The 56,224-nt window shown below is 72.2% G+C and carries 47 protein-coding genes, 1 pseudogene and 1 riboswitch (1 of these 49 cut by a window edge); of the genes and pseudogenes, 16 read left to right on the forward strand and 32 right to left on the reverse strand.

All coding sequences use genetic code 11. The features are described from left to right. Positions 1 to 470 precede the first annotated feature (470 nt). Together ACF1FZ_RS08545 and ptsP are read left to right on the forward strand one after the other, a co-directional pair. On the forward strand, positions 471 to 920 hold the full coding sequence (locus tag ACF1FZ_RS08545) for a PTS glucose transporter subunit IIA (protein ID WP_391772620.1): 450 nt from the start codon (positions 471 to 473) through the stop codon (positions 918 to 920). 76 nt (positions 921 to 996) lie between these two features. Beyond that, positions 997 to 2,667 (forward strand): phosphoenolpyruvate--protein phosphotransferase, encoded by a 1,671-nt coding sequence (gene ptsP / locus ACF1FZ_RS08550; RefSeq protein ID WP_391772621.1) that lies wholly within the window; start codon positions 997 to 999, stop codon positions 2,665 to 2,667. A gap of 85 nt (positions 2,668 to 2,752) precedes the next feature. On the opposite strand, the gene ACF1FZ_RS08555 is transcribed toward ptsP, so the two are convergent. Next, complete coding sequence (locus ACF1FZ_RS08555; RefSeq protein ID WP_391772968.1) at positions 2,753 to 3,667, reverse strand: hypothetical protein; 915 nt, start codon at positions 3,665 to 3,667, stop codon at positions 2,753 to 2,755. 79 nt (positions 3,668 to 3,746) lie between these two features. Next, positions 3,747 to 5,732 carry an acetoacetate--CoA ligase gene (locus ACF1FZ_RS08560; RefSeq protein WP_391772622.1) on the reverse strand — a complete coding sequence of 662 codons (1,986 nt, stop codon included), beginning with the start codon at positions 5,730 to 5,732 and terminating at the stop codon, positions 3,747 to 3,749. Between the two features lie 221 nt (positions 5,733 to 5,953). On the opposite strand from ACF1FZ_RS08560, the gene ACF1FZ_RS08565 reads away from it, so the two are divergent. Beyond that, positions 5,954 to 8,323 carry a glycoside hydrolase family 31 protein gene (locus ACF1FZ_RS08565; protein ID WP_391772623.1) on the forward strand — a complete coding sequence of 790 codons (2,370 nt, stop codon included), beginning with the start codon at positions 5,954 to 5,956 and terminating at the stop codon, positions 8,321 to 8,323. On the opposite strand, the gene ACF1FZ_RS08570 is transcribed toward ACF1FZ_RS08565, so the two are convergent. After that, positions 8,314 to 8,811 carry an NUDIX domain-containing protein gene (locus tag ACF1FZ_RS08570; protein ID WP_391772624.1) on the reverse strand — a complete coding sequence of 166 codons (498 nt, stop codon included), beginning with the start codon at positions 8,809 to 8,811 and terminating at the stop codon, positions 8,314 to 8,316. The two genes, ACF1FZ_RS08565 and ACF1FZ_RS08570, sit on opposite strands and share 10 nt — an antisense overlap. 60 nt (positions 8,812 to 8,871) lie before the next feature. On the opposite strand from ACF1FZ_RS08570, the gene ACF1FZ_RS08575 reads away from it, so the two are divergent. Continuing rightward, entirely contained in the window at positions 8,872 to 9,678 is an 807-nt protein-coding gene (locus tag ACF1FZ_RS08575; protein WP_391772625.1) for a M15 family metallopeptidase, read from the forward strand. A 117-nt stretch (positions 9,679 to 9,795) separates the two neighbouring features. Continuing rightward, positions 9,796 to 10,143 (forward strand): Mpo1-like protein, encoded by a 348-nt coding sequence (locus tag ACF1FZ_RS08580; RefSeq protein WP_391772626.1) that lies wholly within the window; start codon positions 9,796 to 9,798, stop codon positions 10,141 to 10,143. A 136-nt stretch (positions 10,144 to 10,279) separates the two neighbouring features. On the opposite strand, the gene ACF1FZ_RS08585 is transcribed toward ACF1FZ_RS08580, so the two are convergent. Genes ACF1FZ_RS08585 through ACF1FZ_RS08600 form a run of 4 tightly spaced genes read right to left on the reverse strand, consistent with a single transcriptional unit; the run spans position 10,280 to position 14,548 of the window. Further along, positions 10,280 to 10,885, reverse strand: a complete 606-nt coding sequence (locus ACF1FZ_RS08585) for an ATP/GTP-binding protein (protein WP_391772627.1) — start codon at positions 10,883 to 10,885, stop codon at positions 10,280 to 10,282. After that, the gene (locus tag ACF1FZ_RS08590) at positions 10,866 to 11,297 is read right to left on the reverse strand and encodes a DUF742 domain-containing protein (RefSeq protein WP_391772628.1); all 432 of its coding nucleotides are present in this window, start codon (positions 11,295 to 11,297) and stop codon (positions 10,866 to 10,868) included. The genes ACF1FZ_RS08585 and ACF1FZ_RS08590 overlap by 20 nt, the downstream gene beginning before the upstream one ends. Positions 11,298 to 11,306: 9 nt before the next feature. After that, positions 11,307 to 11,750, reverse strand: coding sequence for a roadblock/LC7 domain-containing protein (locus tag ACF1FZ_RS08595; protein WP_124279812.1), 444 nt, complete (start codon positions 11,748 to 11,750; stop codon positions 11,307 to 11,309). After that, positions 11,747 to 14,548 carry a nitrate- and nitrite sensing domain-containing protein gene (locus ACF1FZ_RS08600; RefSeq protein ID WP_391772629.1) on the reverse strand — a complete coding sequence of 934 codons (2,802 nt, stop codon included), beginning with the start codon at positions 14,546 to 14,548 and terminating at the stop codon, positions 11,747 to 11,749. The genes ACF1FZ_RS08595 and ACF1FZ_RS08600 overlap by 4 nt, the downstream gene beginning before the upstream one ends. Positions 14,549 to 15,056: 508 nt before the next feature. On the opposite strand from ACF1FZ_RS08600, the gene ACF1FZ_RS08605 reads away from it, so the two are divergent. Beyond that, complete coding sequence (locus ACF1FZ_RS08605; RefSeq protein WP_391772630.1) at positions 15,057 to 15,575, forward strand: hypothetical protein; 519 nt, start codon at positions 15,057 to 15,059, stop codon at positions 15,573 to 15,575. A gap of 22 nt (positions 15,576 to 15,597) precedes the next feature. On the opposite strand, the gene ACF1FZ_RS08610 is transcribed toward ACF1FZ_RS08605, so the two are convergent. The 6 genes and pseudogenes from ACF1FZ_RS08610 to ACF1FZ_RS08635 all read right to left on the reverse strand — a co-directional run bounded on the left by ACF1FZ_RS08610 (position 15,598) and on the right by ACF1FZ_RS08635 (position 25,714). Beyond that, positions 15,598 to 20,328, reverse strand: a complete 4,731-nt coding sequence (locus ACF1FZ_RS08610; protein ID WP_391772631.1) for a hypothetical protein — start codon at positions 20,326 to 20,328, stop codon at positions 15,598 to 15,600. A 72-nt stretch (positions 20,329 to 20,400) separates the two neighbouring features. Next, a complete protein-coding gene (locus tag ACF1FZ_RS08615; protein ID WP_391772632.1) occupies positions 20,401 to 21,312 on the reverse strand; it encodes a hypothetical protein in 912 nt (303 codons plus the stop codon). A 67-nt stretch (positions 21,313 to 21,379) separates the two neighbouring features. After that, positions 21,380 to 22,906 carry a hypothetical protein gene (locus ACF1FZ_RS08620; protein ID WP_391772633.1) on the reverse strand — a complete coding sequence of 509 codons (1,527 nt, stop codon included), beginning with the start codon at positions 22,904 to 22,906 and terminating at the stop codon, positions 21,380 to 21,382. Positions 22,907 to 23,147: 241 nt separating this feature from the next. Further along, positions 23,148 to 23,618: pseudogene (locus tag ACF1FZ_RS08625) on the reverse strand (hydantoinase B/oxoprolinase family protein); the annotation flags it as partial. A gap of 42 nt (positions 23,619 to 23,660) precedes the next feature. Beyond that, positions 23,661 to 25,079, reverse strand: a complete 1,419-nt coding sequence (locus ACF1FZ_RS08630) for a HEAT repeat domain-containing protein (protein WP_391772634.1) — start codon at positions 25,077 to 25,079, stop codon at positions 23,661 to 23,663. Between the two features lie 242 nt (positions 25,080 to 25,321). After that, positions 25,322 to 25,714 (reverse strand): ankyrin repeat domain-containing protein, encoded by a 393-nt coding sequence (locus ACF1FZ_RS08635; protein ID WP_391772635.1) that lies wholly within the window; start codon positions 25,712 to 25,714, stop codon positions 25,322 to 25,324. Positions 25,715 to 26,040: 326 nt separating this feature from the next. Between ACF1FZ_RS08635 and ACF1FZ_RS08640 the strand changes: the two genes are divergently transcribed. Then, a complete protein-coding gene (locus ACF1FZ_RS08640; protein WP_391772636.1) occupies positions 26,041 to 26,235 on the forward strand; it encodes a hypothetical protein in 195 nt (64 codons plus the stop codon). A 37-nt stretch (positions 26,236 to 26,272) separates the two neighbouring features. Beyond that, complete coding sequence (locus tag ACF1FZ_RS08645; RefSeq protein ID WP_391772637.1) at positions 26,273 to 27,892, forward strand: hypothetical protein; 1,620 nt, start codon at positions 26,273 to 26,275, stop codon at positions 27,890 to 27,892. A gap of 10 nt (positions 27,893 to 27,902) precedes the next feature. Here ACF1FZ_RS08645 and ACF1FZ_RS08650 read toward each other — a convergent pair whose 3' ends face one another. Beyond that, the gene (locus ACF1FZ_RS08650) at positions 27,903 to 29,402 is read right to left on the reverse strand and encodes a PLP-dependent aminotransferase family protein (RefSeq protein WP_391772638.1); all 1,500 of its coding nucleotides are present in this window, start codon (positions 29,400 to 29,402) and stop codon (positions 27,903 to 27,905) included. A gap of 101 nt (positions 29,403 to 29,503) precedes the next feature. Here ACF1FZ_RS08650 and ACF1FZ_RS08655 point away from each other — a divergent pair, with 101 nt between their 5' ends. The 4 genes from ACF1FZ_RS08655 (at position 29,504) to ACF1FZ_RS08670 (ending at position 32,992) form a co-directional block, all read left to right on the forward strand. Then, positions 29,504 to 30,172: a YitT family protein gene (locus tag ACF1FZ_RS08655; protein WP_391772639.1), complete on the forward strand. Its 669-nt coding sequence runs from the start codon at positions 29,504 to 29,506 to the stop codon at positions 30,170 to 30,172. Further along, positions 30,169 to 30,942 carry a glycerophosphodiester phosphodiesterase family protein gene (locus ACF1FZ_RS08660; protein WP_391772640.1) on the forward strand — a complete coding sequence of 258 codons (774 nt, stop codon included), beginning with the start codon at positions 30,169 to 30,171 and terminating at the stop codon, positions 30,940 to 30,942. Before ACF1FZ_RS08655 ends, ACF1FZ_RS08660 begins: the two co-directional genes overlap by 4 nt. Positions 30,943 to 30,988: 46 nt before the next feature. Beyond that, complete coding sequence (locus ACF1FZ_RS08665; RefSeq protein WP_391772641.1) at positions 30,989 to 32,353, forward strand: MFS transporter; 1,365 nt, start codon at positions 30,989 to 30,991, stop codon at positions 32,351 to 32,353. Positions 32,354 to 32,617: 264 nt separating this feature from the next. Continuing rightward, positions 32,618 to 32,992: an RNA polymerase-binding protein RbpA gene (locus tag ACF1FZ_RS08670; RefSeq protein WP_014044757.1), complete on the forward strand. Its 375-nt coding sequence runs from the start codon at positions 32,618 to 32,620 to the stop codon at positions 32,990 to 32,992. Positions 32,993 to 33,085: 93 nt separating this feature from the next. On the opposite strand, the gene fxsA is transcribed toward ACF1FZ_RS08670, so the two are convergent. The 4 genes from fxsA to ACF1FZ_RS08690 all read right to left on the reverse strand — a co-directional run bounded on the left by fxsA (position 33,086) and on the right by ACF1FZ_RS08690 (position 37,204). After that, complete coding sequence (gene fxsA / locus ACF1FZ_RS08675; RefSeq protein ID WP_391772642.1) at positions 33,086 to 33,685, reverse strand: FxsA family membrane protein; 600 nt, start codon at positions 33,683 to 33,685, stop codon at positions 33,086 to 33,088. A 66-nt stretch (positions 33,686 to 33,751) separates the two neighbouring features. Then, the gene (locus ACF1FZ_RS08680) at positions 33,752 to 34,519 is read right to left on the reverse strand and encodes a polyprenol monophosphomannose synthase (RefSeq protein ID WP_391772643.1); all 768 of its coding nucleotides are present in this window, start codon (positions 34,517 to 34,519) and stop codon (positions 33,752 to 33,754) included. Positions 34,520 to 35,054: 535 nt separating this feature from the next. Beyond that, complete coding sequence (locus ACF1FZ_RS08685; RefSeq protein WP_391772644.1) at positions 35,055 to 36,695, reverse strand: amidohydrolase; 1,641 nt, start codon at positions 36,693 to 36,695, stop codon at positions 35,055 to 35,057. 68 nt (positions 36,696 to 36,763) lie between these two features. After that, positions 36,764 to 37,204, reverse strand: a complete 441-nt coding sequence (locus tag ACF1FZ_RS08690) for an Lrp/AsnC family transcriptional regulator (RefSeq protein WP_014157449.1) — start codon at positions 37,202 to 37,204, stop codon at positions 36,764 to 36,766. Positions 37,205 to 37,407: 203 nt separating this feature from the next. Here ACF1FZ_RS08690 and ACF1FZ_RS08695 point away from each other — a divergent pair, with 203 nt between their 5' ends. Further along, complete coding sequence (locus tag ACF1FZ_RS08695) at positions 37,408 to 37,827, forward strand: hypothetical protein (protein WP_391772645.1); 420 nt, start codon at positions 37,408 to 37,410, stop codon at positions 37,825 to 37,827. A gap of 376 nt (positions 37,828 to 38,203) precedes the next feature. On the opposite strand, the gene ACF1FZ_RS08700 is transcribed toward ACF1FZ_RS08695, so the two are convergent. Then, on the reverse strand, positions 38,204 to 39,376 hold the full coding sequence (locus ACF1FZ_RS08700; protein WP_391772646.1) for an acyl-CoA dehydrogenase family protein: 1,173 nt from the start codon (positions 39,374 to 39,376) through the stop codon (positions 38,204 to 38,206). A 350-nt stretch (positions 39,377 to 39,726) separates the two neighbouring features. On the opposite strand from ACF1FZ_RS08700, the gene ACF1FZ_RS08705 reads away from it, so the two are divergent. Continuing rightward, complete coding sequence (locus ACF1FZ_RS08705) at positions 39,727 to 41,004, forward strand: glycoside hydrolase family 18 protein (protein ID WP_391772647.1); 1,278 nt, start codon at positions 39,727 to 39,729, stop codon at positions 41,002 to 41,004. A gap of 90 nt (positions 41,005 to 41,094) precedes the next feature. On the opposite strand, the gene ACF1FZ_RS08710 is transcribed toward ACF1FZ_RS08705, so the two are convergent. Both ACF1FZ_RS08710 and ACF1FZ_RS08715 read right to left on the reverse strand, forming a co-directional pair. Beyond that, positions 41,095 to 41,241 carry an SCO1431 family membrane protein gene (locus tag ACF1FZ_RS08710; RefSeq protein ID WP_391772648.1) on the reverse strand — a complete coding sequence of 49 codons (147 nt, stop codon included), beginning with the start codon at positions 41,239 to 41,241 and terminating at the stop codon, positions 41,095 to 41,097. Between the two features lie 974 nt (positions 41,242 to 42,215). Continuing rightward, a complete protein-coding gene (locus tag ACF1FZ_RS08715; protein ID WP_391772649.1) occupies positions 42,216 to 43,577 on the reverse strand; it encodes a peptidase C39 family protein in 1,362 nt (453 codons plus the stop codon). A gap of 241 nt (positions 43,578 to 43,818) precedes the next feature. Between ACF1FZ_RS08715 and ACF1FZ_RS08720 the strand changes: the two genes are divergently transcribed. Together ACF1FZ_RS08720 and ACF1FZ_RS08725 are read left to right on the forward strand one after the other, a co-directional pair. Next, positions 43,819 to 44,433, forward strand: coding sequence for a uridine kinase (locus tag ACF1FZ_RS08720; RefSeq protein ID WP_391772650.1), 615 nt, complete (start codon positions 43,819 to 43,821; stop codon positions 44,431 to 44,433). Positions 44,434 to 44,751: 318 nt separating this feature from the next. Continuing rightward, on the forward strand, positions 44,752 to 46,716 hold the full coding sequence (locus ACF1FZ_RS08725; protein WP_391772969.1) for an AAA family ATPase: 1,965 nt from the start codon (positions 44,752 to 44,754) through the stop codon (positions 46,714 to 46,716). 45 nt (positions 46,717 to 46,761) lie between these two features. Here ACF1FZ_RS08725 and ACF1FZ_RS08730 read toward each other — a convergent pair whose 3' ends face one another. The 11 genes from ACF1FZ_RS08730 to ACF1FZ_RS08780 form a co-directional block, all read right to left on the reverse strand. Next, on the reverse strand, positions 46,762 to 47,853 hold the full coding sequence (locus ACF1FZ_RS08730) for a hemolysin family protein (protein WP_391772651.1): 1,092 nt from the start codon (positions 47,851 to 47,853) through the stop codon (positions 46,762 to 46,764). Beyond that, on the reverse strand, positions 47,850 to 49,217 hold the full coding sequence (locus ACF1FZ_RS08735) for a hemolysin family protein (protein ID WP_391772652.1): 1,368 nt from the start codon (positions 49,215 to 49,217) through the stop codon (positions 47,850 to 47,852). The genes ACF1FZ_RS08730 and ACF1FZ_RS08735 overlap by 4 nt, the downstream gene beginning before the upstream one ends. A 188-nt stretch (positions 49,218 to 49,405) precedes the next feature. Beyond that, positions 49,406 to 49,885, reverse strand: coding sequence for a PH domain-containing protein (locus tag ACF1FZ_RS08740; RefSeq protein ID WP_391772653.1), 480 nt, complete (start codon positions 49,883 to 49,885; stop codon positions 49,406 to 49,408). Positions 49,886 to 49,925: 40 nt separating this feature from the next. Further along, positions 49,926 to 50,774 (reverse strand): ATP phosphoribosyltransferase, encoded by an 849-nt coding sequence (gene hisG / locus ACF1FZ_RS08745; protein WP_391772654.1) that lies wholly within the window; start codon positions 50,772 to 50,774, stop codon positions 49,926 to 49,928. 54 nt (positions 50,775 to 50,828) lie between these two features. Then, entirely contained in the window at positions 50,829 to 51,101 is a 273-nt protein-coding gene (locus ACF1FZ_RS08750; RefSeq protein WP_391772655.1) for a phosphoribosyl-ATP diphosphatase, read from the reverse strand. A gap of 35 nt (positions 51,102 to 51,136) precedes the next feature. Then, a complete protein-coding gene (ribH, locus tag ACF1FZ_RS08755; protein ID WP_391772656.1) occupies positions 51,137 to 51,622 on the reverse strand; it encodes a 6,7-dimethyl-8-ribityllumazine synthase in 486 nt (161 codons plus the stop codon). A 25-nt stretch (positions 51,623 to 51,647) separates the two neighbouring features. Beyond that, a complete protein-coding gene (locus ACF1FZ_RS08760; protein WP_391772657.1) occupies positions 51,648 to 52,934 on the reverse strand; it encodes a bifunctional 3,4-dihydroxy-2-butanone-4-phosphate synthase/GTP cyclohydrolase II in 1,287 nt (428 codons plus the stop codon). Continuing rightward, positions 52,931 to 53,575, reverse strand: a complete 645-nt coding sequence (locus ACF1FZ_RS08765; protein WP_391772658.1) for a nicotinamide riboside transporter PnuC — start codon at positions 53,573 to 53,575, stop codon at positions 52,931 to 52,933. The genes ACF1FZ_RS08760 and ACF1FZ_RS08765 overlap by 4 nt, the downstream gene beginning before the upstream one ends. After that, positions 53,572 to 54,192 carry a riboflavin synthase gene (locus tag ACF1FZ_RS08770; RefSeq protein ID WP_391772659.1) on the reverse strand — a complete coding sequence of 207 codons (621 nt, stop codon included), beginning with the start codon at positions 54,190 to 54,192 and terminating at the stop codon, positions 53,572 to 53,574. Before ACF1FZ_RS08770 ends, ACF1FZ_RS08765 begins: the two co-directional genes overlap by 4 nt. After that, the gene (gene ribD, locus ACF1FZ_RS08775) at positions 54,193 to 55,293 is read right to left on the reverse strand and encodes a bifunctional diaminohydroxyphosphoribosylaminopyrimidine deaminase/5-amino-6-(5-phosphoribosylamino)uracil reductase RibD (protein WP_391772660.1); all 1,101 of its coding nucleotides are present in this window, start codon (positions 55,291 to 55,293) and stop codon (positions 54,193 to 54,195) included. It abuts the gene before it with no gap. A gap of 160 nt (positions 55,294 to 55,453) precedes the next feature. Continuing rightward, positions 55,454 to 55,584, reverse strand: a riboswitch (FMN riboswitch). A gap of 479 nt (positions 55,585 to 56,063) precedes the next feature. Further along, a protein-coding gene (locus ACF1FZ_RS08780) for a hypothetical protein (protein WP_391772661.1) crosses the window boundary here: on the reverse strand, positions 56,064 to 56,224 show its 3' portion. Its footprint extends 460 nt past the window's final position; 161 of the gene's 621 nt are visible here — the last part of the coding sequence; its start codon lies off the right edge, out of view; it ends in the stop codon at positions 56,064 to 56,066.

Raw genomic sequence — 56,224 nt, forward strand, 5'->3', positions numbered from 1 at the left:
CTTCGGTCCCGTCTCACCGGGCCCCTCCGGGCGCTTCCCTTCTTTCCTGCGTTTCCGACTCTATCAGACTCTTCCGTGTCCGATTCCCGGCCGAAGCGGGTTCCTGCTCTTCCGCCGTCCGGTTCCCCGCTTTCGCGTTTCCCTTTCCGGCGAGTCCGACTCTATCAGGCCTTTTCCCATTCCTTGACCGAGGTCCCGCGAACATGCGGGAACATAATCAAGAGTTACGGTCTGGGCTCGGGAGTCGCTGCCTACTCCGGACTCATGAAGTCCCTTTGGGGTCAGGCAGGGGTACGACCCTACAGGCCGCTGAGAGACGAGGCAAATCGTTTCCGGTGCACCCCTAGGTCGGTCAACCGGTAGCTCTCGGGCGGAACCGGGACTTCATATGACTTACGCTGCTGATCAGTACGCCGCCCTTCATCAGCCGTGGCGGTGACCTACGGATCCCCACCCCTGAGAGGCCCCCCATGACCACAGTGACGTCCCCTCTTGCCGGCCGCGCCATCGGGCTCACCTCGGTTCCCGACCCCGTGTTCTCCGGAGCGATGGTAGGTCCCGGCACCGCCATCGACCCCGTGCGCGAGCCTTCGGAGGCCGTCTCCCCGGTGGACGGAATCGTCGTCTCCCTCCACCCGCACGCCTTTGTGGTCGTCGACGACCAGGGCCACGGAGTACTGACACACCTCGGCATCGACACCGTGCAGCTCAACGGCGAGGGCTTCGAGCTCCTTGTGAACAAGGGGGACACGGTGACCCGAGGTCAGGGCATCGTCCGGTGGGACCCCGCCGGTGTGGAGGCGGCCGGAAAGTCCGCGATCTGCCCGGTCGTCGCTCTTGAGGCCACCGCCGAGTCCCTCTCCGACGTCCGGGAGGACGGCGACGTGAAGGTCGGCGAAACGCTGTTCGGCTGGCAGTGACACCTTCGGCGCAGTGACGAGTCAGTTGGGCATCCACCGCGGCGGCGCAGCCGCCGCACAATCGGAGACGGGTGAAATGGAGACAACGCTGCGAGGCGTCGGCGTGAGCCACGGTGTGGCCATCGGCGAGGTTCGGCACATGGGTACGGCGGTGCTCGAGCCGCCGGCCAAACAGATTCCCGCGGAAGAAGCCGAGCGCGAGCAGGGGCGTGCGCGCCAGGCCGTGGAAGCTGTCGCGGCCGACCTCGTCGCGCGGGGCAATCTGGCAGGGGGCGAGGCACAGCACGTGCTCGAGGCCCAGGCCATGATGGCGCAGGACCCCGAGCTCATCGCCGATGTCGAGCGTCGTATCGCCGTCGGCAGCACCGCCGAGCGCGGTGTCTATGACGCGTTCGCCGCGTACCGGGCTCTGCTGGCCAATGCCGGGGAGTACCTGGCGGGTCGCGTCGCCGACCTCGACGACGTACGGAACCGGATCGTGGCGCGGCTGCTCGGTGTGCCGATGCCCGGTGTACCGGACAGCGACCAGCCGTACGTGCTGATCGCACGCGACCTGGCTCCCGCGGACACGGCCCTGCTCGACCCCACGCTCGTGCTCGGCTTCGTCACGGAGGAGGGCGGGCCCACCAGCCACAGCGCCATTCTCGCGCGGGCACTCGGGGTGCCGGCCGTCGTGGCCCTGCCCGGAGCGGGCGAGATCGCCGAGGGCACGGTCGTGGCGGTGGACGGCAGCACCGGTGAGATCTTCGTCGAGCCGAGTCAGGACAAGCGCGCCGAGATGGAGACCGCCTCGGCGGCGCGCAAGGCGGCGCTGTCGGCCGTGACCGGTCCCGGGGCCACCTCCGACGGTCACAAGGTGCCGCTTCTCGCCAACGTCGGCGGTCCCGCCGACGTGCCGGCGGCCGTGGAGGCCGGTGCCGAGGGCGTCGGGCTGTTCCGCACCGAGTTCCTCTTCCTGGACGACAGCAAGCAGGCGCCGTCCGAGGAGAAGCAGATCGCGGCGTACCGCGCGGTGCTGGAGGCGTTCCCCGAGGGGCGTGTCGTCGTGCGGGTGCTGGACGCCGGTGCCGACAAGCCGCTGGACTTCCTGACACCGGCCGACGAGCCGAACCCCGCACTGGGTGTGCGTGGGCTGCGCAGTCTGCTGGACCACCCCGACGTGCTGCGCACCCAGCTGACGGCGCTGTCCAGGGCGGCCGAGGGGCTGCCGGTCTACCTCGAGGTCATGGCCCCGATGGTGGCCGACCGGACCGACGCGAAGGCGTTCGCCGACGCCTGCCGCGAAGCGGGACTGCAGGCGAAGTTCGGGGCGATGGTGGAGATTCCGTCGGCCGCGCTCAGGGCCCGCTCGATCCTGCAGGAGGTGGAGTTCCTGTCGCTGGGCACCAACGACCTGGCGCAGTACACCTTCGCGGCCGACCGTCAGGTGGGAGCCGTGTCACGGCTCCAGGACCCCTGGCAGCCCGCGCTGCTCGACCTCGTCGCGCTCTCGGCCGAGGCCGCCAGGGCCGAGGGAAAGAGCTGCGGTGTCTGTGGTGAGGCCGCGTCGGATCCGCTGCTGGCGTGTGTGCTGACCGGCCTCGGTGTCACCTCCCTGTCGATGGGCGCGGCATCCATTCCCTACGTCCGGGCGACACTGGCGAAGCACACGCTCGCTCAGTGCGAGCGTGCTGCCTCCGCCGCGCGAGCGGCGGACTCCGCCGACGAGGCGCGGATCGCGGCGCAGGCGGTGCTGTCGGGCGAGTGACATCGTCCTCCGGGTGCGGCCGGGTTGAAGGGGTTCCCGCCGGTTCCACGGTTCCGGCGGGAACCCCTTCGGTCTGTCAGCTCTGTCAGCGGTGGGCCTCCGCTTCATCGGCGCCGATGTCGAACCCCGCGCAGTACTCGACGCCGGACTCCGGTGACACGGGTTCGCCCGTGTCGGCGTCGGTGCAGTAGGCGCTGAAGACCTCGCCCGCCGTGAGCGGGAGGAGGCTGCCCCGGTCCAGTCGCCAGCCGTGCACCTTGTCCGGGGTGCCGGGCGCCGTGGTGCGCAGTACGACGCCTCCCCGGGTCTCGAGCGCGACGCCCACGGCGAGCACCGTGGCGAACTCCGCCCCTTCCGACGGGTCGAGGCGGGCCGGACCGGCCGAGTCCCGGGCGGTGTGGAGGACGGCCAGGAGCTGTTCGCTCTCCGTGGGCATGCTGCAGACGACGTGATGGGTGCCCTGTCCCGCCGTCTCCAGCAGACGCATCAGCAGGTGGGAGGCCCGGTCGAAGGCGGCCCGGCCGATGTCCTGCCCGCAGTCCGCGCAGTCGCCGAGGCCGGCCAGGAGCATCGTCGCGTACTCCCATGTCGCTCGGCGGACGGCGCGTGAGACGAGCAGCGGGATCAGCGTGTCGATGGGCTGACCGGTGTAGGCCACGGTGGCGCCGGCCGCAGCGATCTCGGCGGTGAAGCGGCTGCGGCTCGTCCGCTCGTCGGGGTCGAGACCGGACTCGGTGCAGAACTCCGCGTAGTCCTCCGGGTCGAAGAGGGCGACGGTGGTGTGCGCCCCCTGGGCGGCGAGCGCGCGCAGCAGGCCTTCGACCTGCTGCAGGTAGACGGAGTGGTCGTCGAAGGTGAAGCTCCGGTAGTGACGCATCGCCGCGAAGTCCTCGGGGTCGACCAGGAGGCCGACGGTACTGGGTGCTTCGCGGCGCAGGGTGCGTCGCATGGATGCCCTGGAGCGTTGCCGGCTCCGCTTGGTCTGCTTGATGTGCGCCATGAATCCCCCTGTGCGCTGTCGATCGATGCTCACTCAGCGTAATCATGGGCACTGACAACGGCTCGTGGGGGCTGTCCGGTCAGCGGCGTCGGCGGGCCAGGGCCTCGTAGAAGCCGAGGAGTTCGAGGTCGTCGACGGAGCCGGGGTTGACCGCCTCGGAGAGGGGCGTGCCCTGGAGGAGCCGCTTGACCGGCACCTCGATGCGCTTGCCGGTCAGGGTGTGCGGGATGCCCGGGACCTCGATGACCTCGTCCGGCACATGTCGCGGGGAGAGGTGCTCACGGATGACCCGTCTGATGCTGTCGCGGAGTTCGTCGTCGAGCTCGGCGCCCTCTGCGAGGTGGACGAACAGGGGCATCCAGTAGCCGCCGTCCGGTTCCTCGAGGCCGATCACGAGGGACTCGCGGATCGCCGGCAGCCGCTCGACCGCCTCGTAGATGTCGGCGGACCCCATCCGGACTCCTTGCCGGTTGAGGGTGGAGTCGGAGCGGCCGTGGATGACGACCGAGCCGCGCTCGGTGAGGGTGATCCAGTCTCCGTGGCGCCAGACTCCGGGGTACGTGTCGAAGTAGCTGTCGTGGTAACGGCTGCCGTCCGGGTCGTTCCAGAAGCGGACCGGCATGGAGGGCATGGGTGTGGTCACCACGAGCTCGCCGACCTCGCCGATGAGCGGTTCACCGAGGGGGTCCCAGGCCTGGAGGTCGGTGCCGAGGCAGGGGGCCTGCAGCTCACCGATGTGGACCGGCAGGGTGGGGACGGCTCCCGCGAAGCAGCTGCAGACGTCCGTCCCGCCGCTGACGGAGGCGATCCACAGATCGGCGCCGGTGCCGGTGAACTCGTCGTGGAGCCAGCGGAAACCGTCGGGCGGGAGCGGGGAGCCCGTGGTGGCGACGCACTGCACACGGCTGAGGTCGTGGTCGCGGCCGGGGTGGACACCCGCTTTCCGGCACGCCATGACGTAGGCGGCCGACGTGCCGAAGAAGGTCGCGCCGGTCTGTTCGGCGACGCGCCACTGGGCTTGGACGTCGGGGTACCCGGGGCTGCCGTCGTACAGCACGACGGTGGTGCCGGTGAGCAGGCCGGAGACGAGGAAGTTCCACATCATCCAGCCGGTGGAGGTGTACCAGAAGAAGCGGTCGTCGGGGCCGAGGTCGCAGTGCAGCCCGATCTGCTTGAAGTGTTCGAGGAGGATCCCGCCCTGGGACTGGACGATCGCCTTCGGCAGTCCGGTCGTGCCTGAGGAGTACAGCACCCACAGCGGGTGCTCGAAGGGGACCTGTTCGAAGACCGGTCCGGTGTCGGAGGCGGTGAGTGCCGACCATTCGAGGGCGCCCGCGGGGGCGTCCGTGCCGAGGAGTGGGATGTGGACGACCGCACGCAGGGTGGGGAGTTCGCTGCGGAGTTCGGCCACGGTGGCGGTGCGGTCGTGTTCCTTCCCGCCGTAGCGGTATCCGTCGACGGTGAACAGGACGACGGGTTCCACCTGCTGGAAGCGGTCCAGGACACTGCGGGCGCCGAAGTCGGGAGCGCACGAGGTCCAGACACCGCCGACCGCGGCGGTGGCGAGGAACGCGACGACGGCCTGCGGGATGTTGGGCAGGTAACCGCTGACCCGGTCCCCGGGCCGGACACCGAGAGCGCGGAGTCCGGCCGTCAGTGATCCCACCTGGCGCCGGAGTTCGGCCCAGCTGACGGAGACCTGCGTATGGGTCTCGTCGACGTACAGCAGGGCGGGGGCGTCCGCGCGGAGCGGGTCGTCGGCCGTACGCAGGGCGTGCTCGGCGTAGTTGAGGGTGGCGCCGGGGAACCACCGGGCGCCGGGCATGGTGCGGTCGCCGATGACGGTCTCGTAGGGAGTGGAGAAGCGTACGTCGAACCACTCGGCGACGGCCCGCCAGAAGGTGTCGAGGTCATCGACCGACCAGCGGTGCAGTGCGGCGTAGCCGCCGTCGGCCGGCGCTCCGTGGTGTCCGGCCGCCCATCGCTGGAAGCGGGTGACGGCCGCGGCCTCGACGCGCTCGGGTCCGGGCTGCCAGAGGGGGGCTTCGCCGGCTGCTGAGGTCATGGAGGTTCCCTGGCCTTTCGTGGTGTACGCGGGGTGTGCGTGCGTCCGCGCACGGGCTGGGGTTGTGCGCGTGAACGGCTTTCACGGACGATGCCACGTGATCGTCTTGCGCACCAGGGTCCCCCGGCCATGGCTGCGTGTCCCGCTGTGTGGTGCGGCCACAGGTGAACGGAAGCTGAACGGAGCACGCTTCCGTCGCGGCGGATGGCAGGGTGGCCCGCATGGATGGTCGTGACCTGGTGCGCTCGGTGAAGATGGTCGGTTCTGTTCGGGGGATGCGCGCGGTGCGCTCGGCCTGGCGGCGCCGGCGCGCGGATGCGCGGGCGCTTGCGCCGCGCCGCGCGGAACGCGCGCGCGTGCCCGGTCTTCTGATCAGTGCGGAGCCCGGGCCGGGCGGTGGAGTCGTGCGGTTCGCCCGCTCGCAGCTGCTGGTCCGGGTGGCGGTGGGCGGTGCGGTGTTCTGGTCCTGGGACGGTGCCGGGCCGCTGCCCTCGTACGCCCTGCCGGGGGGCGGGCCGGAGCCTGATCCGCGGGCGTGCCTCGAGCCGGACGCGAACGGCGGCTGGAAGGTGGTGTCGGAGCGGCTGACGGTCGTCGTGTCGCGGCACGGGGCGGTGGAGTTGCGTACGCCTGGCGGGGTGCTGCTGCGGCGGGAACTGCCGCCGCGCTGGTGGGAACCGGTGGAGGGCGGCGGGGCGCGGTGGGTGCAGCGGTCCGAGGTCCCGGCCGACGCGCGGTTCTTCGGGCTGGGCGGGCGGGCCGGCGGCCCGCGGCTGAGGGAGGGGACGTACCGGCTGTGGAACACCGACCCGGGTGGGCGGTTCGGTCCCGGGGACGATCCTTTGTACGTGACGATGCCGGTGCAGGTGGTGGTCTCCGACGCGGGGACCCATCTGGCGTTCCAGGACAACTCCTGGTCGGGTGCGGTGACGCTCCAGGAGGGTGAGGAGGGCGCCGGCTCGGGGCACGACCGGCCGGGCACCTGCGAGGTGCGGATGGACGGCGGTCCGCTCCGCTGCTGGGTGGTCGCGGGTACGCCGGCCCGGGTGCTGCAGGGCTGGACAGCCCTGACGGGGGCCCCCGCGCTGCCCCCGTCGTGGGCGCTGGGGCCTCAGCACGCCCGGTGGGGGTTCGGCGGCGAGCAGGAGGTGCGGCGGGTCGTCGCGGGGTACCGGGAGCGGGGCCTGCCCCTGTCGGTGCTGCATCTGGACGTCGACCACCATGACGCTCATCAGGTCTTCACGGTCGACCGGGAGCGGTTCCCCGGTCTCCCCCGCCTGGCGAAGGAGCTGCGTGAGGACGGTGTCCGGCTGGTGTCGGTCGTCGGTCCGGCGGTAAGGGCGTCGGCGGGCACCGCGGTGTTCGGGAGCGGGATGGAGGTCGGTTCCCAGGGGGCGTTCGTCCGGGATCCGGAGGGTGCCCTGGTGCTCGGTGAGGTGTGGCCCGGTGAGTGCGCCTACCCGGATTTCACCGATCCGCTCGTACGGGAGTGGTGGGGTGCGCTGTACGAGGAGCGGCTCGGCCAGGGATTCGCCGGGGTGGGGCACGACATGAACGAGCCGGTGGCGTTCTCCGCCTTCGGGGACCCGTCACTGCCTCGTTCGTCCCGGCACTCTCTGGAGGGCCGTGGCGGGGACCATCGGGAGGCTCACAACGTGTACGCCCTCGCGATGGCGAGGGCCGGTTACGAAGGGCTGCGCCGGCTTCGCCCGGACGAGCGGCCGTTCCTCTTCTCCCGTTCGGGCTGGGCGGGGATGCAGCGGTACGGCGGCACCTGGTCCGGTGATGTGGCCACGGGGTGGCCGGGGCTCCGTGCCTCGCTGTCCCTGGTGCTGGGGCTCGGGCTCTGCGGGGTGCCGTACTCCGGACCCGATGTCGGCGGTTCCGGCGGGCCGCCGTCGCCGGAGCTGTATCTGCGGTGGTTCCAGCTGGGCTCGTACCTTCCGTTGTTCCGCACTCATACGGCCATCGGCGCGGAGCGCAGGGAGCCGTGGGAGTTCGGGCCGGAGGTGCTGGGGCACGCCGGGCGGGCACTGGAGGAGCGGCAGCGGATGCACCCGTACTTCGTGACGTTGTCGCAGCTGGCGCGGCTGACCGGTGCGCCGTATGTGCGGCCGGTGTGGTGGGGCGCGCCGGGAGACCGTGGGCTGCGGGACTGCGAGGACGCGTTCCTGCTGGGTGACGCGCTGCTGGTCGCGCCGGTGCTGGAGGAGGGAGCGGACCGCAGACCGGTGCGGCTGCCGCGCGGGCGGTGGTACGACACGGCCACCGGGCGGGCGTACGAGGGGCCGGGTCAGGTGGTGGTGGAAGCGCCGCTGTCACGGATCCCGGTACTGGCGCGGGCGGGTGCGGTGATCCCGGTGCGGGGTCCGGACGGGGGCCTCGAACTGGAGGTGTGGGCTCCGGCTGCCGGGCGTACCGGGGGCGGGCTGGTCGTGCGGGACGCGGGCGACGGATGGGCGGCGGCCGAGGTGGAGCGCTATACGTCGCGCCTGGAGGCCGGACGCGTGGTGGTCGAGCGGAACGGCGATGAGGGGCCGGTGTCCTGTCCGGTCCGCGTGCGGGGGCTGCCCGGCCCGCCTCAGCCGTAGGCGCCGGCGAACCAGGAGCGTACGGCTCGGGTGTGCAGCGGGAAGACGAGATCGTCCGGAGTGCGCAGCACGTCGTATCCCGAGGTCTCGTCCGTCGCCGTGGAGGGCGGGAGCCCCCCGGCGGCGCGGGGCGGGAGCAGTCCGAAGAGCAGCAGGTGACCGTCCGGGGAGTTCAGTGCGTCGGCGAGGCGTACGTCGGTCTCGTCGGCCCGGATGCCGGTCTCCTCGCGGAGTTCGCGTACGACGGCGTGGCGCCAGTCCTCGGCCTGGTCGATGTAGCCGCCGGGCAGCGCGAGCCCACCCGCGTGCGGAGGGACGGTGCGGGTGATGACGACGAGGCCGGTGCCGTGCGGTCCGGTGACGGGCAGCAGGGCGACCGCGACGGGCAGCGGGTTGCGGTAGGCGGTGTGACCGCAGGCCGTGCAGGTGCGGGGCCAGGTGTCGGAGGCGTACGGGGTGCCGCAGCTGCCGCAGTGGGAGTCCTTCACGGGCGGACTGTATCCGGTCACTCTTCTCCTGCGGCCCCGAAGCTGATAGACGGTGTGCCCATGACAGGAATTGCTCGTGTTCTCCGCGCCCTGGCCGCTGCCGGCGCCGCTCTGCTCGCCGTCACCGCCGCTGCCCCGGGGGCGGCTGCCGGACCCGAACCCAAGGCCCCGCCGGAGTTCGTCGACCTCCGCTCCGTCGATCCGACGATCCTGACGGAGATGCGCTACACCACCGCACACAACTTCATGGGAGAGCCGGTGGACGGCTACCGGCAGCCCGTCTGCATCCTGACCCGGCCCGTCGCCCGCGCGCTGCGCACGGCCCAGCGGGGTCTTCTGCGTCAGGGTTACTCGCTCAAGGTGTACGACTGCTACCGGCCGCAGCGCGCTGTGGACCACTTCGTGCGCTGGGCGCAGGACCTCGAGGACCAGGCCATGAAGGACGAGTTCTATCCGGCGGTCGACAAGACCCGGCTGTTCGAGGACGGGTACATCGCGGAGAAGTCCGGCCACAGCCGGGGCAGCACGGTGGACCTCACCCTGGTGAAGCTGCCCGCCCTGCCGACCAGGCCGTACGAGCCGGGCGAGGACCTGACGGCGTGCTATGCGCCGCAGGACGAGCGCTTCCCCGACAACTCGGTGGACATGGGCACGGGTTACGACTGTTTCGACACCCTGTCCCACACGGACGACCCCCGGGTGCAGGGGACGCAGCGTGCCAACCGGCAGCTCCTCAAGGAGACGCTCACCGGCCTGGGGTTCGTGAACCTGGCCGAGGAGTGGTGGCACTTCACCTACAAGCCCGAGCTCTTCCCGGACACGTACTTCGACTTCCCGGTGGCGAGGCGCTCGGTCGCGGGGCACTGACGGCCCGGGCGACGAGCGGGCGACCGGGACCACCCCCGTGGGCTCCGGCCGCCCGTTCTCCTTGTCGGACGCGGAACTGCCGTGTCCGGTTGCGGGCGGAGCCATTACGGTGCCCTTATGTCACAACAGACGTTCGGTTCGTATGACGAATTCTGGCCCTACTACGTCGCCATGCACTCCAGGGCGGCGACCCGGTGGGTCCATCTGACCGGGACCCTGACCGGCCTCGCGGTCACCGCCTACGGTCTGGCGCACGGCCGCAAGCGCTACGCCCTGGCCCTGCCTCTGATCGGATACGGCACCGCGTGGCCCGCGCATTTCCTCATCGAGAAGAACAACCCGGCGACCTTCGGGCATCCCGCGTGGTCCTTGCGCGGCGATGTGCAGATGATCCGGATGATGCTCGCCGGCCGGGACGACGAGCTGGCCGGGATCGCGGCCGGGTGGCTCGCCGAGCATCCCTGAGCCCGGGGCACACGGAGGGTTGACTGCCCGTCACCCGTGGTGAAGACTCCTGCCACACCCGCTGCCCCCCGCACCGTACGCGCGGTCCGTACCCCGGTCGGCGGGGGTACGGACCGCGTCACGTGCGGCTGTGCTGTCAGGTCCTGGCGGGTTCCCGGAGCCGGTCGGCACGCACCATGGCGTGCTCCACGACCGCGACGAGCACATCCCTCGCGGATGCCCGGTCACGCGCGTCGCAGAGCAGCACCGGCACCTCGGGGTCGAGGTCGAGTGCCGCCCGGACCGTCTCGGTGGGGAACTGCTCGGCGCCTTCGAAGAGGTTGACCGCGACGGTGAACGGGATCCCCCGGCGCTCGAAGTAGTCGACCGCCGCGAAGCAGTCCTCCAGTCGGCGGGTGTCCGCGAGGACCACCGCGCCCAGGGCGCCCAGGGCCAGCTCGTCCCAGAGGAACCAGAAACGGTCCTGGCCGGGGGTCCCGAACAGGTAGAGGACCAGGTCCTCGCGCAGGGTGATCCGGCCGAAGTCCATGGCGACCGTGGTGGTGTTCTTGGACTCGACCCCCGCCACGTCGTCGACGGGCCGGCCCGCCTCGCTCAGCCTCTCCTCCGTGCGCAGCGGTCTGATCTCGCTGACCGCGCCCACCAGGGTCGTCTTGCCCACGCCGAAGCCGCCGGCCACCAGGATTTTCAGGGTGACGGGCTCGACGTGCCGCTTTTTGCGGCTAGAGCGCCCGAAGGCCATTGATCACCTCACGGAGAAGGCTCTCGTCCGGCAGCTCGGCCGGCGGAACGGGACGGGTGACGTGCACCAGCTCGTCCTCGACGAGGTCACCGACCAGGACACGGACCACCCCGACGGGGAGATCCAGTCCGGAGGCGAGTTCGGCGATCGACTGGGGCATGTCGCTGCACAGTTCGACGATCTCCACATGTTCCGGGGAGAGCGTCTGGTCCCGGCCGGGATCGTCGGCCGCCGGTTCGGGGACGACGATCGCGATCAGGTCGAGACGATGACGGGACGCGCTGCTGGTACGCCCCCGGGTCATCGCGTAGGGCCGGACCACCGGACCCGCTTCGGCGTCGTACCAGCGCGAGGGTCCCACTCCGGCGGGCGGTGGCCCGGGCGCGGTGTCCCGGACGGAGTCTGCGCTCATCCCCTCGCCTCACCCTCCGGCGGGCAGACCGGTGGTCCGGGGGGCATTGGCCAGATGCGCCCCGACGCGCTTGACCATCAGGGTCATCTCGTACGCCACCTGCCCGACGTCCGAGTCGGAGTCGGCCAGGACGGCGAGGCAACTGCCGTCCCCCGCCGCCGTGACGAAGAGGAAGGCCTCGTCGAGCTCGACCACCGTCTGCCGGACCCGGCCGGCGTCGAAGTGACGGCCCACCCCCTTGGCGAGGCTGTGGAATCCGGAGGCGACGGCCGCCAGGTGTTCGCTGTCCTCCCGGGTCAGGTCCTGGGACGTGCCGGTGGCGAGGCCGTCGCTGGAGAGCACCAGCGCCTTGCGGATGCTCGCGACGCGCTCGACCAGTTCGTCGAGGAGCCAGTTGAGCTCGCCGGAGCCCTGGCGTGAGGCGTTGTGTGCTGCGGCGTTCGGTGCGGTCATCGACCGTCCCCTCCCGGAGTGGTTCCTGGTGCTGTCTCGCCGTGGCCGGTCACGTCCTCGGCGTTCTGCCGACGGCCGCGCTGCCAGCCGCGCTGAAGCGAAGCCATGCGATTGCGTACTTCTTCCGCATCCCGTTCGAGGTCGTCGTCGGTGCCTGCGGGGGCGTGGCCGGAAGTCCGCCCTGCGGAGTCCTCCCGGAGCTGTGGGGCGAGGCTCGCCTGCCGGACCCTGCGCGGGAGGCCGCCCACCGTGTCCGGCGCGGGCGGCCGGGGCGCGGGCCTGAGCCGCGTGGGGGCTCCGTCGGCCGGGGCGGCACCCGGAGCGGGCCGCACGGTGCCGGCATCGGGGCCGGGGGCGGAGGAGAGGCCCTCGGGTGGACCGGGGCGGGTCCGGCCCGTGTCGCCGATCCGGCGTCCCTGGTCGGTGACGAGCTTCGGCGACTTCCGGCGCGGCAGCGGGACGGGGCCCGCGGGCCGCATCGGCCGTACGTCCGCGGAGCGGCTGTCCGGCGCGTCGAATGCCTGCTGGTGCTGTTCCCGGTCCGCTTCCCTGCGCAGGTCGCGGGCCCGGAAGATGCCGCCCCGCTCGCTCTCGGTGTCCTCGAGGTCGGATACGCCGTCGAGGACGGGACCGAGTGCCGGATCGAGCTCCCGGTCGCGTGCCGGGTCGGTGAACCCGAGCGTGCCCACCGGGCCCTCGAGTTCGACGGGGCCGTCGAGCACGGACGGGTCGGCGAGGCCTGTGGGGACCGGGGAGAGCCCGGACGGCCTGCCCGGGATGTCCGTGTCCGCGACCCCGTCCCTGCGGGCCTTGTCGCTGCCGGGCACGCCCCTGCCCGGCCGGGCGCTCCCGATGGCCTTCTCGGCCCGCCGGTCGAGGCGGAAGCCGGTGCCGTGCGTGTCGGGGGCGTCGGTGAGCAGTTGTGCCGGGATGAAGACGACCGCGGTCGTCCCTCCGTACGGTGAGGTCTGCAGCGACACCCTGACGTTCTGCCGCTGGGCGAGCCGGCTGACGACGAAGAGGCCGAGCCGGTCGGTGTCGGAGAGCTCGAAGTCGGGTGTCTCGGCGAGCCTCAGGTTGGCGTCGAGGAGTACTTCCGGCGCCATGCCGAGGCCCCGGTCGTGGATCTCGAGGGTGAAGCCGTTGGCCACGCGTTCACCGTGCACCTGGACCGCGGTGTGCGGGGGCGAGAACACCGTGGCGTTCTCCAGCAGTTCCGCGATCAGGTGGGTGAGGTCGGCCACGGCCGGCCCGCCCACGCCGATGCGGGGCAGGCGCCGGACCTCGATCCGCTCGTAGTCCTCCACCTCGGCGACCGCCGCCCGCACCACGTCCATCAGCTGGATCGGTTTGCGCCACTGCCGGGACGGGGCGGCCCCGGAGAGGATCACGAGGCCTTCCGCGTGGCGGCGCATGCGGGTGGTGAGGTGGTCGAGGCGGAAGAGGTCGGCGAGCTCGTCGCTGTTCTCCGTGCGCCGCTCCATGGTGTCCAGGAGCGTCAGCTGGCGGTGCAGGAGCACCTGGTTGCGGCGTGCGAGGTTGACGAAGACCTCGGAGACGCCCCGGCGCATGTCCGCCTGCTTGACCGCGGCCTCGACGGCGGCCCGCTGGAGGGTGTTCAGGGCCTGCCCGACCTGGCCGATCTCGTCGCGCTCGTAACTGAGGTGGGGGGCTTCGGTCTCCACGTCGACCTGCTCGCCCGCCGCCAGCCGCCGCATCACGCTGGGCAGCCGCACACCGGACACCTCGTGGGCGTCCTTGCGCAGACGGGAGAGGTCGCGGATGAGTTCGCGTCCCACGCGTACCGAGACGGACACGGACACGAGCAGGGCGACGAATCCCAGGACACCGGCGACACCGGCCTGGATCAGGACCCGGTAGCCGGCGGGTTCGGCGCGGTCCTGGAAGCGGTTGGACATCTCGGTGCCGTCGTTGGCCAGGCGCTCCAGGACCGGCGGAGCCACTTCCTCCCAGCGCGCGGAGTCGATGGCGGCCGGCTTCGTGACCGGGCCCTCGGCGATGATCCTCTGCTCAGCCGTCCGCAGCGGCTCGGTGTCAGGGCTGCGCCAGTACTGCTCCATACGCCCGCGCTCGCTTCCCGGCAGGAGCTCGAGGTTGACCTCGTACAGGAGCTTGCGGCTGGCGGCGAGGTCGGAGACGGCCCGGAGCTCGGGGGCGCCGAGCCGTCCCGCGATGAGGCCCGACGCGATCAGGGCGTCCTCGCGGGAGAGCATCTCGCGGGCCCGGGAGACGCCGACCAGCGCCCGGACCTGCTTGTCCATCGATACGTTCTCCATGGTGTGGAGACCGTTCAGGAAGCGGTAACAGGGGTCGACGAGGCCGTTGTAGAAGTCGAGGGCCCTGGTCCGGTCGATGGTGCGCTTCTCGACGGATCCGCGCAACGCGTCCAGGCCGTCGACCTCGCTGAGGATCGAGTCGAGCCGGGCCTCCGCCTCCGGGCTCAGATTGTCCCGGACGTCCTTGCTCTTCGCGCTCCGCCTGACCTCGGCCACGACCCGGTCGGTCTGGGCGCGCCGGCCGCGCAGCAGGGGCAGGGCGTCCGAGGCCCGGGGGTCGGCGAGGAAGACGAGTGTCTGGCGGCGTTCGCCCTGGACCGCGCGGATGGTGTCCTCCAGCGGGTGGCCCACCTCCTCCACGACGGCGCTCGCGCCCATCAGCTCACCGGCCTCACGGCCCGTGTGGTACGTGGCGAAGACCCAGAGACCCGTGAGGGAGGCGAGCGGCACCAGGAGCAACGCCACGATCTTCCTGCGGATGGACTTCCCGCGAAAGCGCATGGCCTCCCCCAGCTCGGCCCCGCACCGCGGGGGTGGTTGTGCCGGTGCTCCCGGGGGCTCCGGTCGCCCGGTTCTCCTGGTTGTCCCGGTGTTCCCGCCCCGGCCCATCGGGCGTCGGGCGGTGTTCCGTCAACAAACGGCGCGAGCCTACTACTGACCTACCGGTAACTCGAAGACCCGTCCGGACGTTTTCCGGCCGCTCTCCCCCGAGTTGCTCACCAGTTGTCCCGGTATTCCCGGCGAAGAAGTTCGCGAAAGCGACAGAGACCTCCCGGCCCGACGCGGTTCATCCACACACGGCAGTTGGCTGGAACTCTTCGTTCCGTGACCTTTCGGGGCTGGTTGCTGCCCCCGGCGGGAATCTTCGCGACCTGGCGTTCGTCCACACGTACGGGGCAGAAGAACCCCGCGGGGGTACGTGCGACAGGCGAGCGGCTCCGCCCGCGTAGAACGGGCGCGGACCGGGCAGCCACCCTTGAGTCGGACAGTGGTGGGGAGTTGAAGGTCCTTGGACACGTATGAGCGCCGGAGCGCGGCGGCCACACCGGCGGCCCGTGCGGCTGAGGCCGGTGAGTCCGCGGCAGGTACGGCTGAGGCCGGTGCGCCGCCGGCCTCAGCGTGTGCGGACGGTGCCCGGATCCCGAGGCAGCTCTGGGTGGAGGAACCCGCGATACGGCGAAGGATGCCGGACCCTGTCCGGACCGCCGCCGTGCGCGCCGTCCTCATCATGTCGCTGACCATCATTCAGGCCGTGGTGGCCTTCCTGTGCACGCTGGCCGGGTCCTGGCTCGCCTTCCCGATGGTGCTGGGCGGCGTGGCGGGCACCATCGTGGCGACGTGGGCGGTGCTGGACGTCTGGGTGACCCGGCAGGTGTGGAACCAGCGCAACGGGGTCGTCTCCGTGCCGAGCAGCACGGCGCGCCGCATGCGCCGGGAGCGCAGGGCGGCCAGGCGTGCCGCCCGGGCCCAGGGACGCAAGGAAGCGCGGATACGCCGCCGGGGCGAAGGCAGGCTCTCCCGGGCCTGAGTTCCTGCGCCCCGGTCTTCCCCTATCGCTTCCCGGGGGCCTGGGGCGGCTCCGCGGGCGTCTGCGCCATCTCCGTGCGCATCTGCGGGACCGGCGGCCCGCCCGTGGTGCCGGCCGCCTCACCGGACCGCTTGAACATACGGGTCGCGGTGATCTCGCCGTGGACGGTCTCGCCTGAAGGGTCCTGCTGGGGCAGCCCCGGCCTGAGGTGCTCCTCCACGCTGATGTACTTCAGCCCCGCCCGCAGGTCCGCGTCGTTGCGGAGGCGGATGACGAGCGGGAATTCGGCGAGCGCCGTGGTGTCGAAGAGTCCGGTCGTGTAGAGCAGCTGGACTCCCAGCGCATCGGCGACCGCGCGCTGAAGCTCCAGCAGATACGTGGCGTTGGCGCGGCCGATGGGGTTGTCGAGGAAGAGCGTGCCCGCGTGGCGGTGCCGGTCGCGGCCCCTGTCGTTGCTCCGCAGTGCCGCCATCGTGCAGTACAGCGCGATCGCGGCGGTCAGCAGCTGCCCGCCGGAGAAGACGTCACCCATCTGTCCCACCGGGACGCGCTCGGCGCGAAGCACCGCGTCGGGCTTGAGGATCTCCACGGCGATGCCCTTGGGCTGCAGCGCGGCCTGTACACCGCGCAGCAGGAGCGACATCCCGTCCCTGCGCAGGTCGGAGTTCTTCTTGAGGGCCGCGTGCGTGGCCTCGTCGATGACCTCGCCGAGCCTTTCGGTGAGCGTGGCCTGGTCGGGTTCCTCGAAGCGGATCCGGAGGAACTCCTGTCCGGACCACTCCCCCAGTCCCTCGGGCAGCTGCGAGAGCCGCTGAGCGGAGCGGAGCGTCGTGAGGGCCGATTCCACCAGGCCGCGGAGCCGGTCGACGATGGAGTCGCGGTTGCGCTCCAACTGGGCCAGCTCGTCGGTGAGCACGCGCAGTCTGGGCGCGAAGGCAGCGGCCCACTTCTCGGCGTGGTCGGGCAGGGCGGTTGCCGGCAGTTCCCGGATCTGCTGGCGGGCCGGGGTGCGGACCTGTTCGTAGCGGGTGGAGTTGGCGTGCCTCACGAGGACGTCGCTCGCCTCCCGCAGGGAACTCTCCGCAGCGGACAGGTCGGTGGCGAAGCCACGCAGGGAGCGGCGTGTCTCGGCGGCGGACTGCCTGGCCTCCTCCAGGGTGCCCCGGTACGGGTCGGGGGTCTCGGTCTCGTCCTCCGCGCCGTGGTCCCTGAGCAGGTCACGCAGGAGTGCGGCGGTCTCGTCGAAGCCGCTCGCGGAGTCCTCGGCCGTTCGGTGGGCGCGCAGCAACTCGGCGTGGGCGGCGCGCGCGGTGTCCAGTGCCGCAGTGGCGGAGGCCAGTTCGGCCGTCGCCGTACGGAGCAGGGACTGGGCCTGGTCGGCGTCGGCCGGGACCAGGTCGGCGGGGAGTTCGGTGTGGTGCGGTGCCTCGTCGGCGGGTGCGAGCCGCTCGGCTTCGCCGCGGAGCCGGCCGAGCTGCTCGCTGGCCGCGGAAGCGCGTGTCTCCAGGAGCTGGACGAGGGACTCGGCGCGGGCGGCGGCCGCCTGCCGGGAGGGCCCGTCGGCTCCGTCGGTGCCTTCCAGGAGCTGGGCGGCACGGGTACGGACCTTGTTGGTGAGGCGGTCGAGTTCGGCGAGGGCGGCGCTCTCGTCACTTTCGGCCCGCGCCTGCTCGGCCCGCAGGTCGGCTCCGACCCCCACCTTCTCGTACAGCTGTGAGGCCGCACGGTACGCCTCGCGCAGAGCGGGCAGGGAGGTGCGCGCGTCGGGGACGCCGGTCTCCGGGAGTGTTTCCGGGGCTCCCGCGATCTCGGCGCGTTCGGCGCGCAGGGCACGGGCGGTGCGGTGGGCGTCGTCCGCGGCACGCTGGGCGGCCCGGCGGTCCTCGTCGGCGGCGCGTGCCCGCTCCAGGCACACCGTGGCACGTGCCTCCGATTCGGCTGCCTCGTCGGTCAGTTCACGCAGTCGCGCCTGCCAGCCCGCCCGGTCGCGGAGGCGGTGGGCGAGTCCGGCGAGCGCGTCGGCGGCGCGGCGGGCGCGCTGGGCCGCGTCCTGGCGCTCGTCCCGCACCCGTGCGGCGTCGGCGGCGGCCTCGTCGGCTTCGGCGCGCACGGTGCGGGCCTCGGTCAGCGCTGCTCGAGCGGTTTCCGCGGCGGCACGGGCGGTGCGGGCGGCCTCGCCGAGCTCGGCGAGCATGCCGGGCGGGCAGTCGGCGCGCCAGGAGCCGATGCGGGCGGCGAGGGAGCGGTCGGCGGTGAGCCGGGCCGCGAGCGTCCGGATGTCCTCGTCGCGTGCCGCGGCCCGGGCCCTGAGTGCGTGGCGCTCCTCGTCGGCGGCGTGTTCGTCGTGCATCGCCGGGTTGGGGGGGACGAGGAATACACCGTCATCGCCCGCGCCGGGTGCCGGTACGGGGGCCAGGAGGGCCGCCGTGGTGCCCACGGCCACGGCGGACCGGGGCAGCAGGGCGGCGGCGGCCAGGACCTCGCGGGCGCGGGTGTGCGCGTCCGGGTCGGTGATGACGACGCCGTCGACGAGCTCAGGACGCGCGGCCAGGACCGCCGCGTGGTCGGCGGGGTCGACGGCCTGGGCGAGATAGCGCCAGCCGGGCAGGGCCGGGATGCCGTGCTCACCGAGGTATTCGACGGTGGCGAGGACATCGGGCCCCGGAGGCAGCAGACCGCCGTCTCCGAGGGCGCCGAGGATGCGGGAGTCGTCGGCGGCGGCTGTGCGCAGGTCGAAGAGCCTGCGCTCGGCGGCGGCGATGCCCTGGTCGAGGAGCTCGCGCAGCTCGTCGGCGCTGTTGTCGAACTCCTCCGCCGTGAGGGGCTGTGCGTGCCCTTCGGAGGCGTTGTCGTCCCCGTCCGTTCCGGCGGCCGCGCTGCGGGGGTGCGGAACACCGGTGCCGGAGGCCGTCGGGAGGCCCAGCAGGCCGGCGAGACGGTGGTCGGCGGCGAGCGACCCGGCGGCCCTGCGCTCGGCCTCGTAGGACTGTTCCGCGGCCTGCGCCCCGTCGGCGGCGCGAGCCGCGGCGAGCTCGGCCCGGCTCTCCGCTCCCGCGGCTTCCCGGGCCTGTTCGGCGGTGGCCCGGGCGGCCTCCCGCGCGGTGTCCCAGGCGGCGACGGCGGCCTGCTCGGCGTCGTTCGCGGCGAGGGCCGCGCGGGCGGGGTCGGCGTCCGGAGCGGTGTCGTCGAGCCAGCCCGCCCGTACGGCCTCGGCCGTCTCCTGCTCGACCTCGGCGAGACGCTGGCGCAGGTGGCCGGCCTCACTGCGGGCGCGCTGGGCCTCGGTGGCGGCGGTGGTGGCGTCGCGGTGAGCCGCTTCCCCGGTGGCCTGGAGGACCGCGGAGCGCTCCTCCTCCTCCTCGGCCACCCGCTCCCCCGCCTCGGCGGCGGTGTGCAGGGCGCGCACGAGGTCGGCGGCGGCCGTGGCGCGTGCGGCCAGGGCGGGGGCCGCGTCACGCTCGGCCTCCCGGATGGCGACGGCGACGCGGGCCGAGCGGTCGGCGGCGGCGCGGTGGCGCAGGACCGCTTCGGCGGCCTGCCAGGCGGCGTGCAGGGTGCGTGCCTCCCCCAGCTCCCGGCGCTGCGCCGCAGCGCTCTTCTCGGCGGCGGTCAGGGCGAGGGAGGCGTGCCGGTAGGCCAGTTCGGCAGCGATCAGGTCGCGCTGGCCACGGGTGGCTTCGGCCTCGGTGACGGTGTGGGCGGCGGCCGTGACCCGCGTGGCGAGCTCGGCGGTGCGGCCACGCTCCTCGGCGGCGCGACCGGAGAGTCTGCGGGCGAGGGTGCGGGTGCGCCGCTCGGCGCCGGCGTGCACGTCACGGCTGCGGGCCCTGGTCGCGGTGGCTTCGACGATCCGGCCCAGCAGGTCGACGGAGCCGGCGGTGAAGTCGCATTCCGCGGTGAGTTCCGCGCGCCGTCCGAGCTTGTTGCCGAAGCCGCTGACGAGGTCGGCGAGGCCGTCCGTGTCACGGGTGTCGGTGACGGCCCGCAGCAGCAGGTCGGTGAAGTCGGAGTCCTTCTTGACGGCGAAGAGGCCGGCGGCCTCGCCCTCGTCGGCGTTCATCTCGCGCTGGTAGCGGAAGAGTTCGGGGTCGAGCCCGAGGTCGCCGAGGTGCTCGTTCCAGCGGTCGTGGATCTCTTCCCAGTGCACGTCGAGGTGCGGGTAGAACTTGCCTGCGTCGGTGAGGGCGTCGCGGAAGCCCTTCATGGTGCGGCGCCTGCCTCGGGCACCGGAGGCGCCTTCGGCGGGGCGGCCCACCGAGGTGGCCTCGGCGACGGGGAGGCTGTCGAGGCTGAGACCGGGGCCCGGGCGGAAGGAGTACCAGGCCTCGGCGAATTTGCGGGGGTCGCTGGAGACCTGGCGGCCACGCCATTCGCTGACCTTGCCGACGACGACGCATTCACCGGTGAGCGTGTGCTGCCACTCCAGGGCGACGTGTCCGCAGTCGTCGGCGAGCAGGAACTTGCGCAGGACACCGGAGCTGGCACCGCCCAGGGTGTTGCGGTGCCCCGGCAACATCACGGAGAAGATCAGTTTGAGCAGGACCGACTTCCCGCCGCCGTTCTCCAGGAACAGCACCCCCGCGGGCGCCGGGCGACGCGGGGGGCCCGCGGGCTCGTCCTCGAAGAACTCCGCCTGGGCCGGCGCGGGCCTGGGCACGGGCTCGCCGACTCCGCGCAGGTCGAGCACGGTGTCGGCATAGCGCGCACCGGCGGGCCCGATGGAGTAGAGGCGGACCCGGGACAACTCGTACATGGCGGCGGACTCTCGTCGTTCAGGCGGCAGGGGGACAGCTGGTGCGGCAGCGGGGCGGGTGCGGGCCGGGGTTCAGGAGTGGAAGGGAAGACCCGCGTCGGCGGCCAGGTCCAGGCCTTCGTCGTCGGGCGGGGGGAGCAGGGTGGCCGAGCCGTCCGTGACCGGTACGACGCCGAGTTCGAGCAGCTCGGCCATGGCGGCGCTGCCTGCCATGTCGCGTACCTGGAGCTGGTAGCGGGCCGTGGTCCGGTAGGCCCCGCCCGCGTCGTCCCCGGTGCGCTGGAGGAAGCCCGAGTCGGTGAGGAAGGCGACGGCCTTGCCGATGATGCCGGTGGTGGAGCCGGCGAGCCTGCGGGCGTCCTTGGTGGCTCCGGTGGCGCTGCGGCGGGCGTAGATCCGCCACCCCGACTCCAGGTTGGGGGCGTCGGTGGCCGGGTCGGTGGTGTCGCCCTGCTCCTCGGCGCGCTCCTCCAGGCGCCGGCATGCCTGGCGGACGAAGGCGTCGACGCCGTTGACGGTGATGCGGCCGATGTAGGAGTCGTCGGCCAGGTCCTCGGGGCGGGGGAAGGCCATGGCGGCGACGGCGAGGTGGGCGAGGCCGTGCAGGAAGCGGTCGGCGGAGTCGGAGGAGGCGCGCCTGGCGTAGTCACCCATGCGTACGGCGAAGACCGAGTCCTCGCCGGCGGTCACCGCCATCCCGGCACGGGTGGAGACCTCCAGGACGACGAGTCCGAGGCCGGTGGCGACGGCGTCGGCAAGCCGGGCGAAGGCGGGCTCCTCCCGGTAGCGGCGGAGCAGCTCGGTGTACTCGGCGTCGCGGGCGGGCATCAGCTTGGGCTGCAGCCCGAAGGAGACCAGGCGGGCCGCGTCGGCCGCGTCGGCGGGGGTGACAGCGGCGGGAGCGGCCGGCCGTGCGGCGTCGGCCGCGTGCGTGAGGGGCCTGCCCTCCCACGCGTCGGTGTGCTCGGCGTGCTGCTCGCTCAACTCTGTGACTCCTCGGTACGGATGCCGCTCCCGGGCGGCAGGGGGCGGGTGGACGGGCCGGGAACGCTCATGAGGCGTCCTTGCGGTCCGCGGCCATGCCCGCCGCGTCCAGCAGGGCCATGCCCACTATCAGGTCGGCCCCGCCGAATTCGTGGTCCTCGAGCGGGGTGCCGTCGTCGACGGCGAACAACAGCCGTCGCTCGCCCTGGCGGTAGGCCGTGCCGACCGGCGGGCTCGCCGCGTGGACCGCGAGCAGGGCGACCAGGTAGGGCAGCTCGGGGTCGCGCAGCCGGGCCTCGGCGAGAAGTCCGGAGAGCCGGCGCGGGGCGTCGTGCTCCAGGTCGAGCAGCTCCATGGCGGATCCGAGCTGCTCCTCGCTGAACCGGCTGTCGTCCGGAGTGGCGATGAGGTCGGGCTCGGGCATCTCGGCGCCGAGGTGCTCCCGCTCCACCGGAGGCATGAGAAGCAGGTCGACGAGGTCACCGACCCGGACCGAGGTGGGTGTGCGCAGCCCGGTGCCGTGCGCGAAGAACGCGTCGGTGGCCCGGGTGGCCTGCTCGACGGGCAGCGGCAGCAGCGGTACGACGAGCTGGCCGTACAGGTCGAGGCCCGATCGTGCGGTGGGGGCGGCGAATGCCTGCCGGTCCTGTTCGGCCCTGAAGAGGGGGCCCGCCTCCAGCAGCCTGGACTGGAGCTGGGTGTGACGGCGGATGCAGTCCTTGACGATGTCGACGAGCTCGGCGGCACGGCGCTTGTGCTCGGGCTCCTCCGCCTCGTCCCTGGCCTTGCGGATGTTGGTGAGGATCGCGTTCTCGTGGCGGTAGCGGTCGGCCACATGGTCCAGCGCCTCGGTGATCATGTCAGGTACGGCGTTGAGCCAGTCGACGGCGCGGACGTTGCGCCGGGTCGCATCCAGGGTCCTGCGGAGCGTCTCGGCGTACTGCACGGTGCGGTAGCGGGCCTGTTCCGCGGCGAGCTGCGCGTCGGCGAGGCGGCCCCTGCTGATGAGGACCTCCAGCTTCACCTCGGCGGCGATCTGGGCGCTGGTGACATCCGTGTCCAGGGCTCCGACCAGGACGTTGACCGCCTCGTCGGTGGTACGGAGATAGACGTTGCCGCCGTGGCCGGGGACTTCCTCGATGAGCTTGAAGTCGTAGTCCCTGCGGACGTATACGCCGTCCGGCCCGAAGGTGCCGTACACGGCGCGGAAGCCGCGGTCCACGCTCCCGACGTTGATCAGGTTCTCCAGGACCCAGCGCGCGACCCGTTCGTGCTCGGTGGCGGGCCGGCGCGGCGCCTGGGCCGCGACCCGCGGAAGGAGCCTGGCCACTATCTGGTCGTGGTCGGCGCCGGTGTCGAAGTCCATGGTGAGGGTGACGAGGTCGATCGCGGCGAGGGCCACCTCGGCCATCGCGTAGACCGTGTACTCGCCGGCCAGATTGGCCTTGCGCACGTCCAGGTCGTGCAGCGGAGCGGTGCAGGCGAGCGCGCGCAGCCGTCGCGAGAGCCCCTCATCGGCGGCGGGTCCCGGGGCGGGCCTCGGTCCCGCGCTGAGCTGGGGCGCAGCGGTTCGGGTGTCGGCAGGCGAAGTCACGCTGCACAGATTAGGTCCTCGCACCGACAACGGTCGAAACGGCGCAGAAGCGACCGGTCACGGGCGCCCGTCTCCGCCTCCTGCGGGGGCGCGCAGCACCAGGACGTCCCCGGTGCCGGGCTCGGCGGCGTCCCGGCGGGAGGGCCGCCGTGGCCGGTTCGAGGAGGCGGGTCCGGGGTACGGGCACCTCGGCGTCGCCCTGGAGGTGACCCACGTACGCCTCGGCCACGTCCTGCCCGGACTGGCGGGCTGCGCGCCGCGGTTCCGCGATGCCCTTCCCGTGCGCCGCGGTCTGGGCGCGCAGGCCGGCGAGGTCGTTCTCCGGGGCGTGCGAGGGAGGGGCGGCGGTGAGCGGGTTCCTGGCCCGCGCCTCGCGGAGGGCCCCGTCGCGCACCAGCGGCCGGTTGTCGAGCAGGACGCCCTTCTCGCCGACCGTACGGCTGGAGGCGGGCGTGGGCCCCGGGGTGATGCCGCCGGTCTCCGCGTGACGCGACCGGGGAGCACGGCCCGCTCCCCTGTCCGCCGGTCGCCGGGGCGACCACCGGGATCCCGGAGGCCCTGGCCTCCTGCACGGTCCGGCAGAAGGCCTCGTGCGGCCCGGTGCGCGCGAAGACGTCCAGGGAGCCGGGGAAGCGGGCGGGCTCCTTCCCCGTACGCCGTCCCTGGAAGACCGCACCGGGCGGCGCCCCGCCGGTCCGTCCCCGACGACCACGGCGTGCGGCGTCCGGGCTCCGTGTGTCAGCGGAGCGCCGACTCAGACCGCGGGGGCGTCCGGTCCGATCCTGCTGCGTACGGCGGTCTGCACCTCGGCCTCCTCGGCCGGATCGGCGGCGAGTCGCCTCAGCCGTTCGGCGACCCGGATGTCCCCGGTCTCCGCGTGGTGTGCGGCCAGCTCCCGGGTGGTCTCCTCACAGTCCCAGAGGCATTCGACGGCGAATCCGCTGGCGAAGGACGGATCGGTGGCGGCCAGTGCCCGGGCGGCCCGGCCGCGCAGGTGCGAGGAGGAGGTCTCCCGGTACACATGGCGCAGGACGGGTGCGGCGCAGCTGATGCCCAGGCGTCCCGCTCCGTCGACGAGGGTCCACAGGCGCGGGGCGTCGGGGCCCTCGCCCCTGACCGCCTCGCGCAGCGCGGCGAGGACGAGCGGGGCGTCCTGGGCGGCGCCGCGGCAGGACAGGACTCCGGCCGCCGAGGCGCCGAGGGCGTCGGGCCGGTCGGCCCAGCGCCGTGCCCGGTCGACCGCCGCTTCTCCGCACATGCGCTCGAAGGCGGCCACGGCTGCCTCGGCGACGGTGCGGGACGGGCCGGCGGCGGCCTGCTCGATCAGGTCGAGCACCGCGGGTTCCTGGGCCTCCGCCAGATAGTGCAGTGCGGCACAGCGCGCGCCTTCGGAGCCGCTGCGGGCGGCCTCGATGATCAGGGGGCGGTCCTCGGACCCGGCGACGGCGGAGAGGCAGCGGGCCGCGGGGACGTGGAGCACGCTGCCGCGTTCCAGCCCTTGCTGGGCCCAGTCGAAGACGGCCTGGACGCTCCATCCGGGACGCGGCCCGCCCGGCCTCATCTGCCGCTGCCACCGGTCGAAGGATCCCTGCTCCGTCGCCGCCCTGACCCGGGCGCCGACCGCTGCGCGCGGGTCGTCGGCCCAGAGCCGCCAGGGGCGGGGCTCGAAGGCGTCCCGTACGGCGGCGGCCAGCTCGGCGGCGCCCTCCGGGGTCGCGGGGAAGCGGGCCAGCACCGGCTCGGCGAGGGAACGCAGCCCGGCGTCGTCGTCGCGCAGGGCGAGCTCGTCGAGTGCCCAGGCCCAGTTGGCCCCGGTCGCGGCGTACCGGCGCAGGAGTGCGAGGGCGTCGTCCCGCCCGTAGGAGGCGAGGTGCCCGAGTACGGCGAGCGCGAGACCCGTGCGGGAGTCGTCGGTGTCGAGGTGGTCCTCGGGAGCCCGGAGGTGCCGCTCGATCTCCTCGGTGCCGCCGTCGAGATCGAGGTAGAGGCGCGCGTAGTAGAGGGAGCGGTTCTCGATCTGCCAGTCGTGACGCGGATCGCTCAGGACGCAGTGGTTGAGAGCCGCGAGGGCCTCGGGACGCGGGGCGGCGAGTGCGTGGAGCGTGCCGTCGCCCCGGCCCCTCTGCAGCAGGCCGAGCAGGGTGCCGCTCGGCGCTATGAACGGATCGAACATGAAGAAAGCCTCACATCAAGCTGTCGGCGCAACCGGGACTGTGCTGTTCCATGTGCCGGGGTGGGATCCCCTAGGCCGCGCAGCAACATGATCGGCCGACCGCCGTCTTCTGCCTGGTGCTCATCTTCCTCTGCCTCTCGTCGGTGGCCCGAAACGGACCCGCGACGTCATGATGACCCAGCCATTTCGCCGACGCGACCACATTTACGGCGCACCGGCCGGCCGGCGGCCGGCACGGCGCCTCAGCGCGCACCGAAGAGTTCCAGCAGGTCGCCCTTGCCGAACATGCGCGCGGTGTCCACGGCGGAGGGTGTCCCGGCGGCCGGATCGGCCCCTGCGGCGAGCAGCGCGTCGATCACTTCGCGCTCGCCCTTGAACACGGCTCCGGCCAACGGCGTCTGCCCCCGGTCGTTGGCCCGGTCCGGGTCGGCACCGCGGCCGGCGAGCGCGACGACGGCAGGGGCGTGGCCGTGATAGGCGGCGAGCATGAGCAGGGAGTCACCCCGGTCGTTGGTGAGGTCTGCGGGGACACCCGCGTCGACATAGGCGGCCAGCGCGTCACTCTCGCCCCGGCGGGCCAGATCGAAGACCTTGGTCGCCAGCTCGACCACCTCGGGGTCGGGGATTTCGCTCATCGGACGGACCGCCTTCCGTTGCCGTGGTCGCCGTCGCTGACCTGGTGGGGAGTACGGCAGAAGGGCCGTACGAGTGAATCGACAGAGTACTGCTCCCGGACAGTCGTGAACCTGCCCGGGAGCGGCGGAAGATCACGGCACGGGCACCGTTCTCCGGCGGGGACAGGGGTCCGGGCGGTCGGCGGAGCCCCCGGGCGGACGTTTTCCGCCCGCCGCCCGGACGGGAACGGGAGGTATTCACCCACTTGCACCTTTTATCGTATAGGTACATCTTGTGATTCTGGAAGTACTCATGGTGACTGCCCCCTCAACCAGGAGAACCGCTCATGATCCTCTCCATCTCGGGCGTGGTATTGCTCGGCATCGTCGTCTTCCTGTTCTTCAAGAAGGACGGGCTCAAGGCGTCCCACGCCCTCATCTGCGCTCTGTTCGGCTTCTACCTGGCCGGCACGGCCATCGCTCCGAGCATCACAGCCGGCGGGGCGAGCCTCGCCGGCATGCTGAGCGGGATCAAGTTCTGACGCTCCGACACAGCTCCCACTTCTCCAGGAGACCGATGTGGCCCGGCGACCACTCCCCCGCATCCTCACGCGTGGCAGCGCTTCGATCACCCGCAGCCGCGAGATCGCACGCACGGCCGCCGACGGCGCCACCGACGTCCTCCATCCGCTGATCACGGTCACCCGTGGCCTGCGGCTGCTGGCGGGAGCAGGACGCCAGAAATGGTCCGCGACGCCCAAGGACCGGCGCGGACACGTGCTGTTCCTCGTCACGGCCTGCGTCCTGGCGGTGGCGCTCATCCCCTACGGGCCTCTGCTGGCCCTCATCTCGGTGATGGGTGCCGCCGCGTGGCGGGGACGCGACCGGATCCCCGCGAGGACCGGCCCCGGCGAGGCGGAGGCCGCGCGGCTCCAGGCGCTGTACGAGGCACTCGTGCCCCACTTCACCGTGCCCGACGACCCCGGTCCGCTGTTCTCCCACGGCGGCGACTGGGAAGACGCGTTCGGCACCTCGTACGCCTTCGACGGCAACGGCCGGCTCACCCGGCTCCAGGTGAACTACCCGGCGTACTTCAGCGACGGCGACCCCGCCTCACGCGCCCGCGTCGAGCAGGTGCTCCACGCGAAGTCGGGCCGGGGCCGCGAATACCGCTTCACCTGGGACGAGGAGAACAACCACCTCCTCATGACCGTGCTCGGCCCGCTTCCCACCACCATCGCCGCCCAGCGCTTCGTCACCGCGCCCGGCGAGACCGTGCTCGGGTTCACGGACGCCGACGCGGTCCGGCGCACCGTTCCGGTCCAGGACGGTGACGAGACGCGGGACGCCGCTCCGGTGATCTGGCGCACCGGCGCCCGTTCGACGGAACCTCACCTGCTGATCGCCGGGCACCCCGGCGCCGGTGCCACGACCCTGATGCGCTCACTCGCCCTGCAGGCCCTCCAGCACGGCGACCTCCTCGTCGTGGAGGGAGGCGGCACCGGCGAGTACGGCTTCCTGACCGGCCGGGACGGCGTACTGGCCGTGGAGTGCGGCCTGGGCGGAGCCCTCGCCACACTCGAATGGGCGGCGCACGAGACCGAGCGGCGCCTCATCGCCGCCGACCGGGCCCGCCAGGCCGGGCATCCCGAGCCCGAGGACATCAAGCGCCCCCTGTGGATCCTGCTGGACCGCCCGAGCGCGCTGGGACATCTGGCGGCCGCCGACGGCAGGCAGGACCCGCAGGAGCTCCTCCGGGTGCCGCTGCGGCACGGCCGCGCCGCAGGGGTGACGGTCGTCGTGGCGGACCAGTTCGACGGCCTCGACGCCCTCGACGAGACCGTACGGACCCATACCAGGGCACGCGTCGTCCTCGGGCCCGCGGACTCCGGACAGGTGGAGGCGGTCCTGGGCGCCCAGCCGCACACCACGCCCGTCCCGGACGTCCCGCCGGGTCGCGGCTACGCCCGGCTGGGCAGCGGGCCCGTCCTGCGACTGCAGGTGCCGGCCACCCCGGACCCCTGCGACGGTGCCACGAGTGAGGCACACCGACAGGCGGTGCTCGGCCTGCTGCCGGGCGGGGCGCCGGCGGTGGAGCGGGCCGTGCCGGCAGAGGCGCCGAAAGCCGCCCCGGAGGCCGCCGGCGTGCCCGTGCACACGGACCAGCTGGTCAAGACGCCCGCGGTCGCGGAGGGGTGAGACCGGGCGCTCAGGCCACGAAGGTCCTGGGTGCCTCGGCTCCCGCGCTCGCTCCGGAAGAGACCAGCTCGGCGGCCGCGGCGAGCCGCAGCGCCGCCTCGTCCGCCAAGGGGCCGCCCACGGTGAAGGGCAGCCGCACATAGCCCTCGAAGGCCCCGTCGACCCCGAACCTGGGCCCCGACGGGACGCGGACACCGACCCGCTCGCCGGCCACGGCGAGCCGGGAGCCGGAAAGGCCGCCGGTGCGCACCCAGAGGGTGAGTCCGCCGTGCGGCACCTCGAACTCCCACGCCGGAAGCTCCCGGCGCAGCGCCCGCACCAGATCGTCCCTGTTCTCACGTGCCTGCCCACGCCGGACCGCGACGGCCTGCTCCCAGCCGCCGGTCCGCAGCAGCCAGTTGATGGCGAGCTGCTCCAGCACCGGCGTCCCCATGTCGGCGTAGGCCCGCGCCGCCACCAGGCTGCGGATGACGTCCGGTGCCGCCCGTACCCAGCCGATCCGCATGCCGGCCCAGAAGGCCTTGCTCGCGGAACCGACGGTCAGGACGGTGCTGCCCGCCGGATCGAACGTACAGACCCTCCGGGGCATCTCCACATCCGCGTCGAGGTGCAGCTCGTGCATGGTCTCGTCGACCACCAGGACCGTGCCCGCCGACCGGGCGGCCTCGACGAGGGCGCGGCGCTGCTGTTCGTCGGCCAGGGCCCCGGTGGGGTTGTGGAAGTCGGCGACCACGTAGGCCAGCCTCGGCGCCGCGTCCCGCAGGACCTGTCGCCAGCGGTTCATGTCCCAGCCTCCGAGGCCCTCCTCCATCGCCACGGGCACCAGCCTGGCGCCCGCCTCCCGCATCAGCTGGAGGATGTTGGCGTAGCTCGGGGACTCCACGGCGATACGCTCGCCGCGCCCGGCGAAGAGGTGGCAGATGGCGTCGATGGCGCCCATGGCCCCCGTGGTGACCATGATCTGCTCGGGCATCGTGGGGATGCCGTGCCCGGTGTAGCGGTCCGCGATCATCTGCCGCAGGGCGGGAAGGCCGGCCGGGTAGTCGCCATGCGTGTGGGCGTACGGCGGCAGCTCCTCCAGGGCCCCCTGGACGGCCCGGGTCAGCCACGGCTCCGGGGCGGGCAGCGAGGCGCATCCCAGGTCGATCATCGAGCCGAGCGACTCCGGCGGCAGCGGTTCGAGGCCCCGGGCGGGCAACGGGTTGCCCGCCGGCACCGCGGTCCAGCTGCCGGCTCCGCGGCGCGATTCCAGGAACCCCTCCGCCCGCAGTGCCTCGTACGCGGCGGTGACGGTGGTACGGCTGAGGGACATGGCGAGCGCGAGCTCCCGCTCGGCGGGGAGCCGCGCGGCGACCGGGACCCTGCCTTCCAGGACGAGCAGGCGCACACCGTCGGCGAGGGCACGGTAGGCGGGCGGCTTGCGGAAGCCGGGCGCCAGGGGGCGTGCCTGCTGCCCCTGGAGCTGGCGGGCGAGCTGCGCCGCACCGACGGTCGAAGTCCACTGCGGCATCGAAATCAGTCCACCTTCCTCGGATTGGCCATAGTTGGAAGCCGATTCCCCGCCACAGAGTGACATGACGCAGTCCACCATCACCACCTAGGGGGCACCACTTGTCCGACACCACCGACCGGAACGGCACCCGGCTCACCCGGCGGCTGGTCCATCTGTACGCGGGTCTGGCCCTGTACGGGGCGAGTTCGGCGCTCCTGGTCCGCGCCGGACTCGGGCTCGAACCGTGGGGGGTGCTCCACCAGGGGCTCGCGGAACGGACCGGCATGTCCATCGGCGTCGTCTCGATCGCCGTCGGAGCGGTCGTCCTCCTCCTGTGGATCCCGCTCAGGCAGCGCCCCGGGCTCGGCACCGTCTCCAACGTCTTCGCCGTCGGCCTCGCGATGGACGGCACGCTGGCCCTCGTCCCGGCCGTACACGGCCTCGGGGCGCAGGTCCCCCTCATGGCCGCGGGCATCGTGCTCAACGGCGTCGCCACGGGCCTGTACATCTCCGCGCGCTTCGGCCCGGGGCCGCGCGACGGCCTGATGACGGGGCTGAACCTCCTCACGGGCCGTTCCCTCAGGCTGGTGCGTACGGCGATCGAGGTGGCCGTGGTCGTGACCGGCTTCCTCCTCGGCGGTTCGCTGGGCGCCGGTACGGTCCTGTACGCCCTGGCCATCGGCCCGCTCACCCAGTTCTTCCTCCGCTTCTTCGACCTCTCCGCGCCGGGTGCCCGCACGTCACCCGCTGCCGGACGGACACCGCGGGAGGCGATACTTCCGCGGTGACCGCAGCGACTTCGGGGCGCCACCCCTATCTGGACCACCCATCGACGATTCCCTTCGCCCACCGAGGCGGAGCGGCGGACGGCATGGAGAACACCGCAGCAGCCTTCCGGCGTGCGGCGGGTGCCGGCTACCGCTACTTCGAGACCGATGTGCACGCCACCGCGGACGGACGCCTGGTCGCCTTCCACGATCCGGTCCTCGACCGGGTGACGGACTCCCGGGGACGGATAGCCGGACTGCCCTGGAGCGAGGTGCGCCGGGCGCGGGTGGCGGGCAGCGAGCCGCTGCCCCTCTTCGAGGAACTGCTGGAGGAGTTCCCCGAGGCCCGCTGGAACGTGGACATCAAGGCGGAGCCCGCCCTCGTCCCGCTCGTCGGGCTGATCCGCAGGACCGGTGCCTGGGACCGGGTGTGCGTGGGGTCGTTCTCCGAGGCACGGGTGTCCAGGGCCCACCGCCTCGCGGGCCCGCGTCTGGCCACCTCCTACGGGGTGCGCGGTGTGCTCGGCCTGAGGCTCCGCTCGTACGGCATCCCGGCCGCGCTCCGGGCGGGCGCGGTCTGTGCGCAGGTCCCGGAGAGCCGGAACGGCGTCCGCGTCGTCGACCGGAGGTTCGTGCGCACGGCGCACGCGCGCGGCCTGCAGGTCCATGTCTGGACGGTCAACGAACCGGAACGGATGGCGGCGCTCCTGGAACTGGGGGTGGATGGCATCATGACCGATCACATCGAGACGCTGCGCACGGTGCTGAGCGAGCGGGGGGCCTGGGCCTGACGCCGGGGCCCGCCGCGTCCGCACGGGACGAACGAGGGGGCGCGGCGTGAGTACCGGTACCGCAGGAACAGCGGATCCGGCCGGCCGGCCGGCCGAGGCCGCCGAGCGCAGGCGAGAGCAACGCGGCTGGTACTTCTACGACTTCGCGTGCTCGGTGTACTCCACCAGTGTCCTCACGGTCTTCCTCGGTCCCTATCTGACATCGATAGCCAAGGCCGCCGCCGACGCGGACGGGTTCGTGCATCCGCTGGGCATACCCGTGCGGGCGGGCTCACTCTTCGCGTACGCCGTGTCCGTGTCCATCCTGGCGGCTGTGATCGTCATGCCGGCCGTCGGCGCGGCGGCGGACCGCACGGGACGCAAGAAACCCCTGCTCGCGGCGGCCGCGTACACGGGTGCGACAGCGACGGCCTGCATGTTCTTCCTGGACGGTCACCGCTATCTGCTGGGGGCCTTCCTGCTGATCGTCGCGAACGCGTCGATCTCCGTGTCGATGGCCCTGTACAACGCCTATCTGCCGCAGATCGCCGCTCCGGAGGAACGCGACGCGGTCTCCTCGCGCGGCTGGGCCTTCGGGTACACCTCGGGTGCGTTCGTGCTCGTTCTGAACCTGGTCCTCTACACGGGGCACGACTCCTTCGGGCTGTCCGAGTCCGACGCTGTCCGGATCTGCATCGCGTCGGCCGGCGTGTGGTGGGGTGCCTTCGCCCTCGTCCCGCTGCGGCGGCTGCGCGACCGCCGGGTGGTGCCCGGTGGCGACGGCGCGGTCGGCTCCGGCTGGCGGCAGCTCCGGGCGACACTGCGCGACATGCGCCGTCACCCGCTGACGCTGTCGTTCCTGCTCGCCTATCTGGTCTACAACGACGGCATCCAGACGGTGATCTCCCAGGCCTCGCTGTACGGCTCCGAAGAGCTCGGCCTGGGCCAGACGACCCTCATCACCGCGGTGCTGCTCGTGCAGGTGCTCGCGGTGGCGGGGGCGCTGGGGACGGGGCGGCTCGCCCGGCGGTACGGAGCGAAGCGCACGATTCTCGCCTCGCTGGCCGTCTGGACGCTGATCCTCGCCGCCGCGTACGTGCTGCCCGCCGGCGCGCCCGTGTTCTTCTACACCCTGGCGGCGGCGATCGGCCTGGTGATGGGCGGAAGCCAGGCTCTCTCCCGGTCGCTGTTCTCCCACCTGGTACCGCGCGGGAAGGAGGCGGAGTACTTCTCCGCCTACGAGCTGAGCGACCGGGGGCTCAGCTGGCTGGGGCCCCTGGTCTTCGGTCTCGGCTACCAGCTCACCGGCAGTTACCGGGACGCGATCCTGTCCCTGGTCCTCTTCTTCGCGCTCGGTTTCGCGCTTCTGGCGAGGGTTCCCGTGCGGGCCGCCGCGGCCGCCGCGGGCAATCCCGTTCCGGACCGGATTTAGACGCTGGAGTGAAAGGCCGGTAGTGTACGCCTTTGGCCTGCCCGGAGGACCGTTACTGCGAGTGGATGAAGTCAAACCGTTGGGTGACGACTTCGACTTCAGGTGACAAACCGGGCACCGGTGGGTAAGTAACCCTGACCAAGCAGCGGCACGACGGGCGACGCATGACCGGCAACGGGAATCTTTACCGCCGACCGGACGTTGACCGGATGACGACGACAGCGACACCTGTCCTGTGGGCGACAAGCCCGGGAGGCACGATTCATGAGTGAGCGAGCTCTCCGCGGCACGCGACTCGTGGTTACCAGCTACGAGACGGACCGCGGTATCGATCTGGCCCCGCGCCAGGCGGTGGAGTACGCATGCCCGAACGGACATCGATTTGAGATGCCGTTCTCGGTAGAGGCGGAAATTCCGCCGGAGTGGGAGTGCAAGGCGTGCGGCGCCACGGCACTCCTGGTGGACGGGGATGGCCCCGAGGAGAAGAAGGGCAAGCCTGCGCGTACGCACTGGGACATGCTCATGGAGCGGCGCACCCGCGAGGAGCTGGAGGAAGTGCTGGCCGAGAGGCTGGCGGTCCTGCGCTCCGGCGCCATGAACATCGCCGTGCACCCGCGGGACAGCAGGAAGTCTGCCTGACCGCGCATCACCGCACCGATCAAGAGCCGCGGGCCGCGACACAGAACATGTGTCGCGGCCCGCGGCTCTTCGTCCGTCCGGGCCGGGGCGGACTCAGGGGATCAGCGGAGGGCGGTCCGCGCCGGGACCGTCGTCGGTGCGGGGCCGTGCGGGCGCGCCGTCCTCGCGGATGACCTCCCCCTGGACCACCTTGCCGTCCGGCCGGTGGATGCGGGCCTGCTGGAAGGCGTCCTGGAGGCCCCCCGGCGCCGCCGCCCTCATCCGGCGGTCGAGGGAGCGTTCCGCGAAGCGGCCGAGCACCGAGCGGACCGGAGGGAGCAGGAGCAGGAGTCCCGCCGCGTCGGAGATCACGCCGGGAATCATGAGGAGCAGACCGCCCAGCATCAGGAGGCCGTTGCCCTTGCTTCCCGACGGGGCAGCGGGCGGGGTGGCGGGAGCGCCGGGCTGCCCCGGCATCTGCTGAAGCGTCTCGGTGAGGTTGCGGAAGGCCCTCCGGCCGGCCCGCTTGACCACCGCGGCACCGAGCACGGCGCCGGCGACCAGGATCAGCAGCACGGTGAAGCTGTTCGCCGCACCGGCCACGACGGTCAGCAGCCAGATCTCCAGCACCAGCCAGGCGGCGACGCCCAGCGGCAGGAAGGTACGGGCGCGTGAGCGCCGTGGACGGTTCGGAGGCGGTGTGCCGGTCGTCATGCCCCCAGTGTGCCTGTACGGGCGTGCGAGCGGCGTAAGGGGGTGATCAAGAGGCCACAGGGGTGGTCAGGTGGCCTTGCGGCCCAGTGCCTTGTTGGCCCGGCCGGTGATGCCCCAGCCGGTGACCCGCCACAGGGCCTCGACGAGGATGTCGCGGCTCATCTTGGAGTCGCCGATCTCGCGCTCCATGAAGGTGATGGGCACCTCGACGACGTGATAGCCCGCCTCGACGGCCCGGCGGGCGAGGTCGACCTGGAAGCAGTAGCCCTGCGAGGCGACCTCGTCGAGACCGAGACCGTCGAGGGTCTCGGTCCGGAAGGCCCGGTAGCCGCCGGTGACGTCGCGCACCGCGAGGCCCAGCAGCATCCGGGAGTAGAAGCTTCCGCCGCGCGAGATCATCTCGCGGTGCCTGGGCCAGTTGACCACCCGGCCGCCGGGGACCCAGCGCGAGCCGAGGACCAGGTCGGCGCCCTTCAGGGCGGTGAGGAGCCGGGGCAGTTCCTCGGGCTGGTGCGAGCCGTCCGCGTCCATCTCGACCAGGACGCCGTAGCCGTGCTCGGAACCCCAGCGGAAACCGGCGAGATAGGCGGCTCCGAGCCCTTCCTTGCCCTTGCGGTGCAGGACGTGGACCCGGGTGTCGGCGGCCGCGAGCTCGTCGGCGACCTTTCCGGTGCCGTCGGGGCTGTTGTCGTCGGCGACAAGGATGTCCGCTTCCGGAACGGCGGCGCGCACCCGGGCGACGATGAGCTTGACGTTCTCGGCCTCGTTGTAGGTCGGGATGATCACCAAGACTCTGCCGAGCGGGCCGAACTGCCTCTGACCGCCGTCGTTCACTACTGCCCCTTAAAGTCCGTACGCAGGTGCACACCATATCCAGCACGCCGCGGCCTGACTCCGACGCGGTCGCGGGGTGGTGTGCGCCGCGCGGACAGAAGCACGGAACTGCGGACAGAAGGGCAGCGCTGCGGATCGGGGCCCGGCGTCCTTCGGGCCGGCCTGGGACCCGCTGGCTGCGGGTCGACCGAGAGCCGTTGTCTACTGAACCTCCGGGCCCCACCCGGGTCACACCTGCCGTCCGGACGAAACCTCCCCCTCGCCCCCGAGGCGCGGGCGCTGAACCTGGCTGTCAGTGGTGGTGCGCCGGTGCGGCACACCACCCCGTGACCCAGCGGCGTTCGACGACTGCGTGGAGGTTCGGCCGGCCGGACGTCCAGTGGTGGACCCGGCCGAACCTACCGGCCCTTGGGCGCTTCCTGTCAACAGCCGCCCGACCTGCCGTTTCTCCCGAAAACGCCTGGTCAGTGCCGAGGACTCGCAGGTCGTGGCAGACTCACCGCGCCTTCGGCCGATGGCAGGGAAGACCCTGACGTCACTCGTTCGGCCGCACGTAGACAGTGCGTCCGAAGACCACCGTGCGCAGACAGACCGGAAGCACCGCGCCCGGGGTGAGATCGGGCAGGCCGGGGGTGCCGGAACGGGGGTCGGTCGACCACCGCGCCACACGGTCGTCGGGTGCCTGGACCAGCAGTTCGCCGGTACGCCAGACGGCGTAGTCGGCCGGGGCGCCCGGGACGAGGACTCCCCCGTCGTCCCGTCCGACGGCGCGCCAGCCGCCTCGCGTGTGGGCGGTGAAGCCGGCGCGCACGGAGACCCGGTGCCCGGGCGTGCGGTGATGGGCGGCGGCCCGTACGGTCCCCCAGGGGTCCAGCGGGGTGACCGGGCTGTCCGAGCCGAAGGCGAGGGGGACACCGGCGCGCAGCAGCGCCGCGTACGGGTTGAGGGTCGCGGCCCGCTCCGCGCCCAGGCGCCGGGCGTACATCCCGTCCGAGCCGCCCCAGGCCGCGTCGAAGGCCGGCTGGACGGAGGCGGTGAGGCCCAGTTCGGCGAAGGCGGCGATGGTTTGCGGGGTGAGCATCTCGGCGTGCTCCACCCGGTGCCTGGCGGCCCGGACCCTGGCGAGCCCGAGGGCCTCGGAGGCGGCCCGGACTCCTGCCACCACGGCGGAGACCGCCGCGTCGCCGATGGCGTGGAAGCCGGCCTGGAGCCCCGCCTCGGTGCACGCCGTCACGTGCGCGGCGATCCGGGCGGCGTCGAGCCGGCCGCTGCCGGTGTGCGGGGCGTCGGCGTACGGCTCGTGCAGCAGGGCGGTGTGCGAGCCGAGTGAGCCGTCCACGAAGAGGTCGCCGGCCGCGCCGACGGCACCGAGCTCACGGATCCGGCGGGCCCCCTCCGCATCCTCGACGGGCTCGGCCCAGTAACCGAAGACCCGGGGGCCGGGCTCCTCGGAGGCGAGCTTCAGCAGCCCGGTGAAGTCCTGCTCGTCCGAGATCTCGGGGCCGGCGCACTCGTGCACGGTGCCGATGCCGAGCGAGGCAGCGTGCGCCAGCGCGGCACGCTGGGCCCGCGTCCGCTGCAGCGGCGTGACGGCTGCGTGGGCGGCTGCCCGCACCGCGTGGTGGGCGTCGCCGGTGAGGGGGGCGTCAGGGTGGTAGCCGGCCAGCGCGGTGACGCCCGGGACCAGGTCCAGGAGCGCCGTGGTCACGACGGCGGAGTGGACGTCGACACGGGGAAGGTAGACCGCCCGGCCGCCTGCCGCTCCGTCGAGTTCACCGCGCGAGGGGGGACGCTGCTCGGGCCAGCCGGACGCGTCCCAGCCGTGGCCGAGGATCACCCCGTCCCCCCCGTGGCTGTGCGCGAACGCGCGCACGAGTTCAAGGGCTCCGGTGAGCGTGCGCGCACCGGAGAGGTCCAGCCCCGTGAGGGCGAGTCCGGTCGATGTGGTGTGGACGTGGGAATCGGTGAAAGCCGGGGTGACCAGAGCCCCTTCCAGGTCGATCACCTCGTCGACACCACTCGCGAAGGCGTCGGCCGCCCCTTCCGAGCCCACCCAGGCGACATGGCCCCGTTCGACGACCATCGCGGTGGCGAACGGATCGGCGGGGCTGTGGACGTCTCCACCGCACAACAGCACGGTGCGGTGTTCGCTCTGGGGGGCGGTGCTCTCGGTCATGGGACCAGTCTCGCGCCTGCCGGGGGCGGCCCCTCCTCCGGCCCCCTGCGCCACGACTGCCGGAAGGCTCAGACGCGCGGCGGGCGGGCCTCGTAGGGCGTGGAAAGGACGACGGTCGTACGGGTGGACACGCCGGCCAGCGTGCGGATCCGGGTGAGCAGGTGCTCGAGCTCCAGGGGACTGGAGACCCGCACCTTGAGGATGTAGTTCTCGTCGCCCGCGACGCTGTGACACGCCTCCAGCTCCGGCACACCGGCGAGCCGTTCGGCGATGTCGTCCGGCGCGCTCGGGTCGAAGGGTTTCACCGAGATGAACGCGGTGAGGGGCAGACCGACGGCCTCCGGGTCGACGACAGCGGCGTAACCCCGGATCACCCCGCGCTGCTCCAGCCGGCGGACACGCTGATGAACGGCCGAGGTGGACAGGCCGGTGGCCTTGCCCAGGTCGGTGTAGCTCATCCGCCCGTCCTTGACGAGCAGCTCCACAATCTGACGATCCAGCTCCTCCATGCGGATCAACCTATGGCCCAGGGTCCCTTCAGGCACAGTCGCAGGAGCCCCGGAAGAGCACGTTCGAGGGGCATGTGACGAATGCCACAAGTTTACGGGTGGGTAGCCCGGGACCTCGCGATTACGGCTGACGTCCGGCGGGCAGTGCTTGCTGTGGCCGAGGCCGTGGCGCCTCGCCGGCCCACCCGAGGGGGGAAAGACCCATGCAGAGCCTGAAGCTCACCGGACGTACCGAACCGGAACCCGACGAGAACGCCGCATACGCCGCGCCTGACGAGGACGCCGCTCCTGACGCGTACGACACCTTCGAGATGTACCGGGTGATCTGCCCGGACTGCGCCCAGCCGATCGCCCTGCTGGCGGACGAGGACGTGCTTCCCGAGCACGCGCTGTGCCCCACGCCGTGGAATCCGTTCGTCCTCACCGTCTGCCCCGGTACGAACCGCGACGCCTCCCTGGCACGTCCGGCGGACGAGTCCCTCGATGTCCAGGAGCAGGAGACCGCACTGCTGCTGACGCTCCCTCAGGGCCTCGACTGGCGGATGCAGCCCTTCTCGCACGCCGGTGGCCCGGGTTCGCGTCCCCTGCGGTACGCCCCGCAGACCCGGCGTCAGGCCGCCTGACGTCCCCGCGCCCCGGGGGCGCGCCTCCCTGCGCGCACCACGACGGCCGGGCCGGCGTGGTGCGGACAGTTCACCGGTCGGCCGGTGTCCGCGGCATCCGGGGAACGGGTGCGCGAACCGGCCGGACAGCGGCCGGGGCCCCGTAGCCGCGTCGGCTCCGCAGGACCACGCCGCACACGACGGCGGGCCCCGTACGCCGCCGCACCGATGTCCGGAGGCCGCACGGCAGCCCGTGCCGTCCACCACCGGCCCGCCCGTCCACCAGGCCGTGCCGCGCCGCGCCGCCGGAAGAGTCCGGGCCGGACCCTCCCGCGCCGTCGTGACCGGGAAACGGGACCGGATCACGACGGCGCCCGGCCGGTCCGGCCGGACCGGGTCAGCGCGTCTCGGGACCCACGAGGTGGCGGGCGATGACCATGCGCTGGATCTGATTGGTGCCCTCGACGATCTGGAGCACCTTGGCTTCGCGCATCAGCCGCTCGACGGGGAAGTCGAGGGTGTAGCCGTACCCGCCGAGCACCTGGACCGCGTCGGTGGTCACCTGCATGGCCGCGTCGGTGCAGAACAGTTTCGCCATCGCCGCCTGCCGGGAGAACGGCAGACCCGCGTCGCGGAGCCGCGCCGCCTCCAGGTAGAGCGCCCGGCCGGCCTCGATCCGGGTGGCCATGTCGGCGAGCATGAAGCGCAGCCCCTGGAAGTCGGCGACGGGCCGGCCGAACTGCCGCCGGCCGGTGGCGTATCCGGCCGCTTCGTCCAGGGCCGCCTGGGCGACCCCGATGGCGCAGGCGGCGATCCCCAGCCGCCCCGAGTCGAGTGCGGACAGGGCGATGGCGAAGCCCTGCCCTTCGTCACCGATGCGGCGGTCGTCGGGGATCCGTACGCCGTCGAAGTGCAGCTGGGCGGTGGGCGAGCCCTTCATGCCCATCTTCTTCTCGGGCGCGGCCGCGTCGAGGCCCCCGGCGTCGCCGGGGACGAGGAAGGCGGTGATACCGCGGGGGCCGGCCTCCCCGGTGCGGGCCAGCACCGTGTAGAAGTCGGCGACGCCGCCGTGCGTGATCCAGGCCTTGGTCCCGGTGAGGACCCAGTCCTCACCGTCCCGTACGGCTTTCGTGCGGAGCGAGGCCGCGTCGGAGCCCGAGGCCGGCTCGGAGAGGCAGTAGGCGCCGAGCAGGCCGCCCGCGAGCATCGCGGGCAGGTGGGCGGCCCGTTGTTCCGCGGTGCCGTATCCGGCGAGCGCGTGACAGGCCAGCGAGTGGACGCTGACGCCCAGGCCGACGGTGAGCCGGGCGGCCGCGAGTTCCTCGAGGACCTGGAGGTAGACCTCGTACGGCTGGTCGCCGCCACCGTGCGCGGAGTCGTACGGCAGTCCCAGCAGACCGGCTTCGGAGAGCAGGGTGAAGACCGGGCGCGGGAAGGTGCCCGCTTCCTCCTCCTCCGCCGCCCTGGGAGCGATTTCCTTCGACACGATGTCGCGTACGAGCTCGACGAGCTGCCGGGACTCCTCGGTGGGCAGACGGCGTTCCACCGGCTGCGGGGCACGGTCGGACATGACGGCGCTCTCCTCCCTGTCGGGCGTGACGACGGTCGCGCGCGGGGTGTGCGCGGCACCGCCGGGTGGTCCCGGGCGATGCCCGGAAATCTACGGCTCCCCAGCCGATCCTGCCTTCCCGGATCACGGGAGGCGCCGGTCGGCGGCTGCGGCGCGTTGAGTATGCCTGATCGGAGCCCGTGCGTCACCGGTCAGCGGGGGCCTGATCAGGGAAATTGGTCCGAACCATTGACCCAAGTGGTCTAGTCCTTCTACGGTCACCTCCATGCCTCACCGCGTCCATGCCGATTCCTGACGGACCGGGCAGCAGGCACCCCCCACACCCAAGCCCTCCCCCACGAGGAGCCACAATGACCGGACTTCACCGTCCTCGCACCCGCCTCCGGGCGCTCACCGCCACTCTCTGCACCGCCGCGCTCGGGGCCGCCCTCCTCGGCGTCGCCGGTACGTCGTCCGCGGGCGCGGCCCCCGCCGCATCCGGTCCCTCCGCACCGGCAGCCGCCGGAGCGGCCGCCCCCGCCGCGGCCGGCGGCAAGGTGGTCGGATACTTCACCAACTGGGGTGTCTACGACCGCGATTACCACGTCAAGAACATCGAGACGTCGGGCTCGGCCGACAAGCTGACGCACATCAACTACGCCTTCGGGAACGTCCAGGGCGGCAAGTGCACCATCGGCGACAGCTACGCCGACCACGAGAGGGCCTACACGGCCGACCAGTCGGTGGACGGCGTCGCGGACACCTGGGACCAGGAACTGCGCGGAAACTTCAACCAGTTGCGCAAGCTGAAGAAGCTGCACCCGGACCTGAAGGTCCTCTGGTCCTTCGGCGGCTGGAGCTGGTCCGGCGGCTTCGCCGAGGCCGCGAAGAATCCCGCCGCGTTCGCCGACTCGTGCTACGACCTGGTCGAGGACCCCCGCTGGGCCGACGTCTTCGACGGCATCGACATCGACTGGGAGTACCCGAACGCCTGCGGACTGACCTGCGACACCAGTGGCCGCGACGCGTACGGCGAGCTTCTGGGGGCGCTGCGGTCGAAGTTCGGCACCGGCAACCTGATCACCTCGGCGATCACCGCGGACGGTACCGACGGTGGCAAGATCGACGCGGTGGACTACGCGGGGGCGGCGCAGCACCTGGACTGGTACAACCCGATGACGTACGACTTCTTCGGGGCGTTCGCGGCGCAGGGCCCGACGGCTCCGCACTCACCTCTGACGTCCTACCCGGGCATCCCGACGGAGGGCTTCGACAGCGACGCGGCGATCTCCAAGCTCAAGGGGCTGGGCATTCCCGCGGAGAAACTGCTGCTGGGCATCGGCTTCTACGGGCGGGGCTGGACCGGCGTCACCCAGGCGGAGCCCGGCGGCACGGCGACCGGAGCGGCCCCGGGGACGTACGAGGCGGGTATCGAGGACTACAAGGTCCTGAAGGACAGCTGCCCCGTGACGGGGACCGTGGCCGGCACGGCCTACGCCCACTGCGGTACCGACTGGTGGAGCTACGACACCCCGGCCACCATCGCCACGAAGATGGACTACAAGGACCAGCAGGGGCTTGGCGGCACCTTCTTCTGGGAGCTGAGCGGCGACACGGCGGACGGCGAGCTCATCAAGGCCATCAACTAGCCCCGGCGGGGTAGACGCACCGCAGGGCGGGTCAGGGGTGGGGTGCCGGGCGGGCGCCCCACCCCACCCGTCGTGAGCGGGGGCCGCAGGTCACATGAGTCCTGCCTGGGTGACGAACATGGCGAGGAGGACGACGAGCGTCCAGCCCAGGATGTGCTCCAGGATCTTCGGCCCGTCCTCGGGGCCGCCGGTGCGGGCGCGGGCGTGGGTCCGGTTCTCGGCGGTGGTCGCGGTCATGGCATCTCGCTCGGTCGTTCGGCAGTGGGCGTCCCCCGTGACCCCACCACAGTGCCAGCGGGGACGGGCCGCGCGGTAGAGATCCGGGTCACAGCGGCCGGCGGCCGGCGGGTGGCGGAGACGCACATCCGTGCTCCCGCGGGGGCGGCGCGGGGAGGAGGGGCGCGGCGGGAGGCAGCCGGCTGTGCGCCATGACACACCCCTGGTCATGCCCCGGGAGCGGGTGTCCCGCGGTGTGCCGCGGCCCTCGGTCCGGCGGCCGCCCGGGCGGTGACACCCGGTGCGCGAGCCCGGGGCTTCCTCCTCGGGGTCCGTCACAGGAGATCCGTGAGGGCGGGCACGTCGGCTCCGGGGCGTCGCGCCGCACAAGCGCTTCAGCGCGTGGAACCCGGCCGGCCGCATCCATGGCGGTCGGGGCGAAGCCCGCCCGGTGGTCCGGATGGCCGGCTCCGATGAGAACGGGACGGCCCCTTACGGGCCGAGAGCCCTGAGGGTCACGTCGACGAGTGAGCCGGCGTACGCGGCGGTCAGCGGACCGCTGCGGTGCGGCCACCGCGGGAAGAGGGGGCGTAGAGCACTTCGGGGACCAGGTCGAGGCCGGCGCCGGCGTCGAGCCGGCAGGCTTCCCGCGCACTGCGCGGGCGCACCTTCTTCGCCTCTTCCAGCGGCCGGGCTCACCTCACCTGCGGCCCGGCCCCCGCCCGCTCCGAAGCCATGGCTCCACCCCACCACTTGCTCCGCGAGCCGTGGGACCGGGCCGTCGAGCGACCCGGGCTGCCCGAATACGATCCGCACGGCCTGTGGCACAGATGGGCGACCGTGGCCTTGGCCAACCGCGCGTCCGTTCACGAAGTGTCCCGGTGGCTCGGACATCGCTTCGCCCAAGGCCACCGTGGACCGGTACGGCCGCCTCCCGCAGGACGGTCGGGAGCGCTGCCGTCAGGTCGTCGGGGCGGCCCTCGGCCCCTGCGTGTTCAGGTCAGGCCGAGCGACCGCAGGACGCGGTGCTGAGCCGGCGCCGGGCTGACGGGCCAGTAGACGTAGCAGACCCCTCCCGTACCACCCCTGACCTGCCCGTTTGCGTCGTACCGCTTCGTCCGCAGCCAGATGTTCTCCCACTCACGCCGCTGGTAGACGCGGCGCACCGCGTCGTTGGACGGCGATGCGGGGTCATTGGCGATCACGTCGCCGTCGGCCGTGAAACCGATGACGGTCATGAGATGGCCTGATGTTCCGTAACCCGCCCCCGTCAGCTCGCCCTTGAGGAACGACTGGGACGTGATGACCGGGACGCCCACCGCGATCAGCTTCTCCAGGTCGGTCAGCGATCCGAGCCGGGTGACCACGGCGTTCATGTCCCGGTACGTCGCGGCGTAGGCGGCGTTGAAGGGCCAGTTGCCGCAGCCCTCGTACTGGTGGTCGAAGGTGTAGCGGGCGGCATGGCAGATCTGCGGGTCGGCGAGGCCCGGCTTCACCCAGGCCAGGTCCTCCGGGGTCGGCCTGCGTCCCCAGTACTCGATGATCATCTGCGAGGAGGTGGGGCTGCACCAGGCCTCGCCCCCGTTGTCGTACTCCGGGTACTCCCCCACATGGACGTTCTGCGAGTAGCGGGGCACCGTCAGTTCCCGGACCGTACGGGGCGCGGCGGCGGGGACGGTGAAGCGGTCAGGGATGTCCGAGGCCATGGCACCGATCCGGTGGACCGCCGGAGTGAGGCGGGAGCCGGGGGTGCGGTGCAGGGTGAGCCTGAGGCGGTAGGACACCAGCCGCAGCCCGCTCGCCGCGTCGTCCAGCGAGAGGGTGTCGGTCCAGACGCTGCTCCTGCCGTCGGTCTGGTCGTCCACCGAGGTGCGGCGGATGTCCGTGTCACCGGCGGCCCAGCGGCCCATCACGTACCAGGGGGTGTGCGTGCCGTCCGAGTAGCCGCCGCGCAGCTCGATCTGGATCCAGGTGCCCTGCGGGGTGTGCGCGTTCCAGGAGGCGATCACCTCGGTGGCGGGGACGGCCGGGCGGTGGACCGGTGAGGTCCAGGTCGCGTACTCCCAGGTGCTGGTCGTGCCGGTGTGCGGGTCGGTGTAGGCGGTGCTGCCGGCGGGGGCCGAGATCACGAGGCCCGGCCTGCGGCCGGCGACTGCCCGGGTCCCGGCCGAGACCCCGCAGCGCCAGTCGGGGTAGGTGGTCCAGAACCGGTTGTCCACGAGCACGGCCGCCCCCGGGGACGAGGAAGTACGGGAGGGGGAGGCACCCGCCGGGCCGGCGGAGGCCACGGCGCCTGCCCCGGCCGCTGCCGCGAGCGCGGCGGTGAGCACGGTTCTGCGTGAAGTCGGTCTGGTCATGGGCGGGACCCCCGGTCGTTGAGCGGATTGGGGCTGCGGGTACCGATCGGTGCGCCAACTATCGCGGGTCGGGGCCGGATCCGGCCAGTGATTCGGCCCGTGCCGCCGGAGCAATATTGGTCTGGCCCACTGGTGTGACCTGTGCGGGACCTGAAGCGGGTCCGCGGTCCTCGCGGGGTGACCCCGCGGAGCCGGCCCCCTGGGCCGTCCGGCACATGGCGGACCGTCTTAAGGTGGAAGGATGAACGACCTGGCCGTCCACGCGCGCGGGCTGTGCTCCCTGCCGCCGTCCTGCGGGCCGGTGCGGCTGATCGCGGTCGACGGTCATGCGGGGTCCGGCAAGAGCACCTTCGCCGGCCGGCTGGCAGCGGCGCTCGGCGGCGCCCCCGTGCTGCACCTGGACGACCTGGCCACGCACGAGGAGCTCTTCGCCTGGACGCACAGGCTCCGCAGCCAGGTCCTGGAGCCGCTCTCCCGGGGCGAGTCCGCCCGGTACGCCCCGTACGACTGGACGGACCGGCGCTTCGGGCCTCCGAGGACGCTGGATCCCGCCCCCGTGATGCTGGTCGAAGGGGTGGGGGCGGGCCGTGGCGCGGTGCGGCCGTTCCTCGCCGGGCTGCTGTGGATCGAGGGGGACAGCGAGACATCGTGGGAACGGGGCAGGCATCGCGACGGCCCCGGCCTCTCGGAATTCTGGGACGGCTGGACCGTCGCCGAGCGGCGGCATTTCGCCGAGGACCCCTCGCACCCCTTCGCGGATTGGGTGATACGGCGGACGCCCACGGGATACGCATGGCTGGAAGGACCTCGTCCGACAGCGGTGACGAGCCGGATCGTCACGGACGGTGAAGCCTGAGCCCCACCGTACGAGCTCGCCGGAAAATGGCCGGGAGGCGTCCCAACTCGGCTTGACCGAGGGCCCGTACAGGTCTTACGTTCTCAATGCGAGGCTTTCCGAAGCCCCCGCGGACGCGAAGCCCCCGGTTGTTCCCCCGTGACCGGGGGCTTCGTTCTGCCCTCACACCCCCTCGATCCGGGCCTTCACTCACCGTGGGTCACCACGGCCGAAGCGCCGGTAACGCCCTTAACCGCTCACTCCCTGTGCAGGTACGATGCCTCTCGGGTGTGGTCAATTCCCGTCCCCGGCAAGGTGATGAGGGGCATCGCGCTGGGCATGCTGTGCGGGCGGGGCATTCTGGGGGCACGGTTTGTGGGGGACCTGATGGACATCGGCACGCCGGGCACGCTGGCCCCGGCCGACCTTGCCTGGCTTCGCGGGGTGGATGCCTACACCATGGGCGCGTACCCGCAGGCCGAGGAGGAGTTCAGGACCGCGGTGCGTTTCGATCCCGGCATGGCTGACGGCTGGCTGGGGCTGCACGCGCTGCGGACCGACACGGCCGCGGCACTGTTGCACATGTACCGCCATCGCGACCGCTTCGGCGAGCAGCGCGCCCGTCATCGCCGCACGCTCAACTCGTGGTACTGGCTGGGGTGGTGGGTGCAGCCGGTGCTGGAGAGCCCGCGCGATCTGCTCCTCGCGCACGCCTCGCACTGGCTGGACGGCCGTCATGTGCCGGAGCTGGACCGGGCCTTGGCGGCCCTGCCGCCGATCGACACCGACGCCCAGGTCCGGTTCCTGCACGCCTGCCGCTCCTACCTGGTCAAGGACTGGGAGCAGCTCGTACGCACCACGGACCAGCTCGTCGACGATCCGCTGCTCGGTATCGAGGCGGGGCTCTTCGGTGGCATGGCACGGGTGCGTCTGGAGATGTACGGGCAGGCGGAGCCGCTGCTGTCCGCCGCGCTGATGCGCTGCCGCAGCGAGCAGCCGCAGCGCAAGGAACTGCGTTACTGGCTGGCGCGGGCCCACGAGGGCACCGGCCGCAGTGCGGCGGCCCTGCCGCTGTACCGGGCGGTGCACCGCGTGGACCCGGCCTTCATGGACACCTCGGCCAGACTCGCGGCGATCTCCGAGGGGGACGGTTACGACGAGGCCGCCGACCTCGCCGCGGTGTCGCTGGCCGGCGTCGGCACGGATGGCGGCGGCACGGGTGCGGAGGCCCGGACGGACGGGGACCTGGTGTTCGGCACCGATCTCGTGGACGGCCGTGACCCCTGGCCGGGCGATGATCCGCAGGCCGCGCCCGGGGCTGTGGTGCCACCGTCCGGGGCCGGAGGTGATGACGGGGCGCGGGCGAAGCCCGGGGCGCCGCGGGCCGCCGCCTTCCCTGCGGGGCCCAGTGACCCGGTGATGCTTGCGAAGGCCTTGGCGCAGCTCGAGCGCATGGTCGGGCTCGACCCCGTGAAACGCCAGGTCAAGGCCCTGTCCGCCCAGCTGAACATGGCGCGTCTGCGGGCGGAGCAGGGATTGCCGGTGCAGCCTCCGAAGCGGCACTTCGTCTTCTCCGGCCCGTCCGGGACGGGCAAGACCACGGTGGCCCGCATCCTGGGCAGGGTCTTCTACGCGCTCGGGCTCCTCGGCGGCGACCACCTGGTGGAAGCCCAACGATCGGACCTGGTGGGCGAGTTCCTCGGGCAGACCGCTGTGAAGGCCAACGAGCTGATCGATTCGGCACTCGGCGGCGTGCTGTTCGTGGACGAGGCGTACAGCCTCTCCAACTCCGGTTACAGCAAGGGCGACGCGTACGGCGACGAGGCACTGCAGGTCCTCCTCAAACGGGCCGAGGACAACAGGGATCACCTGGTCGTCATCCTCGCCGGCTATCCCGAGGGCATGGACCGGCTGCTCTCCACCAACCCGGGGCTCTCCTCACGCTTCACCACGCGGGTCGACTTCCCGAGCTACCGCCCCCTCGAACTCACCGCGATCGGCGAGGTGCTGGCCGCCGAGAACGGCGACGCGTGGGACGAGGAGGCGCGCGAAGAGCTGCGCAGCATCAGCGTTCATGTGGTCGGCCAGGGCTGGATCGACGAGCTGGGCAACGGCCGCTTCCTGCGCACCCTGTACGAGAAGAGCTGCGCCTACCGCGATCTGCGGCTGTCCGGTTACACCGCCGCCCCCACCCGGGACGACCTGGCCACCCTGCGGCTCCCGGATCTGATGCAGGCCTATGGCGAGGTGCTGTCCGGACGTGGCCCGGTGGGCCGGGGGAGGCAGGAGCCCGAAGCCCTGTGAACCGGCCGCCGGGCGGCCCCCGAGGGTGCCGCCCGGCGGTGGGGATCAGCCCAGGGGTGCCATGGCCTTCGTCTTCGGTGCCTCCACCGTGCGGCGGGGCACCGAGACGCGGTGGGCCGGGTCGCGGACCTCGCCCACGAGCATCTCCAGGACGTCCTCCATGGCGACCAGGCCGAGCACCCTGCCCGACGCGTCGGCGACCTGGGCGAGATGCGTGGCAGCGCGGCGCATGACCGTCAAGGCGTCGTCCAGGGGGAGTTCGGCCCGTACGGTCGCCATCGGGCGCCAGATCTGCTGCGGCACGGCCCGGTCGCCCTCCTCGAGATCCAGGACGTCCTTGACGTGCAGGTAGCCCATGAACGGGCCGCCGCCCTCCGAACAGACGGGAAAGCGGGAGTACCCGGTCCGCACGGTCAGCTCCTCCACGCGGCGCGGGGTCACGGAGGGTTCCACCGTCACCAGGGACGCCCGGTCCAGCAGCACGTCGGTGACGGGCCTGCTGCCCAGCTCCAGGGCGTCCCCGAGGCGTTCCTGCGCCTCGGGTTCCAGCAGGCCGGCCAGGCCCGCGTCCTCCACCAGACGGTTGAGCTGCTCACTGGTGAAGACGGCCTCGACCTCGTCCTTCGGCTCCACCTTGAAGAGCCGCAGCACGAACGTGGCGCAGGCCCCCAACGCGGAGGTCACGGGCCGGCAGAGCCGGGCGAATCCGACGAGGCCGGGGCTGAGCCACATCGCGGTCTTCTCGGGGGCGGCCATCGCCAGGTTCTTCGGGACCATCTCGCCGATGACCAGGTGGAGAAAGACCACGGAGACGAGCGCCACCGCGAAGCCGAGCGGATGGACGAGTCCTTCGGGCACGTGCGCCGCGTGGAAGACCGGCTCCAGGAGGTGGGCGACGGTCGGTTCCGCGACGGCGCCGAGCGTGAGGGAGCAGATAGTGATGCCGAACTGTGCGGCGGCCATCATCTGCGGCAGGTTCTCCAGGCCGTACAACACCTTTACGGCCCGGCTCGACCCGCCCGCCGCGAGGGGCTCGACCTGGCTGCGCCGCACGGAGACGAGCGCGAATTCGGCGCCGACGAAGAAGCCGTTCGCCAGTACGAGGAAGCTGGCGAACACCAGCTGTACGAGGCTCATCGCACGGCCTCCAGCAGGTCCTGGGTGAGCCGTTCCGGCCGGCCCCGTGGTGTGTCCGTCAGACGGACGAAGCGGACCTGCTCGGCACGGTAGTGGCCGACCTGGCGGACGGAGATCCGCCAGCCGGGGAGCTCGGTCCGGTCGCCGGGGGCGGGGATGCGCCCCAGCAGATCGGCGACGAGGCCCGCCACGGTCTCGTAGGGCCCGTCGGGTACGTCGAGGCCCATCCTCAGCAGGGCCAGCACCCGGGTGCTGCCTTCCACGTCCCAGCCGGGCCGTCCGTCGTCGGCGACGACGGGTGTCAGCTCAGGACGGTCGGCGCCCTCCACGTCGTGCTCGTCCCTGACCTCACCGACGAGTTCCTCGATGATGTCCTCGAGGGTGACGACACCGGCGGTGCCGCCGTACTCGTCGACCACGACGGCTATCGGCTGCTCGCTGCGCAGCCGCTGGAGCAGCTGCTCGACGGGCAGGGACTCCGGTACCAGGAGCGGCGCCACGGCGATCCGGCTCACCGGGGTGCGCAGGCGGTCCCGGGAGGGGACGGCCAGGGCGTTCTTGAGGTGGACCATGCCGACCACCTCGTCGATGCGGTCCCGGTAGACGGGGAAGCGGGACAGGCCGGTGGCCCGCGTGAGGTTGAGGACGTCCGCCGCCGTGGCCGACGTCTGCAGGGCACTGACCTTCACCCGCGGGGTCATGACGTGCTGTGCGGTGAGCCCGGCGAGGGACAGGGTCCGCACGAAGAGATCGGCGGTGTCCTGCTCCAGGGTCCCGGCTTCGGCGGAGTGCCGGGCCAGGGAGACGAGCTCGCCCGGGGTCCTGGCGGAGGCGAGTTCGTCGGTGGGTTCGACACCCAGCAGCCTGACCAGCCGGTTGGCCACGGCGTTCAGGGCGGTGATCACCGGCCTGAGGAGGGTGGAGAAGCGGTGCTGGGGCCCGGCAACGAAACGGGCGACCTGGAGCGGCCGGGAGACCGCCCAGTTCTTCGGGACGAGCTCGCCGATCACCATCTGGACGGCGGAGGCGAACAGCATGCCGATCACGACGCTCACGCCGGGGACCGCCCCGTGGGGCAGTCCGGTGGCGGTGAGCGGCCCGGCGAGCAGCTGGGCGAGCGCCGGTTCGGCGAGCATGCCGACGACCAGCGAGGTGATGGTGATGCCGAGCTGGGTGCCGGAGAGCTGGAAGGAGAGTTCGCGCAGGGCGGCGACGACGGTACGGGCCCGGCGGTCGCCTTCGGCGGCGGCGCGTTCGGCGTCCGGCCGTTCCACCGTGACGAGCCCGAATTCGGCTGCCACGAAGAACCCGTTGGCGAGGATGAGGAGGAATGCCGCGAGGAGCAGCAACAGGGGGGTGGTCATGCCGCCGCCTCCGGGGAGAGGGCGGCGCAGGTACTACCGGACGATCCGTCCATTGCTGGAGGGAGTCACTCCTTGGGTCGCAGGAAAGTGCCCCGCGGGCCTCGGGGGCCTTCCGGTGCGGGGCGGGGCGCACCCGGTGCGCCACCGGTCCCAGAATAATCGGAATCGGGCCGGACGGGGCAGCGGGCTCAGCCGTTCTCCGTGGTGTCGTTCACTCCGCTGCCGTGGAACTCGGCGAGGGCGCGGAGTGTGCGGGCGTCACGGATGGCCCGGTCCTTGGCGAGTCCGGGCTGGATGCCGAGTGCGGGCATGCTCGTGCCGTCGCTGAGGTCGAGGAAGACCCACGGGTCACCGGCGCGCAGGTTGACGCGCAGGATCTCCGCCCAGGCCAGCCGGCGGGTACGGGTGATGTTGACGACCGTCACCCCTGCCTCGTCGGCGGTGACGCGGGGCCTGCTGAGCAGGGCGAGTACGCCGAAGAAGAGCAGGGCGACGAAGACGAAGCTGGTCCGCTCCCCCGGGCTGAGGTTCTCCAGGATCATCGCGACCGCGGTGATGACGAGGAAGGTCGCCGCCCCCACGGCCAGCAGGACCACCCGGGTGAGAGTGGGCCTGAAGGTGGCCGGGAGGGCGGGGAGCCCGGGAGGCGGGGGCGCGGGGGCGGACATGGTGGGGCTGTCGTCCTTAGGTGTGCTGGGGTCCGGCTCGTCAGAGGCGGCAGGCGTGGATGGCCGTCGTGAGGATGGCGCGCGCACCCAGCTCGTACAGGTCGTCCATGATCCGCTGGGCCTCCTTGGAGGCGACCATGGAGCGGACGGCGACCCAGCCCTCGTGGTGCAGCGGGGAGATGGTCGGCGACTCCAGACCCGGGGTGAGGGCGACGGCGCGCTCCAGGTGCTCGACGCGGCAGTCGTAATCCATCATCACGTAGGTGCGGGCGACCAGGACACCCTGGAGGCGGCGCAGGAACTGCTGCACCTTGGGGTCCTCGGCGTCGGCGCCCTTGCGGCGGATCACGACGGCTTCCGACGTCATGATCGGCTCGCCGATGACCTCCAGTCCGGCGTTGCGCAGGCTGGTGCCGGTCTCGACGACGTCGGCGATGACCTGGGCGACACCGAGCTCGATGGCGGTCTCGACCGCGCCGTCGAGGTGCACGACGGAGGCCTTGACGCCGGCGTCGGCGAGGTGCGCCGCCACGATGCCCTCGTAGGACGTGGCGATGGTCATGCCGTCGAAGTCCTCGGGGCCGGTGGCCGTGCCGGGCTTGGTGGCGTAGCGGAAGGTCGAACGCGCGAAGCCGAGCTGGAGGATCTCCTCGGCCTCGGCGCCGGAGTCCTGCAGCAGGTCGCGTCCGGTGATGCCGATGTCCAGGCGGCCGGAGCTGACGTAGATCGCGATGTCGCGCGGCCGCAGGTAGAAGAACTCGACCTCGTTGGCCGGGTCGACCAGGACGAGTTCCTTCGACTCCTTGCGCTGCTGGTAGCCGGCCTCATGGAGCATCGCCATCGCAGGCCCGGAGAGTGAACCCTTGTTGGGGACGGCGATGCGCAGCATGAAGTCGGGTTTCCTTTGTGCGGAGGGGTGTTCGGGAGACGTGCGGGGCGTGGCTCAGAGGTGGGCGTAGACGTCGTCGAGGGAGATCCCGCGGGCGACCATCATCACCTGGACGTGGTAGAGCAGCTGCGAGATCTCCTCGGCTGCGGCTTCCTTGCCCTCGTGCTCGGCGGCCATCCAGACCTCGGCGGCCTCCTCGACGACCTTCTTGCCGATGGCATGCACGCCCTTGCCCACCAGCTCGGCGGTGCGGGAGGTGGAGGGGTCGCCGTCGGCGGCCTTGCGCTGCAGCTCGGCGAAGAGCTCTTCGAAGGTTTTGTTGGCCATGATGGTCCTTAGAATACGGGGTCCCGGGGTGCTGCTCAGCGCCAGGGTTCGCTGACGGTACGCAGCGTGGCGGCGGTGGCCACGGCGGCGGTGACCGCTTCGTGGCCCTTGTCCTCGTTGGAGCCCTCGAGTCCGGCCCGGTCCAGAGCCTGCTCCTCGTTGTCACAGGTGAGGACGCCGAAGCCGACGGGGACACCGGTGTCGACCGTGACCTGGGTGAGGCCGTTGGTCACGCCCTGGGACACGTATTCGAAGTGGGGGGTCCCGCCACGGATGATCACTCCGAGGGCGACGATCGCGTCGTAACCGCGGCCGGCGAGCACCTTGGCCACCACCGGGAGCTCGAAGCTGCCGGGGACCCGGAGCAGTGTCGGCTCGTCGATGCCCAGGTCGCGCAGGGCGCGCAGGGCCCCGTCGACGAGGCCGTCCATGACCCGCTCGTGCCACTGGGCCGCGATCACCGCCACCCGCAGGTCCCCGCAGTTGCGTACGGACAGTTCGGGTGCGCCCTTGCCGCTCATGTCTCTCCTGTGTGTTCGTCGGTGCTTACTGGTTGCCGCAGGCCGACACGGAGGCGTCGAGCCAGGGCAGGTCGTGCCCCATCCGGTCCCGTTTGGTGCGCAGGTACCGCAGGTTGTGTTCACCGGCCTGGACGGGCATGGGCTCACGCCCGGTGATCTCGAGCCCGTGCCGCACGAGCGCTGCGGTCTTCTCCGGGTTGTTGGTCATCAGACGCAGGGTGCGCACGCCGAGGTCCCGCAGGATCTGGGCCCCCGCCGCGTAGTCCCGCGCGTCGGCGGGCAGCCCGAGCTCGAGATTGGCGTCGAGGGTGTCGGAGCCGCGCTCCTGGAGTTCGTACGCGCGCATCTTGGACAGCAGTCCGATGCCGCGGCCCTCGTGGCCGCGCAGGTAGACGACGACCCCGCGGCCCTCGGCCGTGACGCGTTCCATGGAGGTGTGCAGCTGAGGGCCGCAGTCGCAGCGCTGGGACTGGAAGATGTCGCCGGTCAGGCATTCGGAGTGGACCCGGACGAGGACGTCCTGGCCGTCACCGAGGTCACCGTGGACGAGTGCCACGTGCTCGACGCCGTCGACGGCGGAGCGGTAGCCGTAGGCGGTGAACGGGCCGAAGGCCGTGGGCAGCCGGACCTCGGCCTCGCGGCGCACGGTGGGCTCGGAGCTGCGGCGGTAGGCGATCAGGTCCTCGATGGAGATGATCGTGAGCCCGTGCTTACGGGCGAACGGGACGAGTTCGGGCAGCCTCAGCATCACTCCGTCCTCACCGGCGATCTCGACGATGGCGCCCGCGGGGCGCAGTCCGGCGAGCCTGGCCAGGTCGACGGCGGCCTCGGTGTGGCCGTTGCGGACGAGGACACCGCCGGGGCGGGCACGGAGCGGGAAGACGTGGCCGGGGCGCACGAAGTCGCCGGGGCCGGCGTGGCCGCCCGCCAGCATCCGCAGCGTGGTGGCGCGGTCGGCCGCGGAGATCCCCGTGGTCACCCCGTGCTCCGCGGAGGCGTCCACGGAGACGGTGAAGGCCGTCTGCATCGACTCGGTGTTGTGCGTGACCATCTGCGGGAGTTCGAGGCGCTCCAGTTCCTCGTCCTCCATCGGCGCGCAGATCAGGCCGCGGCACTCGCTCATCATGAAGGCGATGATCTCGGGGGTCGCCTTCTCGGCGGCGACGACGAGGTCGCCCTCGTTCTCCCGGTCCTCGTCGTCGACGACCACGACGGGCCGCCCGGCGGCGATGTCGCGGATCGCCTGTTCGACGGGATCGAGCGAGAGGTCTTCCAGGGTGCGGTCGTGCAACCAGGCGGGCTGGGCGGTCATGCCGTGGCTCCTTCCAGAGGGGGTGTCCGCGTGCGCAGCCACCAGTCGCGCATGCCCCACAGGACGAGGGCGCCGTAGACGACGTAGATGAGACCGGAGAAGGCGAGTCCGCTGTGGAAGTTGAGCGGTACGCCGACCAGGTCGACGAGCAGCCAGGCGAACCAGAACTCGACCATGCCGCGCGCCTGGGCGACCATCGCCACCAGGGTGCCGGCGAAGATGTAGGCGTCCGCCCACGGGCTCCAGGAGAGTGACGGGAAGGCGGTGAACAGCCCGCCGACCGCGAGGGTGCCGAGCGCGGCACCCCCCACCAGGTACGCGCGCTCGCGCCAGGTGGCGAAGCGCACGGCGATGGACCCGTCCTGCGCCTGCTGCCTGCCGCGGGTCCACTGCTGCCAGCCCCAGACGGCGACGGCGATGACGATCAGCTGCTTGCCGACGCTGCCCGCCTGCTGCACGGAGACGTTGGCGGCGACCAGGACGACGCCGGACAGGAGCTGGGCGGGCCAGGTCCAGACGGAGCGGAGCCAGCCGAGGGCCAGTGCTATCAGGCCGATCGTGTTGCCGAGCATGTCCGACCAGATGATGTGCTGTCCGAAGGCGGTGAACGCCTCCGAGTTCAGCCAGTCCAGAGCGCTCATGCGGCCGGCCCCCCGGGTTGCGGCACGACTCCGTGGCCGAGCAGCCGTTCGACGTACTTCGCGAGGACGTCCACCTCGAGGTTGACCGGGTCGCCGGGCTTCTTGATGCCGAGTGTGGTCAGTGCGAGGGTGGTGGGGATGAGGCTGATGGTGAAGTGGTCGGGGCCCGCGTCGACGACCGTCAGGCTCACCCCGTCGACGGTGATCGACCCCTTCTCCACCACGTAGCGGGACAGACCGGCGGGCAGGGAGATCGTGACGACCTCCCAGTTCTCGGAGACCTTGCGCTCGACGATGTGACCCGTGCCGTCCACGTGCCCCTGGACGATGTGTCCGCCGAGGCGGCCGCCGAGGGCCATGGGGCGCTCCAGGTTGACCCGGGAGCCGGCCGCCAGCGCGCCGAGGCTGGAGCGGTCCAGCGTCTCGGCCATGACGTCGGCGGTGAACTCGTCCTCCCCGAGGTCCACGACGGTGAGGCAGACACCGTTGACGGCGATGGAGTCGCCGTGCTTGGCGCCCTCGGTCACCACGGGGCCGCGCAGCCGGAAGCGGGAGGCGTCGTCCAGCTTCTCGACGGCGGTGACCTCGCCCAGTTCTTCGACAATTCCGGTGAACACTCAGTTTCCCTTCCGAGCAGGAACAGGGACGGCGGTGATGCGCAGATCGGGGCCGATACGGACGGTCTCGGTCACATCGAGGCGCAACGCCTGGGAGAGGGTGGAGATTCCGGCGTCGGCGAGGGCCGCGGGGCCCGCGCCGAGGAGAACCGGGGCGAGATAGCCGACGACGGTGTCGACCGCTCCCGCGGCGACGAAGGAGCCGGCCAGGACCGGTCCGCCCTCGAGGAGTACGGAGCGGACTCCCCGGTCGTGGAGGGCGGCGAGCAGAGCGCCGATGTCCAGACCTGGCCCGGCGGCGGCGCGCGGCAGGCGCAGCACGGTGTCCCCGGGGAGGTGGTCTGCCCCGGCGTCGTCGGCGACCGCGACCAGGGTGGGTGCGGTCGTGTCGAGGACGCGCGCGCCGGGCCGGACGGCGGTGGCGCCGGTGTCGACGACCACCCGGAGCGGCTGGGTGGCGCCCTCGATGCCGCGTACGCCCAGCTGGGGGTCGTCGGCGCGGGCTGTGCCGGAGCCGACCACCACGGCGTCCGCCTCGGCGCGCAGCCGGTGGACGTCGGCGCGGGCCTCGGGGGAGGTGATCCAGCGGCTGGTGGCGTCGGCGGCCGCGATCCGGCCGTCGAGTGTCGCCGCGTACTTCCACAGGACGTACGGGCGGCCGAGGCGGACCGAGGTGAGCCAGGCGGTGTTTCCGCTCTCCGCCTCGTCGGCGAGAAGGCCCTGCTCCACCTGGACACCTGCGGCACCCAGGGTGTCCGCACCGCCTGTGGCCTGCGGGTTCGGGTCGCCCACCGCGTACACGACACGGCGGACGCCGGCCTCGATGAGTGCCTGGGCGCAGGGGCCGGTGCGGCCGGTGTGGTTACAGGGTTCGAGGGTGACGCAGGCGGTGCCGCCCCGGGCCCGCTCGCCGGCCTCACGCAGGGCGTGGATCTCGGCGTGCGGCCCTCCGGCGCGCTGGTGGAAGCCTTCGCCGGCCACTTCACCGGCGGCGTCGAGGATGACGCATCCGACGACCGGATTCGGGCTGGTGGCGCCGAGTCCGCGGGCTGCGAGCGTGATCGCCCGCCGCATGGCGGTTCTTTCGGCTGCGGTGGCCACCGGGTCCTCCTGCCTCTTCGGGCACGGACTCCGGGGCCTGTCATGACGACAGAGGTAACGGAACGCAACAGGGGAACGCCGAAAACCGAAGACACGGATGCGATCGTCCCGGGAGTCCCCGGAACGCATCCGCCGACGGCGGCATACCTGTGACGGCCCGCCGCGCACTGCCTCCCATCCGGACTTTCACCGTCGGTCCAGGAATCTCACCTGGTCAACCGGCCGCTGGATGCGGACGGGTCGCGGACTATAACCGCCGGTTCGGAATTACACCGACCCCGGAGTGCGCTGCTACTGGTACAGGGTCATTGTGCCACGGCGCGCAGTGATCCGAACGGGTAACTCCTGTGGGGCGACTCACAGCCCCTGGTGCGGCCGCGGGGGAAGCGGTCGTAGCCGGGCCTGAGGACGGGCGGACGTTCCGGCCCGGCTCCGGCCCGGGATCCAGGTGCCCGCCCCCAGGACCGGGCGTCCCACGAGTGTGCGGGCGGCGCTCTCCCACCACCGGCTTTCGGCTCGGAGGCGCGGGTACCCGGCGGGTATGCGCAGGTCCGCCATCGGCGCAACAGGAGTCGGGGCGGTCTGCGGCAAGTCGTCGAGTTCCCTCGGAGGGCGTTTTCCCCTCGGCCTTCGGCTTGGCCGGACCCGGGGGTCCGGGCAGGTTCGCGAGCCTGTGCTTCACCCGCTGCCGCACGCGTTCCTGCCGGGGAGCGGCGCGGCGAGTGAGCAGGGTCGTCCTCCGCCGCGCCTCGTCATCCTGTAGGGGCGGGTCAGCCGACGCGCTTCCACTCCTGGCAGCGCGTCGACTTGAAGACCTCGCCCTTGTTCACGGTGACCCGGCCGCTGCCGTCCAGGTTGCCGTTGGCGATGATCGCGTCGAACTCGCCGCTGGCATTGCTCGCCCGCTCCCAGTAGCAGCCGAAGCTCCCCT

The sequence above is a fragment of the Streptomyces sp. NPDC014623 genome (assembly GCF_043088245.1).
Taxonomy (GTDB): domain Bacteria; phylum Actinomycetota; class Actinomycetes; order Streptomycetales; family Streptomycetaceae; genus Streptomyces.

Coding starts and splice junctions, on each gene's coding strand:
- ACF1FZ_RS08575 (WP_391772625.1), top strand. CDS start 8,872: ATGACAGGAATTGCTCGTGTTCTCCGCGCCCTGGCCGCTGCCGGCGCC.
- fxsA (WP_391772642.1), bottom strand. CDS start 33,685: ATGACGACCGGCACACCGCCTCCGAACCGTCCACGGCGCTCACGCGCC.
- ACF1FZ_RS08580 (WP_391772626.1), top strand. CDS start 9,796: ATGTCACAACAGACGTTCGGTTCGTATGACGAATTCTGGCCCTACTAC.
- ACF1FZ_RS08740 (WP_391772653.1), bottom strand. CDS start 49,885: ATGTCCGCCCCCGCGCCCCCGCCTCCCGGGCTCCCCGCCCTCCCGGCC.
- ACF1FZ_RS08700 (WP_391772646.1), bottom strand. CDS start 39,376: ATGTCCGACCGTGCCCCGCAGCCGGTGGAACGCCGTCTGCCCACCGAG.
- ACF1FZ_RS08760 (WP_391772657.1), bottom strand. CDS start 52,934: ATGACCGCCCAGCCCGCCTGGTTGCACGACCGCACCCTGGAAGACCTC.
- ribH (WP_391772656.1), bottom strand. CDS start 51,622: ATGAGCGGCAAGGGCGCACCCGAACTGTCCGTACGCAACTGCGGGGAC.
- ACF1FZ_RS08765 (WP_391772658.1), bottom strand. CDS start 53,575: ATGAGCGCTCTGGACTGGCTGAACTCGGAGGCGTTCACCGCCTTCGGA.
- ACF1FZ_RS08670 (WP_014044757.1), top strand. CDS start 32,618: ATGAGTGAGCGAGCTCTCCGCGGCACGCGACTCGTGGTTACCAGCTAC.
- ptsP (WP_391772621.1), top strand. CDS start 997: ATGGAGACAACGCTGCGAGGCGTCGGCGTGAGCCACGGTGTGGCCATC.
- ACF1FZ_RS08610 (WP_391772631.1), bottom strand. CDS start 20,328: ATGTACGAGTTGTCCCGGGTCCGCCTCTACTCCATCGGGCCCGCCGGT.
- ACF1FZ_RS08690 (WP_014157449.1), bottom strand. CDS start 37,204: ATGGAGGAGCTGGATCGTCAGATTGTGGAGCTGCTCGTCAAGGACGGG.
- hisG (WP_391772654.1), bottom strand. CDS start 50,774: ATGCTGCGCATCGCCGTCCCCAACAAGGGTTCACTCTCCGGGCCTGCG.
- ACF1FZ_RS08735 (WP_391772652.1), bottom strand. CDS start 49,217: ATGACCACCCCCCTGTTGCTGCTCCTCGCGGCATTCCTCCTCATCCTC.
- ACF1FZ_RS08640 (WP_391772636.1), top strand. CDS start 26,041: ATGATCCTCTCCATCTCGGGCGTGGTATTGCTCGGCATCGTCGTCTTC.
- ACF1FZ_RS08560 (WP_391772622.1), bottom strand. CDS start 5,732: ATGACCTCAGCAGCCGGCGAAGCCCCCCTCTGGCAGCCCGGACCCGAG.
- ACF1FZ_RS08705 (WP_391772647.1), top strand. CDS start 39,727: ATGACCGGACTTCACCGTCCTCGCACCCGCCTCCGGGCGCTCACCGCC.
- ACF1FZ_RS08685 (WP_391772644.1), bottom strand. CDS start 36,695: ATGACCGAGAGCACCGCCCCCCAGAGCGAACACCGCACCGTGCTGTTG.
- ACF1FZ_RS08590 (WP_391772628.1), bottom strand. CDS start 11,297: ATGAGCGCAGACTCCGTCCGGGACACCGCGCCCGGGCCACCGCCCGCC.
- ACF1FZ_RS08545 (WP_391772620.1), top strand. CDS start 471: ATGACCACAGTGACGTCCCCTCTTGCCGGCCGCGCCATCGGGCTCACC.
- ACF1FZ_RS08720 (WP_391772650.1), top strand. CDS start 43,819: ATGAACGACCTGGCCGTCCACGCGCGCGGGCTGTGCTCCCTGCCGCCG.
- ACF1FZ_RS08595 (WP_124279812.1), bottom strand. CDS start 11,750: ATGACCGCACCGAACGCCGCAGCACACAACGCCTCACGCCAGGGCTCC.
- ACF1FZ_RS08555 (WP_391772968.1), bottom strand. CDS start 3,667: ATGGCGCACATCAAGCAGACCAAGCGGAGCCGGCAACGCTCCAGGGCA.
- ACF1FZ_RS08650 (WP_391772638.1), bottom strand. CDS start 29,402: ATGCCGCAGTGGACTTCGACCGTCGGTGCGGCGCAGCTCGCCCGCCAG.
- ACF1FZ_RS08565 (WP_391772623.1), top strand. CDS start 5,954: ATGGATGGTCGTGACCTGGTGCGCTCGGTGAAGATGGTCGGTTCTGTT.
- ACF1FZ_RS08725 (WP_391772969.1), top strand. CDS start 44,752: ATGCTGTGCGGGCGGGGCATTCTGGGGGCACGGTTTGTGGGGGACCTG.
- ACF1FZ_RS08630 (WP_391772634.1), bottom strand. CDS start 25,079: ATGTTCGATCCGTTCATAGCGCCGAGCGGCACCCTGCTCGGCCTGCTG.
- ACF1FZ_RS08585 (WP_391772627.1), bottom strand. CDS start 10,885: ATGGCCTTCGGGCGCTCTAGCCGCAAAAAGCGGCACGTCGAGCCCGTC.
- ACF1FZ_RS08715 (WP_391772649.1), bottom strand. CDS start 43,577: ATGACCAGACCGACTTCACGCAGAACCGTGCTCACCGCCGCGCTCGCG.
- ACF1FZ_RS08730 (WP_391772651.1), bottom strand. CDS start 47,853: ATGAGCCTCGTACAGCTGGTGTTCGCCAGCTTCCTCGTACTGGCGAAC.
- ACF1FZ_RS08635 (WP_391772635.1), bottom strand. CDS start 25,714: ATGAGCGAAATCCCCGACCCCGAGGTGGTCGAGCTGGCGACCAAGGTC.
- ACF1FZ_RS08600 (WP_391772629.1), bottom strand. CDS start 14,548: ATGCGCTTTCGCGGGAAGTCCATCCGCAGGAAGATCGTGGCGTTGCTC.
- ACF1FZ_RS08695 (WP_391772645.1), top strand. CDS start 37,408: ATGCAGAGCCTGAAGCTCACCGGACGTACCGAACCGGAACCCGACGAG.
- ACF1FZ_RS08710 (WP_391772648.1), bottom strand. CDS start 41,241: ATGACCGCGACCACCGCCGAGAACCGGACCCACGCCCGCGCCCGCACC.
- ACF1FZ_RS08750 (WP_391772655.1), bottom strand. CDS start 51,101: ATGGCCAACAAAACCTTCGAAGAGCTCTTCGCCGAGCTGCAGCGCAAG.